This window comes from Cryptosporangium japonicum (assembly GCF_039524755.1).
Taxonomy (GTDB): domain Bacteria; phylum Actinomycetota; class Actinomycetes; order Mycobacteriales; family Cryptosporangiaceae; genus Cryptosporangium; species Cryptosporangium japonicum.
The window spans coordinates 181,485-237,029 of record NZ_BAAAGX010000012.1 but is presented as its reverse complement, the minus strand read 5'-3'; the positions used below and the strand labels follow the sequence as shown (position 1 = coordinate 237,029).

Annotated in this window: 54 protein-coding genes, 1 tRNA gene, 1 other RNA gene and 1 pseudogene; 40 read left to right on the top strand and 17 right to left on the bottom strand. The window is 69.8% G+C overall.

The genetic code is table 11. The features are described 5' to 3' along the window. Positions 1-124 precede the first annotated feature (124 nt). On the top strand, positions 125-1,009 hold the full coding sequence (locus ABD437_RS16640) for a hypothetical protein (RefSeq protein ID WP_344649751.1): 885 nt from the start codon (positions 125-127) through the stop codon (positions 1,007-1,009). A 118-nt stretch (positions 1,010-1,127) separates the two neighbouring features. On the opposite strand, the gene ABD437_RS16635 is transcribed toward ABD437_RS16640, so the two are convergent. The 5 genes and pseudogenes from ABD437_RS16635 to ABD437_RS16615 all read right to left on the bottom strand — a co-directional run bounded on the left by ABD437_RS16635 (position 1,128) and on the right by ABD437_RS16615 (position 5,938). Then, positions 1,128-2,420 carry a beta-ketoacyl-[acyl-carrier-protein] synthase family protein gene (locus tag ABD437_RS16635; protein ID WP_344649750.1) on the bottom strand — a complete coding sequence of 431 codons (1,293 nt, stop codon included), beginning with the start codon at positions 2,418-2,420 and terminating at the stop codon, positions 1,128-1,130. 4 nt (positions 2,421-2,424) lie between these two features. Then, positions 2,425-2,670, bottom strand: coding sequence for an acyl carrier protein (locus ABD437_RS16630; protein WP_035849846.1), 246 nt, complete (start codon positions 2,668-2,670; stop codon positions 2,425-2,427). Between the two features lie 30 nt (positions 2,671-2,700). Beyond that, on the bottom strand, positions 2,701-3,660 hold the full coding sequence (locus ABD437_RS16625; protein ID WP_344649749.1) for a beta-ketoacyl-ACP synthase III: 960 nt from the start codon (positions 3,658-3,660) through the stop codon (positions 2,701-2,703). 14 nt (positions 3,661-3,674) lie between these two features. Beyond that, positions 3,675-4,586 (bottom strand): annotated as a pseudogene (locus ABD437_RS16620) (ACP S-malonyltransferase); the annotation flags it as partial. A 185-nt stretch (positions 4,587-4,771) separates the two neighbouring features. Then, a complete protein-coding gene (locus ABD437_RS16615; RefSeq protein ID WP_344649748.1) occupies positions 4,772-5,938 on the bottom strand; it encodes a PucR family transcriptional regulator in 1,167 nt (388 codons plus the stop codon). A 76-nt stretch (positions 5,939-6,014) separates the two neighbouring features. Here ABD437_RS16615 and ABD437_RS16610 point away from each other — a divergent pair, with 76 nt between their 5' ends. The 6 genes from ABD437_RS16610 (at position 6,015) to ABD437_RS16585 (ending at position 10,640) form a co-directional block, all read left to right on the top strand. After that, positions 6,015-6,422, top strand: coding sequence for a MarR family winged helix-turn-helix transcriptional regulator (locus ABD437_RS16610; RefSeq protein ID WP_344649747.1), 408 nt, complete (start codon positions 6,015-6,017; stop codon positions 6,420-6,422). Between the two features lie 77 nt (positions 6,423-6,499). Beyond that, the gene (locus ABD437_RS16605; RefSeq protein ID WP_344649746.1) at positions 6,500-7,756 is read left to right on the top strand and encodes an MFS transporter; all 1,257 of its coding nucleotides are present in this window, start codon (positions 6,500-6,502) and stop codon (positions 7,754-7,756) included. A 32-nt stretch (positions 7,757-7,788) separates the two neighbouring features. Next, positions 7,789-8,562, top strand: coding sequence for an alpha/beta hydrolase (locus ABD437_RS16600; RefSeq protein WP_344649745.1), 774 nt, complete (start codon positions 7,789-7,791; stop codon positions 8,560-8,562). A 41-nt stretch (positions 8,563-8,603) separates the two neighbouring features. Then, positions 8,604-9,158 (top strand): PAS domain-containing protein, encoded by a 555-nt coding sequence (locus ABD437_RS16595; RefSeq protein ID WP_344649744.1) that lies wholly within the window; start codon positions 8,604-8,606, stop codon positions 9,156-9,158. Positions 9,159-9,163: 5 nt separating this feature from the next. Further along, positions 9,164-10,081, top strand: coding sequence for a methyl-accepting chemotaxis protein (locus tag ABD437_RS16590; RefSeq protein ID WP_344649743.1), 918 nt, complete (start codon positions 9,164-9,166; stop codon positions 10,079-10,081). Positions 10,082-10,196: 115 nt separating this feature from the next. Next, positions 10,197-10,640, top strand: coding sequence for a hypothetical protein (locus ABD437_RS16585; RefSeq protein WP_344649742.1), 444 nt, complete (start codon positions 10,197-10,199; stop codon positions 10,638-10,640). Positions 10,641-10,760: 120 nt separating this feature from the next. Here the strand turns inward: ABD437_RS16585 and ABD437_RS16580 are convergent, their stop codons facing one another. From ABD437_RS16580 to ABD437_RS16570, 3 genes are read right to left on the bottom strand one after another with little or no spacing between them, the layout of a single operon-like run. Then, complete coding sequence (locus ABD437_RS16580; RefSeq protein ID WP_344649741.1) at positions 10,761-11,633, bottom strand: LLM class F420-dependent oxidoreductase; 873 nt, start codon at positions 11,631-11,633, stop codon at positions 10,761-10,763. 17 nt (positions 11,634-11,650) lie between these two features. Next, entirely contained in the window at positions 11,651-12,952 is a 1,302-nt protein-coding gene (locus ABD437_RS16575) for a TIGR04013 family B12-binding domain/radical SAM domain-containing protein (RefSeq protein ID WP_344649740.1), read from the bottom strand. A gap of 14 nt (positions 12,953-12,966) precedes the next feature. Continuing rightward, on the bottom strand, positions 12,967-13,278 hold the full coding sequence (locus tag ABD437_RS16570; RefSeq protein WP_344649739.1) for a hypothetical protein: 312 nt from the start codon (positions 13,276-13,278) through the stop codon (positions 12,967-12,969). Positions 13,279-13,447: 169 nt separating this feature from the next. On the opposite strand from ABD437_RS16570, the gene ABD437_RS16565 reads away from it, so the two are divergent. From ABD437_RS16565 to ABD437_RS16555, 3 genes are all read left to right on the top strand, one after another. Continuing rightward, positions 13,448-14,524, top strand: coding sequence for a sensor histidine kinase (locus ABD437_RS16565; protein ID WP_344649738.1), 1,077 nt, complete (start codon positions 13,448-13,450; stop codon positions 14,522-14,524). Further along, a complete protein-coding gene (locus ABD437_RS16560; RefSeq protein ID WP_344649737.1) occupies positions 14,517-15,170 on the top strand; it encodes a response regulator in 654 nt (217 codons plus the stop codon). Before ABD437_RS16565 ends, ABD437_RS16560 begins: the two co-directional genes overlap by 8 nt. Positions 15,171-15,241: 71 nt before the next feature. Next, positions 15,242-16,324 (top strand): glycosyltransferase 87 family protein, encoded by a 1,083-nt coding sequence (locus tag ABD437_RS16555; RefSeq protein ID WP_344649736.1) that lies wholly within the window; start codon positions 15,242-15,244, stop codon positions 16,322-16,324. Here the strand turns inward: ABD437_RS16555 and aceE are convergent. After that, on the bottom strand, positions 16,321-19,062 hold the full coding sequence (gene aceE / locus ABD437_RS16550) for a pyruvate dehydrogenase (acetyl-transferring), homodimeric type (RefSeq protein ID WP_344649735.1): 2,742 nt from the start codon (positions 19,060-19,062) through the stop codon (positions 16,321-16,323). The genes ABD437_RS16555 and aceE overlap by 4 nt on opposite strands. 200 nt (positions 19,063-19,262) lie before the next feature. On the opposite strand from aceE, the gene ABD437_RS16545 reads away from it, so the two are divergent. The 4 genes from ABD437_RS16545 (at position 19,263) to ABD437_RS16530 (ending at position 20,902) form a co-directional block, all read left to right on the top strand. Continuing rightward, entirely contained in the window at positions 19,263-19,667 is a 405-nt protein-coding gene (locus ABD437_RS16545; RefSeq protein WP_344649734.1) for a YjbQ family protein, read from the top strand. Between the two features lie 149 nt (positions 19,668-19,816). Beyond that, complete coding sequence (locus tag ABD437_RS16540; RefSeq protein ID WP_344649733.1) at positions 19,817-20,254, top strand: DUF3052 domain-containing protein; 438 nt, start codon at positions 19,817-19,819, stop codon at positions 20,252-20,254. Positions 20,255-20,338: 84 nt separating this feature from the next. Continuing rightward, entirely contained in the window at positions 20,339-20,803 is a 465-nt protein-coding gene (locus ABD437_RS16535; RefSeq protein ID WP_344649732.1) for a peroxiredoxin, read from the top strand. A 27-nt stretch (positions 20,804-20,830) separates the two neighbouring features. Next, a tRNA-Val gene (locus ABD437_RS16530) sits at positions 20,831-20,902 on the top strand. Between the two features lie 125 nt (positions 20,903-21,027). Here ABD437_RS16530 and ABD437_RS16525 read toward each other — a convergent pair. Continuing rightward, entirely contained in the window at positions 21,028-22,005 is a 978-nt protein-coding gene (locus ABD437_RS16525; protein ID WP_344649731.1) for an Lrp/AsnC family transcriptional regulator, read from the bottom strand. A gap of 83 nt (positions 22,006-22,088) precedes the next feature. Here ABD437_RS16525 and ABD437_RS16520 point away from each other — a divergent pair, with 83 nt between their 5' ends. From ABD437_RS16520 to ABD437_RS16510, 3 genes are read left to right on the top strand one after another with little or no spacing between them, the layout of a single operon-like run. Further along, positions 22,089-23,585, top strand: a complete 1,497-nt coding sequence (locus ABD437_RS16520) for an MFS transporter (protein WP_344649730.1) — start codon at positions 22,089-22,091, stop codon at positions 23,583-23,585. After that, positions 23,518-23,907 (top strand): NUDIX hydrolase, encoded by a 390-nt coding sequence (locus ABD437_RS16515; protein WP_344649729.1) that lies wholly within the window; start codon positions 23,518-23,520, stop codon positions 23,905-23,907. Before ABD437_RS16520 ends, ABD437_RS16515 begins: the two co-directional genes overlap by 68 nt. Before the next feature lie 51 nt (positions 23,908-23,958). Further along, the gene (locus ABD437_RS16510) at positions 23,959-24,423 is read left to right on the top strand and encodes a Fur family transcriptional regulator (protein ID WP_344649728.1); all 465 of its coding nucleotides are present in this window, start codon (positions 23,959-23,961) and stop codon (positions 24,421-24,423) included. Here ABD437_RS16510 and ABD437_RS16505 read toward each other — a convergent pair. Further along, on the bottom strand, positions 24,379-25,299 hold the full coding sequence (locus ABD437_RS16505) for an NAD-dependent epimerase/dehydratase family protein (protein ID WP_344649727.1): 921 nt from the start codon (positions 25,297-25,299) through the stop codon (positions 24,379-24,381). The two genes, ABD437_RS16510 and ABD437_RS16505, sit on opposite strands and share 45 nt — an antisense overlap. A gap of 298 nt (positions 25,300-25,597) precedes the next feature. On the opposite strand from ABD437_RS16505, the gene ABD437_RS16500 reads away from it, so the two are divergent. The 9 genes from ABD437_RS16500 (at position 25,598) to mctP (ending at position 37,686) form a co-directional block, all read left to right on the top strand. After that, positions 25,598-28,177: a glutamate--cysteine ligase gene (locus ABD437_RS16500; protein ID WP_344649757.1), complete on the top strand. Its 2,580-nt coding sequence runs from the start codon at positions 25,598-25,600 to the stop codon at positions 28,175-28,177. Positions 28,178-28,199: 22 nt separating this feature from the next. Then, positions 28,200-29,975 carry an N-acetylglutaminylglutamine amidotransferase gene (locus ABD437_RS16495; RefSeq protein WP_344649726.1) on the top strand — a complete coding sequence of 592 codons (1,776 nt, stop codon included), beginning with the start codon at positions 28,200-28,202 and terminating at the stop codon, positions 29,973-29,975. Next, a complete protein-coding gene (locus tag ABD437_RS16490) occupies positions 29,972-31,783 on the top strand; it encodes a S9 family peptidase (RefSeq protein WP_344649725.1) in 1,812 nt (603 codons plus the stop codon). Before ABD437_RS16495 ends, ABD437_RS16490 begins: the two co-directional genes overlap by 4 nt. A 31-nt stretch (positions 31,784-31,814) precedes the next feature. Continuing rightward, on the top strand, positions 31,815-32,939 hold the full coding sequence (locus ABD437_RS16485) for an aminoglycoside phosphotransferase family protein (protein WP_344649724.1): 1,125 nt from the start codon (positions 31,815-31,817) through the stop codon (positions 32,937-32,939). Position 32,940: 1 nt separating this feature from the next. After that, positions 32,941-33,777, top strand: a complete 837-nt coding sequence (locus ABD437_RS16480; protein WP_344649723.1) for a Nif3-like dinuclear metal center hexameric protein — start codon at positions 32,941-32,943, stop codon at positions 33,775-33,777. Further along, positions 33,774-34,514, top strand: a complete 741-nt coding sequence (locus ABD437_RS16475; protein ID WP_344649722.1) for a zinc ribbon domain-containing protein — start codon at positions 33,774-33,776, stop codon at positions 34,512-34,514. Before ABD437_RS16480 ends, ABD437_RS16475 begins: the two co-directional genes overlap by 4 nt. Further along, positions 34,511-35,686, top strand: coding sequence for a bifunctional RNase H/acid phosphatase (locus tag ABD437_RS16470; RefSeq protein WP_344649721.1), 1,176 nt, complete (start codon positions 34,511-34,513; stop codon positions 35,684-35,686). Before ABD437_RS16475 ends, ABD437_RS16470 begins: the two co-directional genes overlap by 4 nt. 125 nt (positions 35,687-35,811) lie before the next feature. Next, on the top strand, positions 35,812-36,039 hold the full coding sequence (locus ABD437_RS16465) for a DUF3311 domain-containing protein (protein WP_344649720.1): 228 nt from the start codon (positions 35,812-35,814) through the stop codon (positions 36,037-36,039). Between the two features lie 3 nt (positions 36,040-36,042). Then, positions 36,043-37,686: a monocarboxylate uptake permease MctP gene (gene mctP, locus ABD437_RS16460; protein WP_344649719.1), complete on the top strand. Its 1,644-nt coding sequence runs from the start codon at positions 36,043-36,045 to the stop codon at positions 37,684-37,686. Between the two features lie 18 nt (positions 37,687-37,704). Here the strand turns inward: mctP and ABD437_RS16455 are convergent, their stop codons facing one another. After that, positions 37,705-38,454: a sulfite exporter TauE/SafE family protein gene (locus tag ABD437_RS16455; RefSeq protein ID WP_344649718.1), complete on the bottom strand. Its 750-nt coding sequence runs from the start codon at positions 38,452-38,454 to the stop codon at positions 37,705-37,707. A gap of 44 nt (positions 38,455-38,498) precedes the next feature. On the opposite strand from ABD437_RS16455, the gene rnpB reads away from it, so the two are divergent. The 3 genes from rnpB (at position 38,499) to ABD437_RS16440 (ending at position 41,778) form a co-directional block, all read left to right on the top strand. Continuing rightward, positions 38,499-38,906: RNase P RNA component class A (gene rnpB / locus ABD437_RS16450), an RNA gene on the top strand. Positions 38,907-39,532: 626 nt separating this feature from the next. Then, on the top strand, positions 39,533-41,266 hold the full coding sequence (locus ABD437_RS16445) for an AIPR family protein (protein WP_344649717.1): 1,734 nt from the start codon (positions 39,533-39,535) through the stop codon (positions 41,264-41,266). Between the two features lie 89 nt (positions 41,267-41,355). After that, on the top strand, positions 41,356-41,778 hold the full coding sequence (locus ABD437_RS16440) for a hypothetical protein (protein ID WP_344649716.1): 423 nt from the start codon (positions 41,356-41,358) through the stop codon (positions 41,776-41,778). A gap of 4 nt (positions 41,779-41,782) precedes the next feature. Here ABD437_RS16440 and ABD437_RS16435 read toward each other — a convergent pair whose 3' ends face one another. Continuing rightward, positions 41,783-42,838, bottom strand: coding sequence for a DUF1152 domain-containing protein (locus ABD437_RS16435; protein ID WP_344649715.1), 1,056 nt, complete (start codon positions 42,836-42,838; stop codon positions 41,783-41,785). Positions 42,839-42,948: 110 nt separating this feature from the next. Here ABD437_RS16435 and ABD437_RS16430 point away from each other — a divergent pair, with 110 nt between their 5' ends. The 9 genes from ABD437_RS16430 (at position 42,949) to ABD437_RS16390 (ending at position 51,013) form a co-directional block, all read left to right on the top strand. Continuing rightward, on the top strand, positions 42,949-43,692 hold the full coding sequence (locus ABD437_RS16430; RefSeq protein WP_344649714.1) for a GntR family transcriptional regulator: 744 nt from the start codon (positions 42,949-42,951) through the stop codon (positions 43,690-43,692). Between the two features lie 111 nt (positions 43,693-43,803). Beyond that, complete coding sequence (locus tag ABD437_RS16425) at positions 43,804-44,244, top strand: plasmid replication, integration and excision activator (protein WP_344649713.1); 441 nt, start codon at positions 43,804-43,806, stop codon at positions 44,242-44,244. A 263-nt stretch (positions 44,245-44,507) separates the two neighbouring features. After that, the gene (locus ABD437_RS16420; RefSeq protein ID WP_344649712.1) at positions 44,508-44,927 is read left to right on the top strand and encodes a hypothetical protein; all 420 of its coding nucleotides are present in this window, start codon (positions 44,508-44,510) and stop codon (positions 44,925-44,927) included. Continuing rightward, positions 44,927-46,357 carry an FtsK/SpoIIIE domain-containing protein gene (locus tag ABD437_RS16415; protein ID WP_344649711.1) on the top strand — a complete coding sequence of 477 codons (1,431 nt, stop codon included), beginning with the start codon at positions 44,927-44,929 and terminating at the stop codon, positions 46,355-46,357. Before ABD437_RS16420 ends, ABD437_RS16415 begins: the two co-directional genes overlap by 1 nt. A 6-nt stretch (positions 46,358-46,363) precedes the next feature. Continuing rightward, on the top strand, positions 46,364-46,726 hold the full coding sequence (locus ABD437_RS16410; RefSeq protein WP_344649710.1) for a hypothetical protein: 363 nt from the start codon (positions 46,364-46,366) through the stop codon (positions 46,724-46,726). Between the two features lie 177 nt (positions 46,727-46,903). Further along, positions 46,904-48,577, top strand: coding sequence for a replication initiator (locus tag ABD437_RS16405; protein WP_344649709.1), 1,674 nt, complete (start codon positions 46,904-46,906; stop codon positions 48,575-48,577). Between the two features lie 11 nt (positions 48,578-48,588). Next, entirely contained in the window at positions 48,589-48,807 is a 219-nt protein-coding gene (locus tag ABD437_RS16400; protein ID WP_344649708.1) for a helix-turn-helix transcriptional regulator, read from the top strand. Next, the gene (locus ABD437_RS16395) at positions 48,807-50,033 is read left to right on the top strand and encodes a tyrosine-type recombinase/integrase (RefSeq protein ID WP_344649707.1); all 1,227 of its coding nucleotides are present in this window, start codon (positions 48,807-48,809) and stop codon (positions 50,031-50,033) included. Before ABD437_RS16400 ends, ABD437_RS16395 begins: the two co-directional genes overlap by 1 nt. Positions 50,034-50,206: 173 nt before the next feature. After that, positions 50,207-51,013: a DUF6551 family protein gene (locus tag ABD437_RS16390; protein WP_344649706.1), complete on the top strand. Its 807-nt coding sequence runs from the start codon at positions 50,207-50,209 to the stop codon at positions 51,011-51,013. Positions 51,014-51,388: 375 nt separating this feature from the next. Here ABD437_RS16390 and ABD437_RS16385 read toward each other — a convergent pair whose 3' ends face one another. After that, positions 51,389-51,712 (bottom strand): hypothetical protein, encoded by a 324-nt coding sequence (locus ABD437_RS16385; RefSeq protein WP_344649705.1) that lies wholly within the window; start codon positions 51,710-51,712, stop codon positions 51,389-51,391. A gap of 364 nt (positions 51,713-52,076) precedes the next feature. On the opposite strand from ABD437_RS16385, the gene ABD437_RS16380 reads away from it, so the two are divergent. After that, complete coding sequence (locus ABD437_RS16380; protein ID WP_344649704.1) at positions 52,077-52,613, top strand: hypothetical protein; 537 nt, start codon at positions 52,077-52,079, stop codon at positions 52,611-52,613. A 111-nt stretch (positions 52,614-52,724) separates the two neighbouring features. On the opposite strand, the gene ABD437_RS16375 is transcribed toward ABD437_RS16380, so the two are convergent. From ABD437_RS16375 to ABD437_RS16365, 3 genes are all read right to left on the bottom strand, one after another. Next, complete coding sequence (locus ABD437_RS16375) at positions 52,725-52,979, bottom strand: hypothetical protein (protein ID WP_344649703.1); 255 nt, start codon at positions 52,977-52,979, stop codon at positions 52,725-52,727. A gap of 91 nt (positions 52,980-53,070) precedes the next feature. Next, positions 53,071-53,439 carry a hypothetical protein gene (locus tag ABD437_RS16370; RefSeq protein ID WP_344649702.1) on the bottom strand — a complete coding sequence of 123 codons (369 nt, stop codon included), beginning with the start codon at positions 53,437-53,439 and terminating at the stop codon, positions 53,071-53,073. Positions 53,440-53,492: 53 nt separating this feature from the next. Then, positions 53,493-54,437, bottom strand: a complete 945-nt coding sequence (locus ABD437_RS16365; protein WP_344649701.1) for a hypothetical protein — start codon at positions 54,435-54,437, stop codon at positions 53,493-53,495. Positions 54,438-54,524: 87 nt separating this feature from the next. Here ABD437_RS16365 and ABD437_RS16360 point away from each other — a divergent pair, with 87 nt between their 5' ends. After that, positions 54,525-55,517: a sensor histidine kinase gene (locus tag ABD437_RS16360; protein ID WP_344649700.1), complete on the top strand. Its 993-nt coding sequence runs from the start codon at positions 54,525-54,527 to the stop codon at positions 55,515-55,517. Positions 55,518-55,545 lie beyond the last annotated feature (28 nt).

Here is a 55,545-nt window from a genome sequence, read left to right as displayed (position 1 = left end):
CAACCACGCCGCCTAATACCGTTGCCACGACCGGTTGACTCCAAGGGCCCGGGAAGACGTCGTAGGCCCGGGAACCTGTGGACGGTCTCGGCGCGCTAACCCTCCGAGCGCTCATCGTGGTCCGGTGCCACGCTCTCCGTATCGCCCGGCCCGTCTCCGCCGCGCGTTCTTCCGCGGCTCCGACGCCGTCCGGGCCGGTCTCCTGACGCCCGATCAGCTCCGCGGCCAGGCCTGGCGGAAGCTCTACCGCGACGTGTACGTGGACGCGGCCGTCCCGGTGAGCTACGCGCTGCGGTGCCGGGCGGCGAGGCTGATCCTCCCCGGGGGCGGCGCGCTCACCGGTGTATCGGCGGCCTGCCTCGACGGCGTCCCGATCGGCGAGCCGGACGACCTCGTCCACGTCATCGCACCGTCCGGCACCCGGTGGGAGCGGCGCGGGTGCCGGCTCACCCGGACGCCCTACCTGCCGGCCGACCACCTCGTGCCGGGTGAGCTGCCCCGCACCATCCGGCTGCGGACGGCTTGGGAGATCGCGTCCGCGCGGAACGTGCTGGAGGCGGTGGCCGCCCTGAACGTCGTGTTCCGTCACCAGCGGCCGAGCAGGCGCGCGATGGATCCGTGGGTCGCGGCCGATCCGGAGTCCCCGGCGGCACGGGCGATCGATCTCGCCGACCCGCTGGCCGAATCGCCCCAGGAGTCGCGCAGCCGGGTCCTGCTGGTGTCGGCGGGCTTCCCCAGGCCGACGTCCCAGTACGAACTGCACCGTGCCGGAAGGTTCGTCGCCCGCTTCGATCTGGCCTGGCCGGAGGCCAGGGTGGCGGTCGAGTACGAGGGCGAGGTGCACGCCGAGCGGATCGGTCGCGATCGGATGCGCCTCAACCGGATTCACGACGCCGGGTGGGAGGTTTTCTTCCTCACCAAGGAGCAGCTACGGGAGCCCGCGCGGTTCCGCATCTTCTGCGATCAACTCCGCCGCGCGCTGGCTCGCAACCGGGCCTACGACAAGTAACCGGCCCGACGACGGATTCCCGGGCCTACGACAGCCCCGGTAACCCCGAAAACCCGCCGTAGCCCCGAAAACCCGTCGGGCCCGTTCCCCGAAGGGATCGGGCCCGACGGGGTAGGACTCAGAGCTCTCGGAACGCCAGAGCCACGTTGTGGCCGCCGAAGCCGAACGAGTCGTTGATCGCCGCGCTGATCTTCATCTTGCGCGGGGTGTTCGCCGCGATGTCCAGGCAGACCCCGTCGTCCGGGTTCTCCAGGTTGATCGTGGGCGGAACCACGCCGTCCCGGATCGCCAGCACGGTCGCGATCGCCTCCACCGCGCCGGCCGCGCCGAGCAGGTGCCCGGTCATCGACTTCGTCGCGGTGACGACCGGGTGGTCCCCGATCGCGGTGCGCAGTGCCAGCAGCTCACCCATGTCGCCGGCCGGCGTCGACGTGGAGTGGCCGTTGACGTGCTGGATGTCGGCGCCGGTGAGGCCGCCGTCGGCCAGCGCCTCGGACACGGCCCGCGCCTGCCCGGAACCCGAGGGGTCCGGCTGCACGAGGTCGTAGCCGTCGGCCGTGATGCCGGCCCCGGCCAGCACCGCGTACCCGGAGCGGCCCCGGGCGCGGGCGTGTTCGGCCCGCTCGAGCACGACCATGCCGCCGCCCTCACCCAGGACGAACCCGTCCCGGGCCTTGTCGAACGGACGCGACGCGCGCTCGGGCTCGTCGTTGCGCGTCGACATGGCGCGCATGGCCCCGAAGCCGGCCATCGGCAGCGGGTGGATGCAGGCCTCGGCGCCGCCGGCCAGGACGATGTCGGCCTTGCCGGACCGGATCAGCTCCAGCCCCATCGCGATCGCCTCGGCGCCGGTGGCGCAGGCCGACACGGGGGCCCGGACCGCGGCCTTCGCGCCGAGCTCCAGCCCGACGACGGCGGCCGGCCCGTTCGGCATCAGCATCGGGATGGTGAGCGGGGAGACCCGGCGGGGGCCCTTCTCCCGGAGCACGTCCCACTGGCCGAGCAGCGTCAGCGCGCCACCGATGCCGGAGCCGACGACCACGGCGACGCGCATCGGGTCGACGTCCGGCGCACCGGCGTCCTGCCAGGCCTCGCGTGCGGCCACGACGGCGACCTGCTGCACGCGGTCCATGCGGCGCGCCTTGACCCGTTCGATGACCTCGGTGGGCTCGACCGCGAGCTTGGCGGCGATCCGCACCGGCAGATCGGTGGCCCAGTCGTCGGTCAGTGCCGCGACGCCGGACTTGCCGTCCAGCATCGCCTGCCAGGTGGAGGCGACGTCGCCACCGAGCGGGGTGGTGGCACCCAGCCCGGTGACGAGCACCTCGACGTTCGCCCCGGCGCCGGTGGGCGCCGAGGCGGCGGAAACCGCCTGAGCGGCGGGGACCTCAGCGGAGGGGCGCTCGGTCATACGATCAGGCCTGCGCCTGGGAGATGTAAGCCACCGCGTCGCCGACGGTCTTCAGACCCTGCACGTCGTCGTCCGGGATCTTGACGCCGAACTTCTCCTCCGCGGCCACCACGACCTCGACCATGGACAGCGAGTCCACGTCCAGGTCGTCGGTGAACGACTTGTCGTCGGCGACGTCGTCCTTCTGGACGTCGGCGATCTCCTCGAGGATCTCAGCCAGACCGGCGCGGATCTCGTCGTTGCTGCTCACTGTTGACGCATTCCTCTCTGTGGTGACGGCTCAGGGGATGGTAATGACCTGGCCGGCGTACGTGAGACCCCCACCGAAGCCGAACAGCAGGGCCGGGCCGCCGGAGGGCAGCTCACCCCGTTCGACCAGCTTCGAGAGGGCCAGTGGGATCGAGGCCGACGACGTGTTGCCGGACTCGACGATGTCCCGGGCGATCACCGCGTTCGTCGCCCCGAGGCGCTTGGCGATGTGATCGATGATGCGGACGTTGGCCTGGTGCGGGATGAACGCCACCAGGTCGGCGGGGTCGACACCGGCGCGCTCGCACGCGGCGCGGGCGAACGGGGCGAGCGCGGTCGTCGCCCAGCGGAAGACGGCCTGGCCCTCCTGCCGGATGAAGCCGTCGTCGTCGATGTTGAGCACGTCCCCGCGGGGGCCGTCGCTGCCCCAGTACACCGGGCCGATGCCGTTCTGCTCGGCCGCGGTGACCACCGCGGCCCCGGCGCCGTCGGCGAACAGGATGCACGTGGTGCGGTCGGCGAAGTCGATCACGTCGGTGAGCTTCTCGGCGCCGATCACCAGCGCGGTCTTCGCCGCCCCGGACACGATCGCGTGCTGCGCGGTGGCCAGCCCGTAGCTGAAGCCCGAGCAGGCGGTGTTGACGTCGAACGCACCCGGCGCGTTGATGCCCAGCCGCGCGGCCACCTGGCTGGCGACGTTCGGCAGCATGGTCGGGGGCGTGAGCGTGGCGACGATCACCAGGTCGACGTCGGCGGCCTCGATGCCGGCGTTGGCCAGCGCCTTACCGGCCGCGGCCACCGACATGTCCAGGCACGTCTCGCCCTCGGCGGCGAACCGGCGGGCCTTGATGCCCACCCGGTCCTGGATCCAGGCGTCGTTGGTCTCGACGCCGAACTGGGTGGTCAGGTCGTCGTTGGTGACGATGCGTGCGGGCTGGTAGTGACCGAGGCCGACGACGCGGGCGCCGGGTCCGTCGGTGTAGCGGCTCATCGGGGGTCCTCCGAACTGTGCGCGGCGATCAGCTCGGCGGCAGCCGGCAGGTCGTCTGGTGTGTTGACGGTGACGACCTGGACGCCCTTCATCGCGCGCTTGGCCAGCCCCGCGAGCGTACCCGCCGGGGCGAGTTCGATCGCCGCGGTGACCCCCAGCTCCAGCAGGGTGGCCTGGCAGGAGTCCCACCGCACCGGCGAGGTGACCTGGGCGACGATCCGGGCGAGGGCATCCGCCCCGGAGGTGACCGCGGCGCCGTCGGCGTTCGACAGCAGGGTGGCGGTGGGCTCACCCACGGTGACCTCCACCGACCCGAGGGCCTCCCGGGCCGGCGCCATGTACGGCGTGTGGAACGCGCCCGCGACCTGCAGCGCGATCACCCGCGCCCGGGCCGGCGGGTCGTCGGCCAGCTTCGCCAGGGCGGGCAGTGGGCCGGCCGCGACGATCTGACCGGCGCCGTTGCGGTTGGCCGGGTGGAGGCCGAGCGCGTCGAGACGCTCCAGCACCTCGGCCTCGACACCGCCGAGCACCGCGCTCATCCCGGTGGGTTCGAGCGCGCACGCGGCGGCCATCTCCCGTCCGCGGGCGGCGGCCAGCGCGACGGCGTCGTCGGGCGAGAGCACCCCGGCGAGCCCGGCGGCGGTCAGCTCACCGATGCTGTGGCCGGCGACGACCGAAGCCCGGTCGACCGGCAGGAAGGCCGCGACGGTGAGCCCGGCGGCGACCAGCAGGGGTTGGGTCTTGGCGGTGTCCCGGATCTCGTCGGCATCGGCCTCGGTCCCCAGCCGCACGAGGTCGAGATCAGTGACCTCGGAGTACGAGCGGAGCGCGGCGGTGGCCCGGTCGGCGCCGTCCCAACCGGTGAGCCACGGGGTGAGGAAACCTGGCTTCTGCGAGCCCTGTCCGGGGGCGAGTAGGGCGAGCACGTAAGAAGCCTCGCAACTGAACCGGTTCTTTCGCGGTAGGGCGAGCCACTAACTCCCACGCAGGTTTTTGGAGGAAACCTCCAAAGGAAGCGGGATGCGCGCGACGCGCGTCACTTGCTGAGCTCTTTTCAACCTCATGGATTTCCGCAGGGTGAACGCCGCCCGAGGGGTCGGTCGAAAAGAACTCAGTGCCCGTGCATGCGCCCGATGGCGAGGGCGAGCCGCAGGCTGAACGCCTCCCGGGGGTTCGTCGGGGCCAGGCCGGTGATTTCCCCGATTCGTCGCAGACGGTAACGCACGGTATTGGGGTGCACGAACAGCATCCGGGCGGTGCCTTCGAGGGTGCCGCCGCTGTCGAGGTAGACCGAGAGCGTCTCGACGAGCGTGGGCCCGGCCGCGTCGAGCGGCTTGTAGACGTCGGACACCAGCCGGCGCCGGGCCTCGGTGTCACCGGCGAGCACCCGTTCGGGCAGCAGGTCGGCCGCGGCGACCGGCCGGGGCGCCGCCGGCCAGGCCGCCACGGCCCGCCAGCCGGCCTCGGCCGCGCGCGCGGATTCCGGTGCCCCGGACAGGGCCGGCACCGCGTGGCCGACCACCACCGGGCCCGGCCCGAACTCCGCGAGCAGCATCTGGGTGGCCCGCACCGGATCGTCGGCCCCACCGAGCACGGCGACCAGCCGCTGCCCCTGGACGCCGGCCAGCACGTCCAGCCCGGCCCGCCGGCCGATGTGCACGAGGCTGTCGACGATCTGGTCGGAGTCGGCCACGGTGGCCGACCCGGGTGCGGTGCCGATCACCACCGAGACGGGGGACAGGTCGGTCCACCCCAGGGCGGCCGCCCGGCTGGCCAGCGCGTCGGCCGGGTCGCCACGCAGCAGGGCGTCGACCAGGAGGGCCTGGAGGCGCAGGTCCCAGGCGCCGCGGGTCTCCGCCGCCCGGGCGTAGACCTCGGCGGTGGCGAACGCGACCTCGCGCGAGTACCGCAGGATCGCCTCCCGCAGCTCGGACTCCTCGCCCGGCGCGGCCAGCTCACCGGCCTGTTCCTCGGCCACCTCGACGGTGATCTTCACCATCGCCAACGCCTGCTGGAGCGTCACCGAGCGGGCCATCTCGCGCGGCGCGGCGCCGAACACGTCGCCGGTGACCTTCGGGCGGCTGATCGGGCTGCGCATCCACTGCACCAGTGACCCGATGCCGGCCTGCACGACGAGCGTCACCCAGGAGCGCTGGTCGGCCGGGAGCGCGCGGAACCAGGGGAGCGTGTCGTCCATCCGCGCCACGCTCCGCGTCGCCAGCGCGCCGGAGGCCCGTTCGATCCGGCGGAGCGTCGCGGCGAGTGGAGCGGAGGTCACGGGCGAAGCGTCCCACGTCAGCCAGGCGAGCGACCAAACTAGTTAGATAGCGCAACTATGTAGTAGTGTCGACGGGGTGCTAGGCGAAGAGCTGTACGTCCGGATCGCCCGGTTGCACCGGTTGATCGCCACCGACGTCGTCGCCGGGCCGAGCGTCGCCCAGGCGAGAACGCTCGGGCGGCTGCTGGCCGACGGCCCGCAACGCGTCAGCGCGCTCGCGGCGGCGGAGCGCACCGCGCAGCCGTCGATGACCGCGCTCGTCGACCGCATGGAGAAGGCCGGCTGGGTCACGCGCCGGCCCGACCCCACCGACGGTCGCGCGGTCACCGTGACCGTCACCGAGCGGGGCGCCGCCGAGGTGGCCGAGGTGCGGGTCGCCTCCGGCCGGGCGCTGGACGAGCGGCTGGCCCGGCTCTCCGAGCCGGACCGCACGGCCCTCCGGGCCGCACTACCCGCGCTCGACGCCCTGTTGGCGACCGACTGACCGTTAAGACCGTTCATCGACGCCGAGCGGCGAACCGCGGCGAGGCGGCGGACGTGGCACGAACCGAGGGAGACATCATGACCGACCTCGCCCAGCGAGAAGCGGCGCCGGCCGCGCGGCCGAGCATCCTGCGCCAGCCCATGGCGGTGTGGGCGGTGGCGTTCGCGTCGGTGATCGCGTTCATGGGCATCGGGCTGGTCGACCCGATCCTGCCGGCGATCGCCCGTGACCTGGACGCCACCCCGAGCCAGACGTCGCTGCTGTTCACCAGCTACATGGCCGTGACCGGCGTCGCGATGCTGATCACCGGCGTGGTGTCCAGCCGGATCGGGCCGCGCTGGACGTTGCTCTCCGGGCTCGCGGTGATCGTCGTGTTCGCGGCGCTGGCCGGCGCCTCCGACTCGATCGGCGCGATCGTCGGGTTCCGGGCCGGCTGGGGCCTGGGCAACGCGTTGTTCATCGCGACCGCGCTCGCCACGATCGTCGGGGCCGCGAGCGGCGGGGTGGCCAGCGCGATCATCCTGTACGAGGCCGCGCTCGGGCTCGGCATCGCGACCGGGCCGCTGCTCGGCGGGGTGCTCGGTGGCATCAGCTGGCGCGGGCCGTTCTTCGGCGTCGCGGTGCTGATGGCGGTCGCGTTCGTGGCGATCCTGGCGCTGCTGCCGCCGATCCCGAAGGCCACCCGGACCACGTCGGTGCTCGACCCGTTCCGGGCGCTGCGCCACCGCGGCCTGCTGACGCTGGGGCTGACCGCGCTATTCTACAACTTCGGGTTCTTCACGCTGCTGGCCTACACCCCGTTCCCGCTGGGCATGGACGCGCACGGTCTCGGCCTGGTGTTCTTCGGCTGGGGGCTGTGCCTCGCGTTCACGTCGGTGTTCGTCGCGCCGCGGCTGCAGCGGGTGTTCGGCACGCTGCGGACGATGTACGTGAACCTCGCCGCGCTGGCGTTGTTGCTGGTCGTGATGGGGTTCGGGGTGTCCTCGCCGGCGACGCTCGTCGTCTGTGTCGTCGCGGCCGGCCTGCTGCTCGGCATCAACAACACGCTGATCACCGAGTGCGTGATGGAGGCCGCGCCGGTCGAGCGCGGGGTGGCGTCGGCGGCGTACAGCTTCGTGCGGTTCATCGGTGGGGCGATCGCGCCGTACCTGGCGACGAAGCTCGCCGAGGAGGTCAACGCCGAGATCCCGTTCTACGTCGGGGCGTTCGGGGTGGGGCTGGCGGTCGTCGCGCTGTGGCTCGGGCGCGGGTACCTGCGCCACGTCGACCGGCACGAGCCCGCCGAGGGCACCCCGGCCGAGGCGGCCGTCATGACCGCCGCTGACGCCGACTGACCCGCGGCCGGGCCGGCGGGTAGAAACGACGCATGAGCGAACCGTTGCCGCCGGGCGGGCGCCCGGGTCGGCTGCTGGCCTACGGACCCGGGCCGGACCAGGTGGCCGAGTTCTACGAGGCGCCCGACCCGTCCGCGTTGGTGCTGTTCCTGCACGGCGGGTACTGGCGCGCGCGGTACGACCGGTCGCACGCGCGTCCGCTGGCGGCCGCGCTGGCCGACGCCGGTTACGCGGTTCTCCTCGCCGAGTACCGCCGGGTGGGGCAGCCGGGCGGCGGTTACCCCGGCACGCTCGAGGACGTCGCCACGCTGATCGACACGCTGCCGGGCGCGCTCGTGCCGGACCGGCCGCTGATCCTCGCCGGCCACTCGGCCGGCGGTCACCTGGCCCTGTGGGCGGCTGCCCGCCCGTCGCTGCCGGCGGGCGCCCCCGGCGCGGCGCCCGCGACGGTCCCGATCGCCGGAGTGGTGGCGTTGGCGCCGGTCGCCGATCTGCGGGTGGGGGCGGAGCTGGGCCTGGGGGACGGCGCGATCGAGGCGTTCCTCGGCGGCTCGCCGGCGTCGGTGCCCGAGCGGTACGCGATCGCCGACCCGACCGGCCTGCCCGCGCCGGCCGTTCCGGTCACGATCGTGCACGGCGAGGCCGACGACGTCGTCCCCCCGGCCGTGTCGCGCAACTACGCCGCCGACGGCCGGGCCGCGCTGACCCTGATTCCCGGGGCCGACCACTTCGGCGTCATCACCCCGGGCTCATCCGACTGGCCACACGTAGTGGCCGCCGTCAATACCCGGACATACCACGCCTGATCAGTAGAATCCCCCGCTAACAACGCCAAGGGGGGATGGTCATGGCGGAGCGGACACGAAAAGCGGTCGTGCCGAGCGGCGTCGAACGCACGATGGCCGAGGACGAGCTGATCGTCAGCAAGACCGACGCCAAAGGGATCATGACCTACGTCAACGACGTGTTCCTCCGCGTCTCGGCGTATCCCGAGAGCGAGGTGCTCGGTCAGCCGCACAACATGATCCGGCACCCCGACATGCCGCGCTGCGTCTTCAAGCTGCTCTGGGACACGATCAAGTCCGGCCAGGAGATCTTCGCCTACGTCGTGAACCTGGCCGGCGACGGTGCGCACTACTGGGTGCTCGCCCACGTGACGCCGTCGTTCGGGCCCGGTGGCCAGATCATCGGGTACCACTCCAACCGGCGGACGCCGGACCGGGCCGGCATGGACGTGATCCGCCCGCTCTACGGCCAGCTGGTCGCCGAGGAACGTCGGCACGCCAAGTCGTCCGAGGCGCTGGCGGCCTCCACCGCGATGCTCACCCGCAAAGCCGAGGAGCACGGCGGGTACGAGCGCTTCGTCTGGTCGCTCGAGTCGACGAGGGCGGGTGCCCGGTGAAGAACGTGGACGGACAGTCGGAGGTCGAGGTCTACCGGGGTGCGCTCCGTGCGCTGGCCGTCGCGTGCGAGGCCACCGGCAAGGGCGACTTCGAGGTGCGGGTGCCGCAGCTGCCCGGCGAGGACCGCTACCCGGACGTCGCCACGATCCGGCACAGCCTGAACCACCTGCTCGACATGACCGACGCCTTCATCCGGGAGGCCGCCGCCTCGCTGACCTCGGCCACCGAGGGGCGTTTCCACCGGAAGTTCCTCGAGCGCGGCATGCAGGGCACGTTCCGCTCCGGGGCCCGGTCGATAAACGTGGCCCGCGAGGCCATGCAGGCGAGCGCGCGACGGGTGGACGAGGTGGCCGAACACCGGCTCGTCCTCGCGGCCGACTTCGAGAACGCGGTGCTCTCGGTCTCCGAGACCGTGGCCGCGGCCTCCACCGAGCTCGGCGCGTCGGCCCAGACGCTGGCCACCGCGACCGGCAAGGCCGTCGAGGCCACCGACCAGGCCACGGCCACGATCCGGACGATGAGCGAGGCCTCGGCGCAGATCGAGCAGATCGTCCAGATCATCACGAAGATCTCGGCGCAGACGCGGCTGCTGGCGCTCAACGCGACGATCGAGGCCGCTCGGGCGGGGGAGGCCGGCAAGGGCTTCGGCGTGGTCGCCACCGAGGTCAAGCAGCTCGCCGACGAGACCTCGCGCGCCAGCGAGCGCATTCTCGAGCAGGTCACCGACGCGAGCTCGCGTACCGACGACGCGGTCACCGCGATCCGCAGCGTCACCGAGTCGGTCTCCGAGATGGACCAGATGGCGGCCGGCATCGCCGAGGCGGTCGAGGGCGGCGGCGCCGGTGGCGGCGGCCTGTCGCAGATGGCCGAGACGCTCAGCAGCGAGGTCACGAAGTTCCTGGCGGTGCTGCGCCAGGGATGACACGACGCAATCACGGGTGTGTCACATTCGTGTAATTACGTCACAGAAGTTCTAATCTGTGCGCATGGCGAAGCATCGTGCGATTTGTCCGTCTCTGGTTACTGTCGCGTCTCTCTTGACCCTGTTGCTCGGGGCCGCGGTGATGGCCGAGGTCGCGGTCGCCGCGGTGCCGGGCGTTCTGATCTGGCAGCTGGCCGTGGCCTGGGTGGCCTGCTCCGTCGCGCTCGGCCTGCGCGAAGGCCGGTCTTGGGCGCTCTACGCCACGGCGATCCTGGCCGCGGTGAGCCCCGGCCTCGCGATCGTCGCCGCCGACGTGGTCGGCCCGGTTGCCGCGGCGCCGTTCCTCCTGGCGCCCGCCGCCGTCGCGCTGCTCGTTCCCGAGCGCTCGGCGCGGTGGCTGCGGCGCCGCCGGCCGATCTCGGCTCCCACCGGGCGCATCATGGTCAGCACCCCGGTGACCGGGAGCACGACCCGGACGTCGGCGGCGCTGGCCGTGCAGAGCGACTACGCGCTGGTCGGTGCGGTTCCGGCCCAGGGCTCCGCCGGGTCGTCGAGGTAGGGCTGCACCGGGCGGCCGACGTCCGGAGCGCAGGGAGCTCCCTGGGGCTGAGGGCCGGTCGACGACCGGTCGGGGAGCACGGGCCGGGCAGCGCGACGCGCTGCCCGGCCTTTCGCGTCGTCAGATCTCGCGCAGCCGGGGGAGCACCCGCTCGCACACCTCGGTGGCCCAGCTCGGCGGGTCGTCGACCGTCCGGTTGCCCACCCACACCTGCTCGACGCCGAGCGTCGCGTACTGCTCCATCGTGCGCAGGAACGTGTCGGTGTCGCCGAGCGGGTCGAGGCCGGTGATGATCGTCTTCTCGATCTCCGCCGGGTCGCGGCCCAGGTCCGCGCAGTGCCGGTTCAGCACCTCGATCTTGTGGGCCACGGTCTCCACGTCGGGCGCGAACAGGTTGCACAGATCGCCGTACTGCGCGACCAGCCGGAGCGTCTTCTTCTCGCCGGAACCGCCGATCATCACCCGCGGACCGGGGCGCTGGATCGGCTGCGGCACGCAGAGCGTCTCCGCGAGCCGGTAGTGGCGGCCCTCGAAGGGACCGTCGTCGTCGCTGAACATCTGCCGGGAGATCCGCAGCGTCTCCTCCAGCCGCTCGAACCGCTCGGCCAGCGGCGGGAACGGGACGCCGAGCGCGTGGTGCTCCCTCTCGTACCAGGCGGCGCCGATGCCGAACAGCGCCCGCCCCTCGGACAGCACGTCGAGCGTCGCGACGGTCTTGGCCAGCAGGCCCGGATGGCGGTAGGTGACGCCGGTGACCAGCAGCCCGAGCGTGATCCGGCGGGTGATGCCGGCCAGGAAGCCCAGCCCGGTGTAGCCCTCGAGCATCGGTTCGGAGGCCGGCGCGACGTTCTCCATCTGGAACCAGTGGTCCATCAACGTGAAGGTGGTCGCGCCGCCCTCGTCGGCGGCGCGAGCGGTCGCTGCGAGCAGCGGCGCGATCGCGGTGTTCCCGCCCGGAAAGGAGAAGTTCGGGTAGTGGATCGCAAGTTTCACCGACCAACCGTAAGCCGTCAGCCGGTGGTGCGCCTCCGGGGCGCGCGGCGCGGGTAGGCCTTCGCCGTCTCGGCCAGCCGGGACGCGTGCTCGGCCTGGCGCCGCCAGTGGCCGTAGAGCGCTCCGCTCGCCGCGAGCTGGTCGAACGTCGCGATCGTGTCGGCCGCCACGAACGCCGGCTCGGCGTCCCGCCAGGGTGTGCCGGGCAGCGGCATGAACGTGTGCGCGTGAATGCGTCCGCCGAGGGCCGCCACGGCTTCGGCCAGCCGCAGCGAGGCCGCCGCGTCCTCGGCGTCCTCACCCGGCATCCCGAACAGGAAGTCGACGTTGGGCCGGAAGCCCTCCTCGGCGGCGATCCGCACCGCGTCCAGCACCGGACCGGCGCCGTGGCCGCGCCGCGACGCCGCGAGCATCCGGTCGGACCCCGACTGGGCACCGATGATGATGTTGTCGTTCGACACGTACTTGCGCAGCATCCGCATCGCCTCGGGCGTGACGTGCTCGGGCCGCACCTCCGACGGGAACGACCCGAAGAACAGCCGGCCGTGCGGCGGCAGCTCGGCCCGCACCGTGCCGAGCAGCTCCTCCACCGCGTCGAGGTCGGGCTCCTCGGTCTGGGTGCCGTACGACAGCGACGTCGGCGTCGTGAAACGCACGTCCTTCATGCCGTCGGCGACCATCGCACGCACGTGCCAGCGGACGTTCTCGACGCTGCGGTGCCGGAAGCGCGCGGAGAACATGAACGGCGTCTGGCAGAACTTGCAGGCATAGATGCAGCCGCGGGTGAGCTCGATCGGGCCGTACTTGTGGTGCTTCAACGAGAACGAGCCGAACGCGTCGAGCTCGCGGGTGATCGCCGGGCCGGTACGCAGGGCCACGCCGTCGGCGTCACGGACGGCCAGCCCGCGGACGCCGGTCAGCGGCGCACCCGTGCCGACCGCGTCGACCAGCCGGATGATCGTCGTCTCACCCTCGCCGATCGCGGCGACGTCCCAGCCCGCGTCGAGCACCTGCTGCGGCTCGGCGGTGGCGTGCACCCCGCCGGCCACGTGCAGCACGCGCTCGTCGTCCACCAGGGCCCGGATGGTGGCGAGTTCGACGGCGAGCGCGTCGGCGTCGGGTGAGTAGAACGACCAGAGCACCAGCACACGGTCGGCTTCGTCCAGAGCGGAGCCGACCGCCGCCGCGGTCTCGTGCGGCGAGGTCGCGAACGCGACGGTGAACGGGGTCTCCGGAGGCTCGGCCTCCAGCGCCCCGAGCAGAGCGTGGTGGCCGTAGGTCACGGCCTTGCGGTACCGGAGGATGACGGCGACGCTCACGCCGCCATTCTCGCTCAGGGCAGAGCGGGGGGTGCGGCGCCCGGCCGCTGGGTGGGGACGACGACGCCGGGCGGTGGGCCCGGAGGAGCGTCCGCGGCCGACGGCGGGCGTTCCGGGGCCACGTGCCAGGACACCGTGACCGAGACCGGGGCGCGGGCGCCGACGGTCGGGGTGTCGTAGTGGACGTCGACGCGGTCGGGCCGCCCCGGGGTGCCGTCGCAGACGCGCTCGGCCAGCCACGTGCCGGAGTACGTCCGGTCGGGTCCGTCGGGTGGGGAGTGGATGACGACAGCGGTTCCGTCGGGGAGTCGGACTTCGGAGGGCATGGGGGATCGCCTCCCGCAGGCGTACTGAATGGAGTCAGAAAGAGGGTCAGGAAGTCACTGAGCGATAGCTGATGGTTACCCGGTGAGCCGGGAAGCTGAAACGGATCAGCCTGGAGGCGTACGCCCGCGGGCCACTGTGCCGGTGATCGCACCTGGCTACCGTGAGCGGATGCGACGCCTGCACGTCCTTCCGGTGACGGTCGTCGTAGTGCTGTGTGCGTTGTTCGTCGCGGCCTACGGCAACCGCGGCGGCCCCGGCGTGGTGGGGCCCCTGTTCGTGGTGCTGGCCTGGCCGATCGTGTGGCGGAGCCGGCCGGTCGTCGGGCTGGGGCTGGTGCTCCTGTTCACCGCGCTGCTCACCCCGCTCTACGACCCGGAGACGGTCGGGCCGGTCGGCTGCGCGGCGGCCATCCTCGCGGTCGGTCGGCTGGCCGCCGTCCGGTCCTGGCGGGCCTCGCTGCCGGGCGCCGGGGTGGCGTTCGTGGTGCTCGCGCTGCTCGGCGCGGCGTTCTATGTGGACCGCGGCGGCGTGCTCACCACTGCGCTGGTGTTCGCGCTGGCGATCGGGTGCGGGTGGGCGGTGGGCAACACGATCCGGCAGACCCGGGAGAGCGTGGTCGCGCGACGCCGGGAGGAGACCGAGCTCGCGGTCGCGGCCGAACGGCTGCGCATCGCGCGTGAGCTGCACGACCTGGTCGCGCACAGCATGGGCGTGATCGCGTTCCAGGCCGGCGCGGGGCGGCGGGTGATCGGGACCCGGCCGGTCGAGGCACGCAACGCGCTGGACGCGATCGAGACGACGTCGCGCGAGGCGCTGGCCGAACTGCGGCGCACGCTGGCCGCGCTCCGGCGTTCGGACCCCGCCGGCGCGCCCACCCTGCCGACGCCACGCCTGGCCGACCTCGACCGGCTGGCCGCCTCCGTGCGCGTGGAGGTGACCCGCGCCGGTGAGGTCCGGGAACTGCCGGCCGACCTCGAGCTCTCGGCGTACCGGATCGTGCAGGAGTCGGTGACCAACGTGGTCCGCCACGCCGGCACCGACTCCTGCACGGTGCGGCTGGACTACCGGGAGGCCGAGCTGGCGATCGAGGTGCTGGACGACGGCCCCGGAACCGGCGCCCCCGGCACCGGGTACGGCATCGTCGGCATGCGCGAGCGGGTCACGCTGCTCGGCGGCACGTTCGCGGCCGGACCCCGGCCCGAGGGTGGCTTCCGGGTGGCGGCCACAATCCCCCTTCATGATTAGCGTCGTGCTGGCCGACGATCAGCCGTTGATCCGGTCCGCGCTGCGGGTGCTGCTCGCCGAGGAAGCCGACCTCGAGCTGGTGGGGGAGGCCGCCACCGGCGCCGAGGCCGTCGCGCTGGCGCGTGCCCACCGGCCCGACGTCGTCGTGATGGACCTGCGGATGCCGGAGATGGACGGGATCGCCGCGACCGCGCTGATCGCCGAGACCCTGCCGGACACCCGCGTCGTGGTGCTGACGACGTTCGACGACGACGAGTACGTCTACGGGGCGCTGCGTGCCGGCGCCAGCGGGTTCCTGGTCAAGGACATGGGGCTCGACGACATCCTGGCCGCGATCCGGGTGGTGGCCGGCGGGGACGCGCTCATCGCGCCGAGCGTCACCAGGCGGCTGGTCGACACGCTGGCGGGGCGGAAACCCGCGCCGGCGGGCCGCCCCTCGATCGCCGGGGTCACCGACCGGGAACGCGAAGTCCTGACGCTCGTCGGACGGGGACTGTCCAACGCCGAGATCGCGGCCGAGCTGTTCATCAGCATCGCCACCGCGAAGGCCCACGTGGCCCGGCTGCTGACCAAACTGGACGCCAGGGACCGGGTGCAGCTGGTGATCCTGGCCTACGAGTTCGGGTTGGTCAGCCCCGGGGACTAAGCCTGGTGACCAGGGGTGATGTCGTCCGCGGCCCGATGTGGACGGCGGGGTGATCCCGACACCGTTCCGGTATGAAAACGCGGGTTTTATTCGGTGTCCAGATCCTGCTGGTGGTGGTGTTCGCGGTTCTCTGGAACCCGCTGGACTTCTTCATCTACCGGCTCGGCGGTCAGGTCGTCGGCGACGGAGCCCGGCTCTACCTGGAGCAGCAGGCCGCGCACTGGTTCACCTACACGCCGTTCGCGGCGGTGCTGTTCGAGCCGCTGTCGTGGGTGCCGCTGGTACCCGCCCGGGTGCTCTGGGAGCTGGCGTCGGTCGCGGCGTTCGTCGTGGCCTGCCGCCAGTTCGTCTCCTGGCGGTGGGCGGTGCTCGGGCTGATGCTGGAACCGGTCTGGCACTCGCTGTTCCTCGGCCAGATCAACCTGATGCTGCTCGCGCTGGTCGCGATCGACTTCCGGCGGGTCGCGGCGGGCAAACCGGCGGGGATCGGCATCGGCATCGCGGCGGCGGTCAAGCTCACGCCGGGGATCTTCCTCGTGGTGCTGCTGGCCGCCGGGCGGGTGCGTGCGGCGGCGATCGCCGGGGCCACGTTCGCGGCGGCGACGCTCGGCGCGTGGATCGTCGCGCCGGAAGCCTCACTCGTGTACTGGCGTGACACGTTCTACGACAGCACCCGCGTCGGCGTCCCGTACGTGAGCAACCAGTCGCCGTACGGCGCGCTGACGCGGCTGCTCGGCGACGTCGGCACCTGGTTCTACGTCGTCCCCGCGGTGTTGCTGGCAGTGGGTGTGTGGGTCGCCACCCGGTACGCCCGGCGGGAGGACTGGCTGGGTGCGTTCGCGGTGGCCGGGCTCACCGGCCTGCTGGTGTCGCCGATCTCCTGGAGCCACCACTGGGTGTGGGCGCTGCCGGCGCTGGTGGTGTTGTGGCGCGACGGCTACCGCCGGGCGTTCGTCGCCGTGGTGACCGTGCTCGCGCTGTCGCCGATGTGGGCGACGCAGTTCGTCGAGGAGCCCAACGAGGTCTGGGCCCTGCTGCCGGTACGCAACGCCTACCTGCTGCTCGGGGTGGCCCTGCTGACCCACTTCGCGGTCCGGACACGGAAACGCTCCGGCACCGCCGAAGCGGTACCGGAGCGTGTCCTGACGTCCTAGGAGGCGCCGCCGGTCTCACCGGGCGGAGCCGCCGTCACGTCGTCGATGCGGTACTTCGCCAGCGCGTCCGACGCCACCGAGGCCTCGATCTCGCCCCGCTTGGCCAGCGCACGCAGCGTCGCCACCACTATCGACTCCGCGTCGACCTTGAAGTGGCGACGAAGCGCGTGCCGGGTGTCGGACGCACCGAAGCCGTCGGTGCCCAGCGAGGTGTAGTCGCTCGGTACCCAGCGCGAGATCTGGTCCGGCACCGCGCGCATCCAGTCGCTGGACGCCACGACCGGGCCCGGCGCGTCGGCCAGCTGCGCGGTGATCCACGGGGTGCGCGCCTCGCCGTCGGGGTGCAGCAGCGCCTCCTCCTCGGCCTCGACGGCGTCCCGGCGCAGCTCCGTCCAGGACGTCACCGACCAGACGTCGGCGGCGACGTTCCAGTCCTCGGCGAGCAGCTGCTGGGCCTTGAGCGCCCACGGCAGCGCGACACCGGAGGCGAGCAGCTGCGCCTTCGGTGCGCCCTCGGTGTTCAGCGTGGCCGGCGCGTACCGGTAGAGGCCGCGGAGGATGCCCTCCTCGTCCACGTGGTCCGGCATCGACGGCATCACCATCGGCTCGTTGTAGACGGTGAAGTAGTAGAAGATGTTCTCCGGGTTCTCCCCGTACATCCGCCGCAGGCCGTCCTCGGTGATCACCGCCACCTCGTACGCGTACGCCGGGTCGTACGCGACGACCGCCGGGTTCGTCGAGGCCAGCAACAGCGAGTGACCGTCCTCGTGCTGCAGGCCCTCACCGTTGAGCGTGGTGCGCCCGGCGGTGGCGCCCAGCACGAACCCGCGGCCCAGCTGGTCGGCCACGGCCCAGAAGCCGTCGCCGGTGCGCTGGAACCCGAACATCGAGTAGAAGATGTAGATCGGGATCATCGGCTCGCCCTGGGTGGCGTACGACGTCGCCACCGCGGTGAACGACGCCACCGATCCGGCCTCGTTGATGCCCTCGTGCAGGATCTGGCCCTGCTGGGACTCCTTGTAGGCCAGCATCAGCTCGCGGTCGACCGACGTGTACTGCTGGCCGTGCGGCGAGTAGATCTTCGCCGTCGGGAACAGCGAGTCCATTCCGAACGTGCGCGCCTCGTCGGGAATGATCGGCACGAAGCGGTCGCCGATGTTCTTGTCCTTCATCAGGTCCTTCAGCAACCGGACGAAGGCCATCGTGGTGGCGATCTTCTGCTTGCCGGAGCCCTTCTTGAGCTGGGCGTACATCTCCTTGCCCGGCAGGGCCAGCGGCTTGCTGCGGTCGACGCGCCGCGGGATCGCGCCACCGAGCTGGCGGCGACGCTCCATCAGGTACTGGTACTCGTCCGAGTCCTTGCCGGGGTGGTAGTACGGCGGCAGGTACTTGTCGAGCTTCTCGTCCGGGATGTCGAGGAAGAGCCGGTCCCGGAACTCCTTCAGGTCGTCCTCGGTCAGCTTCTTCATCTGGTGCGTGGCGTTGCGGGCCTCGAAGTGGCTGCCCAGCGTCCAGCCCTTGATCGTCTTCGCGAGGATCACGGTCGGCTGCCCGGTGTGCTCGGTGGCCGACTTGTAGGCCGCGTAGAGCTTCCGGTAGTCGTGGCCACCGCGCTTGAGGTTCCAGATCTCGTCGTCGCTCAGGTGCTCGACCATCTTGCGCGTGCGCGGGTCGCGTCCGAAGAAGTGCTCGCGGACGAACGCGCCGGACTCGGCCTTGTAGGTCTGGTAGTCACCGTCGGGCGTGGTGTTCATCAGGTTGACCAGCGCGCCGTCGGTGTCGGCGGCCAGCAGCGGGTCCCACTCGCGGCCCCAGACGACCTTGATGACGTTCCAGCCGGCGCCGCGGAAGAACGCCTCGAGCTCCTGCATGACCTTGCCGTTGCCGCGGACCGGCCCGTCGAGGCGCTGCAGGTTGCAGTTGATGACGAACGTCAGGTTGTCGAGCTCCTCGCGGGCGGCGACGCCGATCGCGCCGAGCGACTCGACCTCGTCCATCTCGCCGTCGCCGAGGAACGCCCAGACGTGCTGGTTGCTGGTGTCCTTGATGCCGCGCGAGTGCAGGTACCGGTTGAACCGGGCCTGGTAGATCGCGTTGATCGGCCCCAGCCCCATGGAGACGGTCGGGAACTCCCAGAAGTCGGGCATCAGGCGCGGGTGGGGGTAGCTGGAGAGGCCACCACCGGAGTGCGAGAACTCCTGGCGGAACCCGTCCATCTGGTGCTCGTTCAGCCGGCCCTCGAGGAACGCGCGCGCGTACATGCCGGGGGAGGCGTGCCCCTGGAAGTAGATCTGGTCGCCGCCGCCCGGGTCGTCGTGACCGCGGAAGAAGTGGTTGAAGCCCACCTCGTAGAGGCTCGCGCTCGACGCGTAGGTGGAGATGTGCCCGCCGACCCCGATGCCCGGACGCTGCGCCCGGTGCACCATGATCGCGGCGTTCCAGCGCATGTAGGCCCGGAGACGGCGCTCGATGTGCTCGTCACCGGGGAACCAGGGCTCCCGCTCCGGCGGGATCGTGTTGATGTAGTCGGTGCTGCGCAGCGCCGGAACACCGACCTGCTTTTCCCGAGCCCGCTCCAGGAGACGCAGCATGATGTACCGGGCGCGCTGACGACCGGCGTTGTCGATCACTGCGTCCAGCGACTCGAGCCACTCGGACGTCTCTCCGGGATCGATGTCCGGGAGCTGACTCGGTAGCCCGTCGCTGATCACCGGGAGCCGTTCGCGTGAGTTCGCCACGTCGATCCTTCACACTCGTCGGTGGGTGGGGTCCGGTCGATCACGGTCGGCGACCGGCCGAGGCCACTTCGCTGTACCGATCCATCCTGCCCCGTGGGCGCCCGGATGGTTAGTTCCGGGTGGCCGTTACCGGCCGGTAGTGTCGCGCTCGACTCCCACCCGATGCGCCGAGCGCGGACGCGACGGGCAGGATAGAGCACGTGGACAGCGAGATCATCACCGTCCGTACCGGGTCTTCGCCGGTCGTGCTGGACCTGACCGACCGGGCGGCGGACTACGTCCGTGGCCGGGGCGACGGCCTGCTGCACGCGTTCGTGCCGCACGCCACCGCCGGTCTGGCCGTACTGGAGACCGGTGCGGGCAGCGACGACGACCTGCTGGCGGCGCTGGCCGACCTGCTGCCGGCCGACGACCGGTGGAGGCACCGGCACGGCAGCCCCGGCCACGGCCGCAGCCACGTGATGCCGGCGCTGATCCCGCCGTACGCGACGCTGCCGGTGCTGGGGGGCCGGCTGGCGCTGGGAACCTGGCAGAGCCTGTGTCTGGTCGATCTCAATGTCGACAACCACGACCGCCAGGTACGGTTTTCGTTTCTCGGCGGTTGACCTGCGGGTAAGAACTGGTCCGTCAGGTACTGGTGGGTGCGACGCGCGTGGTCTTATCGCTGGCAACACTTGCGCTGCGTTGGATGAATGTGTGGACTACCGGACTAGGCGGCGACGCGCCGCCATCAGCAGGAGGAGGGAACCGAAGAGTGAGCGCGACCGCGGGTCACGCCGACGGCGTCAAGAGCCCGGCCGACCGGCTCGGCATCCAGCCGGGCATGGTGGTCATGGAGATCGGATTCGACGACGATTGCGACGACGAACTGCGTGACGCCGTTGCCGACCGGGTGGGCGACGATCTGGTCGACGAAGACTCCGACGAGGTCGTCGACGTCGTGATGCTCTGGTGGCGGGAAGACGACGGTGACCTGTTCGATGCACTGGTCAACGCGTTGAGCCCGCTGACCGACAACGGCGTCGTCTGGCTGTTGACACCCAAGGCCGGCCGATCCGGGCACGTGGAGCCGAGCGACATCAGCGAGGTGGCCCCCACCGCGGGCCTGCAGCAGACGTCGAGCATCAGCGCCGCGCGGGACTGGTCCGGGGCGCGTCTGGTCGCGCCGAAGGCGGCGCGCTCCAAGCGCTGACCTCGCCTACTCCGCTGACACCGGCAGCGCGCGCCGTGCGCTCCCGGTGCCGTCGTGGTGCTTTCTTCCTGGGAGGACGTTGCCGTGCCGGTGGAAGTCGGTGATATCGCTCCGGAGTTCACGCTGCCCGACCAGAACCACCAACTGGTGTCGCTGCGTGACTTCCAGGGCTCCCGCAACGTCCTCGTCGTGTTCTATCCGCTGGCGTTCTCCCGGGTCTGCTCCGGGGAACTCACCGCGATCCGCGAGGACCTGTCGCGATTCCAGAACGACACCGTGCAGGTGCTGACGATCAGCGTCGACTCGTTCTTCGTCCACAAGGTGTGGGCCGAGCAGGAGGGTTTCGACTTCCCGCTGCTCTCCGACTTCTGGCCCCACGGCGCGGTCGCCCAGAGCTACGGCGTGTTCGACGAACAGAAAGGCACCGCGCGACGCGGCACGTTCCTCGTGGACGCCGACGGCGTCGTCCGCTGGAAGGTCGTCACCGGCATCGGCGTGGCCCGCTCGGCCGACGACTACGCCGGCGCCGTAGCGGCACTCGCCCCGTGAGCGGGCTCCGCTACCCTCGTTGATGCAGGGCGCATAGCTCAGTGGAAGAGCACTCGCCTTACAAGCGAGGGGTCGGGGGTTCGAAACCCTCTGCGCCCACACTGCACGGCCCGTTCAGGACGACGCTGCCGAGCCAGCGCGAGGTCTTGAGTATCAGGCATACGCGGCGACCTCGCGCTGACTCGGCAGCACCGCCCTGAGCGGGCTCCACCGCCGTTCTTGGGTCAAAAGGCCAACAGGGTTCCGGCTCCTTTGAGGCGGCGGACCACGGGGGCCGTTTCGGTGCGGTGGACGCCGGGGAGGGCGCCGATGCCGTCGGCCAGGTAGTCGTAGAGCTCGTCCAGATCGCGGCAGACCACGGCGGCGGAGATGTTCGACGGGCCGGTGACCGCGGCGGCGTAGGCGATCTGCGGGTGGTCGGCCAGTGCGCGGCCGACGGCGGTCAGCGCGGAGGCGTCGACGGTGAGCCAGAGGGCCGCCTCGGCGGTGAAGCCGAGCACCGCCGGTTCGACGTCGACGTCGAAGTAGAGCACCCCGCCGCGGTGCAGCGCCTCGATGCGACGGCGTACCGTCGACTCCGACCACCCGGTCGCGGCGGCCAGCGCCGGGAAACTCGCGCGCCCGTCCTTGGCCAGCTTGGCGAGCAGCTGGTTGTCGGCCGTCGTGGCCCGGACCGGCTCGCCGGCCACCGGGGCCGCCGGGGCCACCGCGGCCGGCGGGGTCAGCGCGGCGATCTGCGACGCGTCGAGCGCCGCCGTGCGCCCCGGCCACCCGCTCGTGCCGGCCACCGAACGCAGCATGCAGTGCGCGGACACCGCCGCGACCCCGGAGGCGCGCGGCAGCTTCTGCAGCAACAGCTCGCCCTCGTCCTGCAGGCGCCGCGTCCGGGTGATGCAGTTGATCTCGGTACCACCGGACAGGATCGTCACCCAGGACGTGTCGGCCCGCTGAGCGAGCGCCGACGCCACCGGCATCGCCGCGTCCGGCGAGCACCGCATCCGCACCAGCCAGTCGACGTGCCCGAGCGCCGCCGCGTGCGGCAGCCCGACCACGCGCAGCACCCCGGTCGACCGCAGCCGCTCGTACCGCCGCGCGAGCGTGCGGTCGGAGGTGCCGAGCACGGCCGCGACGCGACTGAACGGCGCCCGCCCGTCGAGCTGCAGCGCGTGCGCCAACTGGCGGTCCAGGTCGTCCAAATCCATCATTTGACGCTAGCAAGTGTCGGATCCCGCCGGAAAGGCCAGCGCAAGCGCCAAGAAGCGCCACCGATGCCCACGCTCGGGTCATGCGTAAATGGCTACCGCTCACCGCGGTCTCCCTGAGCACGTTCATGCTCCTGGTCGACCTCACGATCGTCAGCGTCGCGGCGCCCGCCCTCGCCGACGAGCTGCACTCCTCGTTCGCGGCGCTCCAGTGGACGGTGGACCTCTACGTCCTGGTGCTGGCCGCCTTCCTGATGGCGGCCGGCTCGCTCGCCGACCGCCTCGGTCACCGCCGGGTCTTCGTCGTCGGCCTGATCGTCTTCGCGGCGGCGTCGCTGGCCTGCGGCGCGGCGCCGAACATCGAGTTCCTGATCGCGGCCAGGGGCGTCCAGGGCCTCGGCGCCGCCGCGATGTACGGCACGAACGCCTCTATCCTCGGGCTGGTCTACTCCGGGCGGGACCGTTCGGTCGCGTTCGGGATCTGGGGCGCGGCCAACGGGGCGGCCGCGGCGGCCGGCCCGCTCCTCGGCGGTGTGCTCACCGAACACGTCGGCTGGCGGTCGATCTTCCTGGTCAACCTGCCGGTCGCCGTCGCGGCCCTGCTGCTGGCCCGCCGCAGCGTGCCGGGTGACCGGCAGGCCGCGGGCAGCCGTCTCGACCTGCCCGGCCTGTCGGCGTTCACCGCGGCCGCCGCGCTGCTGGTCTACGGCCTGATCCGCGCCGGCGACGCCGGCTGGACCGACGGCGGCACGCTCGCCCTGCTCGTGGGGGCCGCGGTGGTGTCGGTCGGATTCCTCGTCCTGGAGAAGCGGAACGCCGACGCGATGCTCGACCTGTCGCTGTTCCGGCGGCCCGCGTTCGCGGTGGCGGTGTTCGCCGCCGCCGGCCTCACCGCGTCCGCGTTCGCGAACCTGATCTTCGCCTCGATCTGGGCGCAGTCGGTGCTGGGGCTCAGCGCGATGGCCACCGGGCTGGTGCTCGCACCGATGGCGGTCGTTGGGTTCGTCGTCGCCGGCGGCGGGGGACGGCTGCTCCACGGGGTACCGGCGCGGTACTCGATCGGTCTCGGGCTGCTGCTGGTCGGCGTGGGGAACGCGCTCTGCCTGCTGGTCGGACCGACCTCGGGCTGGGGCGCGCTGATCCCCGGGCTGGCCGTGACCGGCATCGGCGTCGGGCTGAGCACGCCGGTGCTGGCGTCGGCGGCGCTGGCCGCGGTGCCGCCGGAGCGGGCCGGGATGGCGAGCGGGGCGTCGAACACCGCCCGGCAGCTCGGGTACGCGGTCGCGCTGCCGATCTTCGCCACGCTGGTGACCGGTGCGGCCGAGGGTGTCCTCGGCGACCGCGGCGCGGCGAAAGCGCTGACCGGCGGCGGGTACGGCGAACTCGTCGGCCGGATCCCGGCCGAGGTGCTGCGTACGGCCTACGCCGACGGTCTCGACCGGGTGTTCCTGGCCAGCGCGATCCTGGCGATTGTCGGGAGCCTGGCCGTGCTCGCGCTGTACCCTCTCGGCGATGATCGACAAGATCGCCTGGATCCATCTCCTGGACGGCCGGATTCTGAGCACTCGGTCCCGCGGTAAGGACGTCTGGTACCTCCCGGGGGGCAAACGCGAGCCGGGCGAGTCCGACCTCGACACGCTCGTCCGGGAGATCGACGAGGAACTCTCGGTACGCATCGACCGGGCGAGCGCCCGCCACCTGGGAACGTTCGAGGCCCCGGCGGACGGCCACCCGGTCGACGTCCGGATGACGTGCTACACGGCCGGCTACGCGGGGGAGTTCGTCGCCGCGAACGAGATCGCCGAGATCGGCTGGCTCACGATGGCCGATCTCGGCCGCATCCCACCGGTCGACCGGCTGATCTTCGAGCACCTGCACGACGCGGGTCGGCTGGGCGGGTAAAAAGTCGGGCCCGCGAGGAATGGAACAGTTCCACGCAGGTATTCCGCGTCCGTGTCCAGGACTGACGAGAACCGCGAGCGCCTGCGCTCGGCGGGCCTGCGGGTCACCAACCCGCGGCTCGCCGTGCTCACGGAGCTGACCCGCGGCGGCCACCCCACGGTCGACGCCTTGGCCGACGCCGTCCGCGCCCGCCTCGGCTCGGTGTCGACCCAGGCGGTGTACGACGTGCTCGCGGTGCTCGTGGAGACCGGGATGGCACGGACCATCGAGCCGGCCGGCAGCGCGCGGCGCTACGAGGCCCGGGTGGCCGACAACCACCACCACCTGGTCTGCCGCACGTGCGGGCAGGTCGAGGACGTCGACTGCGCGACCGGCGAAGCCCCCTGCCTGGTCCCCTCGGACACCCACGGCTTCACCGTGGAGGAGGCCGAGGTGACCTGGTGGGGCACGTGCGCGGCCTGCGCGGCGGACTCAGCAGTGCGCCAGCGCGGAGTGCCAGAGGTCGTGGAGGGATGACTCCAGCGTGTGCCGGGGCGACCAGCCGAGGGCCTCGCGCGCCCTGGTGATGTCGGCGTGCTGCCACGGGAGCGCGGTGTCACGGTGGGCGCCGCCACCGTCGGTGCGCAGGCCGCCGGTGAAGCCGGCCAGCGCGAGCAGCGCCGTCACCATCTCGCGGGTGGGCGTCGCCACGCCGCTGCCGACGTTGAGCACCGAGGGCAGCGCGGCCCGGCCCCGCGGTCGCAGCGCCACCGCCACCACCGCGTCGGCCACGTCGCGGATGTCGACGAAGTCCCTGACGTCGTCGAGCGGGCCGGTGGTGACGCCGCCCGCGCCCTCCGCCTCGATCTGACGCAACTGCCCGACCAGCCGCCCGGCCAGCGTCAACACCGGCGCGTCCGGGCCGATCGGCGTCGTCACGCGCAACGTCACCGCGTCCAGCCCGGCCGCGGCCGCGGTGCGCACCAGGTGCGTCCCGGCGAGTTTCGTGAGCCCGTACGGCGTGACCGGGCGTTCCGGCGACTCCTCCCGGGCGGCCTCACCGGCCGGGATCCGTCCGTACTCGGCCACCGACCCGAGGTGCACGAGACGCACCGGGCGGCCGGCCGTGAGCAGGGCGTCGACCAGGTTGCTCACCGCCACCAGGTTGTTCGCGGCCAGCAGCGACGCCTCCCCGGTCGTCGATCCGGCGCAGTTGACGACGACGTCCGGGGCCACGTCGCGCAGCGTGTGCGCGACCGCGACGGGGCTCTCGGCCAGGTCGAGCCGCACGTCGGCGTCGACGTCGCCGCGCCGGGTGACGGTGGTGACGTCGACGTCCGGCTCCGACGCGAGCCGCGCCCGGACGTGTGCACCGATAAAACCGTCTGCTCCCAGCAACATCAGCCGTGTCATGAGCCCCACCCCCACGAACTTGAATGCCCCCAAAACGGAATATCCACGCACGCGGAGAGTGACTCGTGCCGCAGCGGAACACGGTTCGCGGTGGCCTGCCGGGGGCACCATGAGACCTGGTTCTCGAAATGTGCGGGACGAAACGGACGAGAGTGAGGGTGCATGTGTTGCGGGGAATTTACCGGCACCTCACGGCTCAGGTACGCAAGCCGGAAACCATCGGTTCTCGCAGATCCAGCCGCCGCACGGCGGCACGCGCGAAGGTGGTGGGTAGGTGAGCGGAGAACGTGACGCCGTGGTGACTCGTGACCTGGCGGACGCGGCGGCGGTCCCGGCGCCGGAACTGCTGAACCTCGGCGTCGAGGAGGAGTTCCACGTCGTCGACCTGGACAGCCGCGAGCTCGTGCCGCGCGCACCGGAGATCCTCGACCACCTCCCGGCCGCCTCGTTCTCGCCGGAGCTGCACCGCTCCGTGCTCGAGACCAACACGAAGGTGCACATCAGCCTCGAGCGCCTGCGCGACGAACTGATCGCGCTGCGACGGCAGGCCTGCCAGGTCGCCGACGCGCTCGGCCTGGGCATCGTCGCCGCCGGCACGGTCCCGCTGGTGGACGTCGAAGAGCTCGCCGTCACCCCGAACGCGCGGTTCGAGCGCATGCTCGACGACTACCAGCTCCTCGCCCGCGAGCAGCTGATCTGCGGCGCCCAGGTGCACGTCGGCATCCCCGACCGGGACGTGGCCGTCGCGGTCGCCCAGCGCGTCTCCCAGTACCTGCCCGCGCTGCTGGCGATCTCCGCGAGCTCCCCGTTCTGGATGGGGGAGGACACCGGCTACGCGAGCATCCGGTCGCTGCTCTGGCAGCGCTGGCCCACCGCCGGGGCCAGCGGCCTGGTCGAGACGGCCGAGGACCACGACTCGCTGGTGGCCGAGCTGATCGCCTCCGGCACGATCACCGACCCCGGGATGATCTATTTCGACGTGCGGCCCTCGGCCCACGTGCCCACGATCGAGCTCCGCGTCACCGACGCCTGCCCGTCCGTCGACACGGTCGTGCTGCTCGCCGGGCTGTTCCGGGCCCTGGTGCGCCGCGAGCGCGACGCGGTGGCCAACCGCTACCCGCTGACACGCATCCGCGGCCCGCTGCAGCGCGCCGCGATGTGGCGCGCCGCCCGCTCGGGCCTGGAGGGTGACCTCGTCGACCTGTCCGGGTTCGCGCGCCCGGTGCCGGCGGGCGAGGCGATCAAGAGCCTGGTCGACTCGCTGCGCCCCCAGCTGGAAGCCGCCGGTGACTGGGAGTACGTGTCCGCGCTGGCCGGCCAGGCGCTGGCCCGCGGGAGCGCGGCCGACCGGCAGCGCCGCGTGTTCGCCCGCCGCGGCCGCCTCGCTGACGTCGTCGACATGCTGTTGGCCGAGACGCGCGCCGGGGGCGCGGTGACCGTCGGCGGGTTCGGCGGCCAGGAGGCGCTGCTCGCCGGTTACCAGCAGGAGCAGGCCCGCGGCGACGAGGTGATCGCGCCCGACGGAAGCGTCGTGCCGGTCTACGAGCCGATGCTGCAGCTGCTCGAGCGGCTCGGCGCCGGCGGCATCCGGGACCGGGAGAAGGAGCGGGACGCCGAGCAGCGTTCGCACCGGATGACGTTCCGGGTCGCCGGGGAGACCACCGCCCGGCTGTTCCCGTTCGACGTCATCCCCCGGATCGTCTCCGGCGAGGACTGGGAGGCGCTCGGCCGTGGCCTGGTGCAGCGGGTCCGTGCGCTCGACGCGTTCCTCAAGGACGTCTACGCCGACCGTGAGGTCGTCGAGGACCGCGTGATCCCGGCCTGGGTGGTCGACGGCGCTCCGGGGCTGCTGCCGCTGGCCGCGCTGATCCGCCAGCCGGTGCGGGCCCACATCGCCGGCATGGACCTCGTGCACGACGCGAACGGCAACTGGAGCGTCCTCGAGGACAACCTGCGGGTGCCCTCCGGCCTCGGCTACGCGGTGGCCAACCGGCGTCTGACCGACCACATCTGGCCCGACCTGCCCCGCCCGGCCGGCCTGCACTCGGTGGAGACGCTTCCGGGGTTACTGCGCAGGACGCTGGAGGCCGCCGCACCGCCGCGGACGTCCGGCAGCCCGCAGGTGGTCATCCTGAGCCAGGGTCCGGTCGACTCCGCGTGGTTCGAGCACCAGCTGCTCGCCGAGGAGATGGGCGTGCCGGTGGTGCGCACCACCGACCTCGTCGTCGACGACCGCACGGTCTACCTGCACCGGCACGGCACCCGCCGCCGGGTCGACGTGATCTACCTGCGGCTGGACGAGGACACGCTGGTGCACGCGCCGGCGGGGGACGGCCGGCCGCTCGGCCCGCCGCTGCTGTCCGCGGTCGGGGCGGGCAGCGTGACGCTCGCGAACGCGCCCGGCAACGGGATCGGCGACGACAAGGCGATCTACGCCTACGTGCCCGACTTCATCGAGTACTACCTCGGTGAGAAGCCGATCCTCGCGCACGTGCCCACCTACCTCTGCGGCGACCAGGAGCAGCGCGACGAGGTGCTCCGGCGCCTCGGCGAGCTGGTGGTGAAGCCGGTCGACGGGTACGGCGGTGAAGGGGTGCTGATCGGCCCCCGCGCGACCGAGGACGAGCTCGACGCGGTGCGGCGGCAGATCAAGGCCGCGCCGCACCGCTGGATCGCCCAGGAAACCATGCACCTGTCCACGCACCCCGTCTTCGACGGCAACCGGCTCACGCCGCGCCACGTCGACCTGCGGGCGTTCGTCTTCATGGGAGACACCCCGACCGTGGCCCCGGCCGCGCTGACCCGGGTGGCCCCGGAAGGCAGCCTGGTCGTCAACTCCTCGCGCGGTGGCGGTGCGAAGGACACCTGGATTTTGTAGTCGAGGTTAAGGAGAGAACTCGATGTGCGGATTCGGCGGAGAGTTTCGTCTCGACGGGCGGGCCGCGGATGTCGACGGGGTCGCCCGGATGGTGCCCGGCCTGGTCGACCGGGGCCCGGACAGCGGCGGGTACTGGTCCAAGGGGCCACTCGCCCTGGCGCACCGCCGCCTGCAGATCATCGACCTGTCCGAAGCCGGCGCCCAGCCGATGGTCGACGAGGAACTCGGGCTCGTGCTCGTGTTCAACGGGATCATCTACAACTACCAGGAGCTTCGCGAGGAGCTGAAGGCCGCCGGTTACCGGTTCTTCTCCACCTCCGACACCGAGGTCGTGCTGAAGGCCTACCACCGCTGGGGCGAGCGGTGCGTCGAGAAGTTCCTCGGCATGTTCGCGTTCGTGATCAGCGACTGGGAGTCCGGCCGGCTGGTCATGGCCAGGGACCGGCTCGGCATCAAGCCGCTGTACCTGTCCGAGACGAGCGGCCGGCTGCGCTTCGCGTCGACGTTACCGGCGCTGGTGGCGGCCGGTGACCTGGACACGTCCGTCGACCCGGTCGCGCTGCACCACTACCTGACGTTCCACTCGGTGGTGCCGGCGCCGCGCACGATCCTCAACGGGGTGCGCAAGCTGCCACCGGCGACGATCCGGGTGATCGAGCCCGACGGCACCACCGACGAGATCCTCTACTGGAAGCCCGAGCACACCCGGGGCCCGGAGCTCGCCGACGACGAGTGGCGCGAACGCACGCTCGCCGCCCTGCGCCTGGCGGTGGAGCGGCGCATGGTCGCCGACGTGCCGGTGGGCGTGCTGCTCTCCGGTGGCCTGGACTCCAGCTTCGTCGTGGCGCTGCTGGCCGAGTCGGGCCAGACCGGCCTGCAGACGTTCAGCATCGGCTTCGAGGACGCCGGGGGCGAGAGCGGCAACGAGTTCGTGTACTCCGATCTGATCGCCGAGCGGTTCGGCACCGACCACCACCAGATCCGGATCGAGACCAAGAACATGGTCCCGGCCGTCGACGCGGCGATCGGGGCCATGAGCGAGCCGATGGTCAGCCACGACTGCGTCGCGTTCTACCTGCTGTCCGAGCAGGTCGCGAAACACGTGAAGGTGGTCCAGTCGGGCCAGGGCGCCGACGAGGTGTTCGCCGGCTACGACTGGTACCCGCCGCTGACCGACGTGCCCCGGCGGGACGCCGTGGACGCCTACCGGGCCGTGTTCTTCGACCGGGGCCACGACGCGCTGAACGAGCTGCTCCAGCCCGAGTGGCGCCTCGCGACCGACGTCAGCAAGGCGTTCGTGCAGGCGCATTTTGCAGTTCCGGGGGCGGAAGAGACGATTGATGCCGCGTTACGCCTCGACAGCCAGATCATGTTGGTGGACGATCCGGTCAAGCGGGTCGACAACATGACCATGGCGTGGGGGCTCGAGGCCCGGGTACCGTTCCTGGACCACGAGCTGGTGGAGTTGGCGGCGGCGTGTCCGCCCCGGCTCAAGCTCGCGTCCGGCGGCAAGGGCATCCTCAAGGCCGCGGCGCGAGGGGTGGTACCGGACGAGGTCATCGACCGGACGAAGGGGTATTTTCCCGTACCGGCGATCCGGCACTTGTCCGGGCCGTTGCTGGAGCAGGTCGCCGACGCGTTGACGTCGGACGCCGCGCGGCAGCGGGGAATTTTTGACCGCGGGCAGGTCAGCGCCCTGCTCGACGAACCGAATGAGACCCGGACGACGCTCGGGTCCAACGCGCTCTGGCAACTGGGGTTGCTGGAGATGTGGTTGCAGACGAAGGGAGTTGGATGACCACTGGTATCGACGACGGGGCTCTTCCGGCTGCTGCGCCGTACGCTGCGGATCCTGCCGCCGCGCCGGCCAGCTGGGGGCCGTCGCTCTCCCCGTCCGGCGACACGATCGCGTACGTGTCGGACCGGACCGGAGAGCCGAGGCTCTGGACGAGTCCCGTCGGCGGTGGGAACCCGGTCCTGATCGAGACCGGTCCCGAGCCAGTGGAACAGGTGCGGTGGTCACCGCGCGGCGACTGGATCGCCGTGCTGATCGCCCCCGGTGGGTCCGACCGGACGGAAATCTGGGTGATCCGTCCGGACGGCACCGACCTGCACCAGATCGGCGGCTTCGGCCGCACGAACGGGTGGTTCGGCCACTGGAGCCACGACGGTGCCTCGCTGGCCGTGGCCGAGGCCGACGCCATCGGCTGGAGCGCCGCCCACCTGATCGACCCGTCCACCGGGTGGCGGGTCACGGTCGGCGAGGCCGACCTCCGCGCCGCGCTGGACGTGAGCCGCGACGGCCGCTCCGCGCTGGTGCGGTGCGGGCCGCGCAGTGCCCGCTGGCTCGAGATCGTCGACGTGGAGTCGGGCGCGGCGCGGCGCCTCTACCCCGGCGAGGGTGAGGGCTCCACCGACCTGGGCCACTTCGCGTCCGACGTGGTCTACGTGCGCACCGACGTCGGGCGGTCGCTGCCGGCGCTGGTGGCGGTGCCGGTGGGCACCGACGGCGCTCCCCGGCTGGTCGCGTCGCGCGACGACGCCGAGCTGGAGTACTTCACGCTCAGCGAGGACGGCACGCTGGCCGCGCTGCTCTGGAACGTGTTCGGGGGCCGCAGCGAGGTGTCGCTGCTCGACCTGCGTACCGGTGAGTCCCGTGCGGTCACCGACCTGCCCGGCGACGTCGTGAGCCACTTGTCGCTGGCCGGCGACGCGTCCACGCTGGCGCTCACCGCGGAGGGCCCGTCGCTGCCCCCGACGATCTGGACGGTCGAGGTGGCGTCGGGCGCGGCGAAGCCGGTGACCTACCCGCCGCCGCTGCCGGCCGCGTCGATCGTTCCGGAGTTGCACCGGTTCACCGCGCACGACGGTCTGGAGCTGACCGGGTGGCTCTACCCGGCGGGCTCCGCGCCGGGACCGGCGGTGATCCACTTCCACGGCGGCCCCGAGGCCCAGGAGCGGCCGGTCTACAACCCGCTCTTCCGCGAGCTGGTGTCCCGGGGCATCACGGTCTTCGCGCCGAACGTGCGTGGGTCGTCCGGCTTCGGGCGGGCCTTCGTCAACGCCGACAACGGCGAGAAGCGCCACGACGGCATCGAGGACGTCCGGTCGTGCGCGCGCTACCTGCTCGACGCCGGCATCGCGGCACCGGGCCGGCTGGGCGTGTTCGGGCGCTCCTACGGCGGCTACCTCACGCTGGTGGCGCTGACCTGGTTCCCCGACCTGTTCGCGGTCGGCGTCGACACCTGCGGGATGTCGGACCTGCAGACGTTCTACGAGCGCACCGAACCGTGGGTCGCGGCCGCCGCGGTGAGCAAGTACGGCCACCCCGAGGACGACCGCGAGCTGCTGCGTGAGCTCTCCCCGATCCACCGCATCGACCGGCTGACCGCGCCGCTGCTGGTGGTGCACGGCACGAACGACACGAACGTGCCGCTCTACGAGGCCGAGCAGGCGGTGGCCGCGCTGGAGGCACGCAACGCGCCGGTGCAGTACCTGCGGTTCGAGGACGAGGGCCACGTGCTCCTGAAGAAACCGAACCGGGTCGTGTACGTCCACATGGTCGCGGACTTCCTCCGCGCTCACCTGGAGCCCCGGCGGGCATAAATCGTTCGCCGACGTCTGAGACGCTCGACCGGTGGCTCGGACTTTCAGTGCGGTGGTGACGCTCGGGGGCGAGTGTCTCGGGGAAGTGGGACCGTTTCCGGTGTCGCCGGAGTGGTGGGCCGAGGTGGGGCCGGTGGCCGCGTGCCTGGAGGAGGTCCTCGGCGTTCCGGTCACCGTGCTGCGCCTGCTCGACGTGGACGGCGGGGACGGGGCCAGGGACGGGCACGTGCGCTACCACGTCGAGGCCTCGGCCCGGCCGGCGGTGGCCCTGCGGCCCAGCGGCTCCACCGTCGACGACGAACCGCTCCGGCTGCCGTGGGCCACCGCGGCCGGGGCCGCGGAGCTGCTGGACTGGGCCGCCGCGCACGTGCCGCTGACCGGACGGCCGGCCCAGCACAAGACCTGGAACCTCGCCGGGCTCTGGCGGCTGCCGGTGGCCGGTGGCCACGCCTGGCTGAAGGCGACCCCACCGTTCGCCTCCGACGAAGCCACCGCGATCGCGCTGGTGGCCTCGGTCGAGGCGGCGCTGGTGCCGCGCGTGCTCGCGGCCGCACCGGGGCGCGTGCTCCTCGCCGACGTCCCCGGCGAGGACCTGTGGCAGGCGACCGACGTCCAGGTGGAGAGCACCGTGCGCCGCTGGGTCGCGGCCCAGGCCGCGATCACCGGCGGCGAAGGGCTGCCGGTCCGCACCGCCGAGGTGCTCGCGGCGCAGGTCGACGCGCTGCTCGAGCGGGTGGAGCTCGACGCCGGGGAGATCACGCGGGCACGCGCGCTGAACCAGCGGTGGGGCGCGCTGGAACCGTGCGGCCTGCCCGACACCGTCGTGCACGGCGACTTCCACCCCGGCAACTGGCGCGGAACCACGGTGCTCGACTTCGCCGACGCGTACTGGGGGAACCCGGTGCAGGACGGGCTGCGGGCGATCGACTTCCTGCCGCCGGAGCGGCGGGACACCGCACGGCGGGTCTGGGTCTCGGCCTGGGAGGACGCCGTGCCCGGCTCCCGACCGGCCGAGGCGCTCCGCCTCGCCGCACCGCTGGCCCACCTCGCCTACGCGGTGCGTTACCAGGAGTTCCTCGACCAGATCGAGCCCTCCGAGCGGATCTACCACGCCGGCGACCCGGAAGCGGCGATCCGGCACGCACTAGCCTGCTGACGTGGTCACCATCAGCGACGTCACGTCCGTGTTCGACCGGCTCTACCCGCCGGAGCTCGCCGAGAGCTGGGACGCGGTCGGGCTGGTCTGCGGCGATCCGTCGGCCGAGGTGCGCAAGGTCTACTTCTGCGTCGACGTCGTCGCGGCCACCGTCGACGAAGCGCTGGACTGGGGCGCCGACCTGCTGGTCGCGCACCACCCGCTGCTGCTGCGCGGCGTCACCGCGATCCCGACGACGACGCCCAAGGGCCGCACGCTGCACCGCCTGATCCGCGCCGGCGCAGGCCTGTTCGTCGCCCACACGAACGCCGACGCCGCCGACCCGGGGGTCTCCGACGCGCTCGCCGCGCGGCTGGACCTGCGCGACCTGCGCCCGCTGCACCCGGCGGGCTCGTCGGAGAACCTCGGCATCGGTCGGATCGGCACGCTGCCCGAGCCGCTCACCGCGGCGGAGCTCGCCGCGCTGGCCGCGAACGTCCTCCCGGCCACGCCGGGCGGGATCCGCCTGGCCGGCGACCCCGACCGGGTCGTGCGCACGGTGGCGGTCAGCGGCGGTGCCGGCGATTCGTACCTGGGCGACGCCACCCGCGCGGGCGTCGACGCGTTCCTCACCGCCGACCTGCGTCACCACCCGGCCTCCGAGCACTCCGAATCGGGCGGACCGGCGCTGCTCGACGCCGCGCACTGGGCCACCGAACAACCCTGGCTGGCCCAGGCGGCCGCCGCCCTCGTCTCGTCGGTGGGGACCGCTACGGTGGAGACCTTCGTATCCGACCTCGTCACCGACCCGTGGACCCGTGCCGTGGTGGCGGACCAGCCACGAGAAGGAGCATCGTGAAGGCCCCTGCCGCTGACCAGCTCCGCCTGCTCGACCTGCAGGCCGTCGACCTCTCGATCGATCAGCTCGCGCACAAGAAGCGCACGCTGCCCGAACACGCCGAGATCGAGAAGACCGCCGCGTCGCTGGCGGAGCTGCGTAACGAGCTGGACGGCGCCGAGTCGGTGGTCGAGGGGCTCGACACGAAGATCCGCGGGCTGGAGAACGAGGTCGAGCAGGTCCGCGCGAAGGCCGAGCGCGACACGCAGCGGATGCAGTCGGGCGCGGTGGGGGCCAAGGAGCTGGAGCGGCTGCAGCACGAGGTCGATTCGCTCGGCACCCGCCAGGCCGCCCTGGAGGACGACGAGCTGGTGCTGATGGAGGAGCGGGAGACCGCCGACACGGTCCGCTCCGCCGTGCAGGAACGGTTCGACGCCGCCACCGAGGGCCTGGCCACGCTGGAGCTCCGGCGCGACACGCTGGAGAACGAGATCGACGCCGACGTCGCCGCACGCACCGCCGAGCGGGAGCCGATCGCCGCGTCGATCCCCGAGGACCTGCGTGCGCTGTACGAGAAGCTCCGCGCGTCCAGCGGGGGCATCGGCGCCGCCGCGCTGCGGGCCCGCCGCTGCGGTGGGTGCCGCATCGAGCTGTACGGCACGGCACTGCAGGAGGCCCGCGCCGCCGACGAGGACGAGGTGCTGCGCTGCGAGGAGTGCCGCCGCATCCTGGTGCGGACGGCGGAGTCCGGGCTGTGAGGTCGACGCACGTCGTCGTCGAGGCCGACGGGGGGTCGCGGGGCAACCCGGGGGTCGCCGGATACGGGGCCGTGGTGCGGGACGCCGGAACCGGTGCGCTGCTGGCCGAGCGGGCCGCGGGGCTCGGCGTCACGACGAACAACGTCGCGGAGTACTCGGGGTTGATCGCCGGGCTCGAGGCCGCGCGGGAGCTCGGCGCCGAGCGGGTGGACGTCCGGATGGACTCCAAACTGGTCATCGAGCAGTGCTCGGGGCGCTGGCAGGTCAAACAGGCCCACCTGAAGCCGCTGGTCGCCCGGGCCACCGAGCTGCTGCGCTCGTTCGGGCAGACCACGCTCACCTGGATTCCCCGGGCCGAGAACGGCTCGGCCGACGCGCTGGCCAACGCCGCCATGGACGGCGAAGAGATCCGCCGGAACCACACCGAGGGGGGCACCGACCCGGTCGCGACCGCACCGGCGGAGGCGTCCCCGATCGCGGCCGCACCGGACATTCGCGCGGCGGCGACGGGGGCGGCGTCGGTCCGAACGCCGGGATGGAGCCGGGGGCCGCAACGCACGGCCACCACGACGGTGCTGGTGCGGCACGCGTCGTCGGTGCTGTCGCCGGAGAAGCGGTTCTCCGGCCGGGGCGACGTCGAGCTGTCGGAGGACGGGGTCGCGCAGGCGGAGCGGGTGGCGGCCAGGCTCGGGGCGCGGGACGGGCTCGACCTGGTGGTCAGCTCGCCGCTGCGTCGGGCGCGGCACACCGCGGAGCTGATCGCGAAGGCCGCCGGGCTCGACGTGGTCGTCGACGAGGACCTGGTCGAGACGGACTTCGGTGCCTGGGAAGGCATGACGTTCGCGGAGATCCACGCCGCGGATCCGGAGGCGTTGAGTGCGTGGCTCTCCTCCGACGGGGTCGCGCCGCCGGGCGGGGAGAGTTTCGCCGCGGTGGCCGAGCGGGTGACGAGGGCGCGCGACCGGTTGCTCGCCGAGCACGAGGGCAAGACGCTCGTCGTGGTGTCCCACGTGACGCCGCTCAAAACGCTGCTGCGGCTCGCGCTCGAGGCGCCGCCGATCATGCTGTACCGCCTGCAACTCGACGTGACCGGCGTCTCCGAGGTGGACTGGTATTCCGACGGTCCGGCCAGCGTGCGCCTGGTGAACGACACGCATCATCTCGCCGGCTGACCGTCGGGCGCGCGAGGTGCGCCGTTGAGCGCGGCGTCGGTACCTCGGGGAGAGTCCGGGGGCTACTGTCTTGTGGCCTGTGTCACTTGCAGCTCGTCACAGCGCGTACGTGAGGAGACCGCCACATGTCCACTACAGACGATCGGCCACCGGAGCAACCGGCTCGGTCCGACCGCAACCACTGGTACTGGCTGCTGCTGATACCGATCATCGTTCCGCTGCTCCCCATGCTCTACAACGGCACGGACCCGACACTCTGGGGCATTCCGCGGTTCTATTGGTTGCAGCTGCTGTTCGTGGTGCTGAGCGTCGTCGTGACGCTCGTCGTCTACCGCCAGACCCGGGGGCGGTGAACCATGGACGTCAAAGTCACCGAGCTGGTCATTTTCTGCATCCTGTTCGCGCTCGTCAGCGTGCTGGGGTTCGTGGCGTCGCGCTGGCGCCGGCCCGAGACCATGGAGCACCTCGACGAGTGGGGCCTCGGCGGCCGCAACTTCGGCGGCTGGATCACCTGGTTCCTGCTCGGCGGTGACCTCTACACCGCGTACACGTTCGTGGCGGTGCCCGCGCTGATGTACGGCGCCGGCGCGCTGGGCTTCTACGCGCTGCCCTACACCGTCGTGCTGTACCCGATCGTGCTGTTGCCGCTGGTGCGGTTGTGGTCGGTGTCGCACGTCCACGGGTTCGTGACGCCGGCCGACTTCGTCCGCGCCCGGTTCGGTTCGTCGACGCTGGCGCTGCTGGTCGCGATCACCGGCTTCATCGCGACGATGCCGTACATCGCGCTGCAGCTGGTGGGCATCGAGGCCGTGCTCAAGGCGATGGGCGTGGAAGGCAAGTGGCCGATCACGATCGCGTTCCTGATCCTGGCCATCTACACCTACAACTCGGGGCTGCGTGCGCCGGCGCTGATCGCGTTCGTCAAGGACACGCTGATCTACCTGACGGTCATCGTCGCGGTGATCGTGATCCCGGCGAAGCTCGGCGGCTGGGACGCGATCTTCTCCGCGGCGGGGGCGAAGTTCAGCGCTCCGGCCGCGCAGGCGGCGGGTTCGGGGTTGCTGCTGAACGCGAACAACCAGCTGAACTACATCACGTTGGCGTTCGGGTCGGCGTTGGCGCTGTTCCTGTACCCGCACTCGCTGACCGGGGTGTTGGCGGCTCGCAGTCGCGACACGGTCAAACGAAACATGGCGGCCCTGCCGGCGTACTCGTTCGTGCTGGGGCTGCTCGCGTTGCTGGGCTTGATGGCGATCGCGGCGAAGATCGTGCCGGTCGGGGCTGACCCGGCCGCCGGGATGGCCGGCGACCGGAACACCGTCGTGCCGCTGTTGTTCGACTGGGCGTTCCCCTCGTGGTTCACCGGAATCGCACACGCCGCCGTGGGCATCGGTGCGCTGGTGCCGGCGGCGGTCATGTCGATCGCGGCCGCGAACCTGTTCACGCGGAACATCTACACCGAGTACATCCGGCCGTCGGCCTCGCCCGCTGAGGAAGCACGGGTCTCGAAGCTGGCGTCGCTGGCCGTGAAGTTCGTCGCCGTGATCCTGGTGCTGGGCCTGGACACCCAGTACTCGATCGACCTGCAGCTCATCGGCGGGGTGATCATCCTGCAGACGCTGCCCGCGGTGGCGCTGGGTGTGTTCACCCGCTGGTTCCACAAGTGGGGCCTGGTCGCCGGGTGGGCCGTGGGAATGGCGGCCGGCTTCTGGATGCTCTGGACGATCCCGAACCCGGCCACCAAGCGCGAGCACTTCGGCGGCTCGGCGTTCAAGCTCTCCGAGCTGGGCCTCGACACCAAGTGGACGATCTACACCGGGTTCCTCGCGGTGACGCTGAACCTGATCGTCGCGGTGCTCGTCACCTGGGGCCTGCGCGCGGGCAAGGTGCCGGACGGCGTGGACCTCACGAAGCCGTCGGACTACACCGCCGAGCAGGGCGACCCGAAGGTGCACGACATTCCGGAGCTGGTGGGGGACGGCAAGACGTCGTCCACCTGAGTACCGGCTCGTGCTGCTCTACCAGATCGCCTGGTAGAGCAGCACGAGGCCGATGGCGGTGCCGAAGACGACGATCGTGACCTTCAGGGCCTGCGCGGAGAGTTTCTTGGCGAGCTTCGCCCCGAGGTAGCCGCCGACGATCGTGGCGGGCGCGGTGACCGCGACCCCGAGCCAGCTCACCGGCCCGAACAGCGCGTAGACCGCGACGGTCACGAGGCCGACCGTCGCGCTGAGCACGTTCTTCAACGCGTTGACGCGCTGCAGCGTCTCCTCCAGCACCAGAGCCAGAACGGCCACCAGGACGACGCCGAGCGCCGCGCCGAAGTAGCCGCCGTAGGTGGAACCGAGAAACGTGAGGGTGACCATCGTGACGCGTTTGCCTTTTCGCGTCAGCCTCTTCAGCGCGTCCTGAAACGCCAGTACCGCGGTGGCGCTGAGCACCAGGAACGGGACGATGTACTCGAACAGGTCGCCCGGGGTGACGAGCAGGAGGACACAGCCGGCTCCCGCGCCCACGATCGCGATGGGGACGAGGGTCAGGATGCGCCGTTTCTGACCGCGGAGTTCCCGCCGACTGCCGTAGACGCTGGAGAGGTACCCCGGGGCGACGCTCACCGAGTTCGTGACGTTCGCCGAGACCGGCGGCAGCCCGGCCACGAGCAGGGCCGGGAACGTCAGCAGCGACCCACCCCCGGCGATGCCGTTGACGATCCCGGCCGCGAGCCCGGCGACCACCAGCAGCCCGATGGCAGGCAACGACAGGTGCATCACTGTGGTGTTTCCATGTTGCGTATCATCATGCGCGCGGCGGACGAGTCGGCCGGGCGGTCGCGTCAGCGTTTCTCCGGAGACGTTGCCGAGGAACGTCCGGGCTCCACAGGGCAGGGTGGTTGTTAACGGCAACCCGGGGTGACCCGCGGGACAGTGCCACAGAAAACAAACCGCCGGCCGCTTCCAGCGGCCGGTAAGGGTGAAACGGTGGTGTAAGAGACCACCAGCGCCCCGGGTGACCGGGGCGGCTCGGTAAACCCCACCCGGAGCAAGGTCAAGAGGAGCGGCCTCGGTCGCTCTGCGTGAACGTTCGAGGGCTGCCCGCCCGAGTTCACGGGTAGACCGCTAGAGCCTGTCGGCAACGGCAGGCCGAGATGGATGACCGCCGGCCGGAGCAGTGCCGCGAGGCGCTCCGGCCACAGGACCCGGCGTACAGGCCGACTCGTCCGCCGCCCCAGCCCCTTAGGTCGCTGACCTGGGGCTGAGGGCGGTCGCGTGTGGTCGGTGGCGGTCGATTTTGGTCGGCATTTGACGGCCCCTGGACGGCCCGACGGCCCAGAGACGGCCCGAGAACAGACCTCCTCCTCGCCCCGATGGATGCTGCCTGAGGACCGGAGCGGTTCGGGTCAATAGTCGGCCGTAGGTCGATCCCGCAGGGACGCAGCGCGCTCTTGAGGCGGAGCGATCCGGGCCGTCCCACTCTGGTCCAGCGGGGCGAGGAGCTACCGTCCTTCGTCCGCTATGGGCGCGCCGCTACGGCGGGTGGCTCGCCGATGGTGGCCCGCAGTCGCGCGTCGTGTGCGACGCCGTGGCGGCGCGGCCGGTGACCGGCCGGAGGCCGCATGCTCCGGACGCGGAACGCCGACGGCGTCACCAGTCGGCGGGACGGCGCGCTGGCCGGCCGCAGGCCGGCCCTTGATCTCTACACAGAGCAATTCGGCAGACGCTTCATCGGGCTTGCTCCGGACCGTCTATCAGGTCCCCGCACGGAGTCAGCAAGGGTAAGCTGTGCCCTCTTGGAGACGGGGTTGCGCATCAATCGGGGGGTATGATGGATAGGATTTCAAGGTCGTATTTGGACGCTTTCAAAGCGGAGCAAAGTCTTGAAGTGCTGTCCGAATCGGACGCTTTCGAGCACTTCGTGAATTATTGTGTCATAGCCGATTCGGTAGACACTGAGATTGATATCAGTGATCTTCATGTGGGTGGCGCTGACGATCTCGGTCTTGACGGGGCGGCGATCCTAGTTAATGGAAACTTGGTCACCTCTTCGGAAGAGGTGATAGACCTGTTAGCGATCAATGGCTACTTAGAAGTGCGCTTCATGTTTGTGCAAGCAAAAACCTCGAGCACGTTTAGTGGCATGCAGATGATGACCTTGTTTGACGGTGTAGATGAGTTGTTTGCTGATGAGATGACGCAAGCCGCTAATGCTCAGGTTGAAAATCTGCGCTCAATCTGTGACGTAGTTTATGAGAACACAATTAAGTTGCGCCCAAAGCCTTCCCTCCAGATCTACTATGTGACTACTGGAGAGTGGAAGGAAGACGCGAACCTCGTAGCTAAAACTAATCGCAGAATCGGTCGACTCCAGCAGACCGGTTTGTTTTCGAGCGTAAATTTTACGGCTCTGGGGGCAGATGAATTGCATCAGAGCTATCAGAATAGCAAGAACAGTATCGTGGCTGAGTTCAATTTTGCCAATCGTACTCTCTTGCCTGACATTGACGGCGTGACCGAAGCCTACTTAGGGGTGGTCCAGGCTTCAGAATTTATTCGGCTGATTCGCGACCAGGCGGGAAACATTAGGAAGTCACTTTTTTACGACAACGTACGCGACTTTCAAGACGTGAACAATCCGGTTAACGCCGAGATACAGAACACGCTCAGGGATGCAAGGGCACGTGGACGATTTGCCGTGCTAAACAACGGAGTTACGATCGTCGCCCGCGAGCTCCGAACGGTGAGGAATACCTTCACTCTCACAGACTATCAAATAGTAAATGGATGCCAGACAAGTCACGTTCTGTTCAATGAACAAGAAAACCTTGGCGCGAATGTCCATATTCCACTAAAAGTAATCGCAACCGAAGATGAGGATGTCGTAAATTCGATTATTACGGCGACTAATCGCCAGACTCAGGTGACCACTGAAAATCTCATGGCGCTAAGTGGTTTCCAAAAACGTATTGAACGCTATTTTGCTTCGTATGCGGGCAAGCGCCGCCTATACTACGAACGGCGATCAAAACAATATAATTCCTCGGGCAACATCAACAGGCTACAGATAATTACTGTATCGCAGCTTCTGCGAGCGTTCGGCGCGATGTTTGTTGATAGTCCACACAGGGCGATCCGTTACTACCAGGATCTACAGGAGCAGGTCGGTAGGACGATCTTCAACGAAGATCACAAAGTGGATCCGTATTATGTCGCGGGTTACGCGCACTATCGCTTGGAGACACTTTTCCGGAGCGGGGGTGGCTTGAATACCTTTTATAAGCCTGCCCGGTACCACTTACTTATGTGCTTCCGTTATCTGGCATCCTCGGATCAGACATTGCCAGCGCTAACTGCTAACAAAGTCGAGCCGTTTTGTCAGCGACTTGCTGAGCAATTATGGGACGAAAAGAAGGCGCTAGACATTTTCTCTAAGGCGGCTGTGCTAGTAGACAAGGCCCTAAATGGTCAGCCGCTTACACGTGACGTCGTCAAGGTGCAAGCGTTTACGAATTCTGTAAAGGCAGAGCTGGGTATCAAGCCGCGCATTGTCTTGTCGAAGGATGACTTGGTAAAGCGTGAACGCTAGAGGGATCACCATTGCACCTGGGCAGGTGGATTGACTCGCTCGCACTTAAGATAAGGGATGGGCCGGTTCCAATGCCGAATGAAACCGACATGCTGATCGAGTACTGGAAAGAGCATCGTGCGCAGGCGAGGCAGAGTGAGAATCAGCGCGCGACGATCTCCAATCTCGTTCTAGTAATCGCCACTGCTTTGCTTGTGATAATTGCGCAAAAGGGTTTGATGAAGACTGGGTTCTTCCTTACTGTGCCGCTGTTGATCCTGGGTTCTTTCGGAATGCTGGTTTCTGCAAAGTATTATGAGCGGGCGGAGTACCACATTGCGCGCGCCAGGGTGGTGATGGATGCCTTCGTATCGCCAGGTAATGCGGCGATTATGCAGGCTGCTGACCGAATGCACAAAAGTAACTACAGAATCCTGCGGCACGTTCGAGTCTACGCCCTATGGATCATCCTCCACGGATTGATTGCCGTAACCGGATTGATTCTTACAGTCATACTGATGATTGGTGAGTAGTGCGCTAATCTACACGATCCGTCTCGTTCGTACTCGTAGGTATCAATAGATCCGCAGTTGTTGGATGAGAGCGGTTGAGTGCGATTCCCGTAAGCTCAGCATATCGTCGAGGAGTTAGGTAATCCGCACCTCTAATATTTCCAGCCGTTAGTATCTCGCTGGGATTGGATGACCTAATCGTACCTGTGGGCTCTGTCGATGCTTTGGCGCGCTCGTAGTCGAGCTCGCTGTGAGCGCTCCTGGCCCGCGTAGCCGCATTCACGGTCTCCAAGCTGGTGGAGCCTACGAAATCCTGACTGAGCGAGCTCGACGCGAAGACTCGATCAAGTCGAAATTCGTAGACATCGGCGCTCCGCTCTGAGAGTGCGACCAGTGATCCTTTATCGCGGATCTCTACTATTCCCCTATAACCGAACCCGGCGGCCACCAGTAGGCGGGTTGCTTCGGTCGGGTGCCAGTCGAGGGCGTCGCCGATGGCATGGGTGTCGGCGACGGTGAGGCTGCAATGAAGCACCCCGCCGAGTTCATCGACTCGGGCTAGAGCTTCGGCTTCTGTGAGTTCTCCGTCTAGGCCGGGGCCGGCCACCCAGACCTGGGCGGGGACGTCGAGGTTTTGGGCTGCGGCTAGTACCAAAGCATCGGCCATGGGAGAGCGGAGACCCGGTTCGTCGCCTCGGGCGATGATGTCACCTCCGACGTCGACGACTATCACGTCGTCTGGCTGGAAGCAGGCGACGGCGGCACGGATCTGTTCGCGCATGCCGACTGCGCCGCCGGCCGGGTCGAGCAGAAACAGGCGGGCGTCGAGCGTCGTCGTGAGGCGGGGGAGCGGGGACCTGGCCGGCGGGCGCGCTTTGGTAGTGGCGAGTATCTCCGCGATACCGGGCACGTCCTGGCCGAGACCGTCGAAGTCGTCGACGCTGCGGGGACCCGGGACGGGATCGAGGATGAGGCGTTCCCAGGCGTAGGTGAGGATGACCGGGCGCGTGGTCGGATCGTCGTGGAGTAGAGCGGCGGCGATGGCGTCGCCTCCGCCTCCGGCTGCGACGTAGAGGCGCATGGTCACAACCTCGACCGTACGGGCTAGCAGCAGCGAGCTGCTGCTGCTTAGGCCGTAGCTACGAAGGCTTGCTAGGGTGGCCAGTGGCCTAGTCCACCTGCGAGGAAACAATGCCTGAGCTGCGGCACGTCGAACCTAAGTACCTCCAGATCGCGAATCACATCCGCGACCAGATCACCAACGGGACGCTTCGTCCTGGCGATGAGGTGCCCTCCGAGCGGCAGATCGCCGCTGACTGGAGCGTTGCGCGACCGACAGCAGCTCGGGCTCTCGAAGCACTTCGGAATCAGGGCCTCGTGGAGTCGCGCCAAGGGGCCGGCACCTTCGTCAAGGATCAGCCGACCGCCCGCCGCGCCCGAGAGCGCTACGTGCGCTCGCGCCAGATCGGCCGGATCTACGCTCCCGGCGAGTACGCCGTCATCGTGTCTGCCGAACTGGTCGATGCGCCCGAGCGTGTTGTCGAAGCGCTACGCCTCGCGCCGGGTGAACAGGCGATACGTCGCCAGCGAGTGACGCACTCCGATACCGGTCCGGTGGAGTCCTCGGTCTCGTGGCTGTCTGGTGAGCTGGCCGAGATGGCACCGCTGCTGCTGGTCAAAGACCGAATCAAGATCGGCACGATCGCCTACGTCGAGAACGCGACTGGACGCACGGCGGAGTACGCCTCGGATCGCGTTGCCGCGCGCCTGTCCACTGACGAGGAAGCCGCGGAGCTCGGGCTCGGCGACGGTCCGCACGCGGTTCTGAACTACCGCCACACCGTCTACGACACCCAGGGCAACCCGATCGAGTTCGCCGAGTCCGTGTATCCGCCGGACCGATGGACGTTCGAGCAGGACTACTCGGTCCGCTAGTCCCGAACTAGTCCCTTCAAGGGGTGACCGTCCAAACGCCTTGCGTTAGTGGCATAGGCCAGTAACATAAAGGCCACTGGCATATGCCACCTACGCGAGACGGGACGCGACGTGATCAAGGGACGCATGCGAATCGAGATGGGCACGGCCTTCGCTGACGGGCTGTTCGCGATGGCTGTCGAGCCGGAAGTGGACTTCGACAAGCGCCAGTCGGGCGCCAACGACACCCAGAAGCGGGACAAGGACACCGGCGAGCGCATGTGGGTCGTGCGCTGCGTCGATGGCGACGAGGACGCACAGAAGCGCGGCCAGGCCGAGCTGAAGGTCACCATCGTGGCTCCGGTTCAGCCGGTGCTCCCGGACGCACTGCCGGGGACACCGTTCCGGCCGGTGGAGTTCGAGAACCTGACGGTCTTTCCCTACGTCGACGGCGCCCGGTGCAAGGGGAGTGGCCACCCGCAGTGTCGTGGGCGGGTCGCTTATTCGTTCCGCGCCACCGGCATGCGGTCGCCGGCCAGGGGCGCGCACTCCGCGACCACCAAGGCCGCGTGATCCCAGTTGACCGGGAGCGCGGTGTCGGAGCCACTTCTCCTTCGACTCTGGGCCGCGCTCCCTCCCCATCGTTGGGAGCACTTCGTGAGTGAGTACGCATTGGTGCGGCCCCGCGTTCGGGACTGTGCCACCTGTCACGAACCGCACCCGGTCGGCGCGTTGGTTCGGGGCGAGTGCCCGCGGTGCGCTGGCCTCGTGGCGCTGCCTCTGCGGGACGAGAAGGGCCGGTTCCTTCCCGCGTCGGCATGGTCGGGTGAGGCGGCATGACCGAGCCCGAGCACCTTTACCGGTCGGAGCTGATCACCCAGGGTCCGGAGTGGCTCGCGCTGCGGGCTGGCATGAAAGCGGCGGTCTCGGCATACGTGACCCGACTGCGTCCGATTCCCGCTGTCTTCGATCCGGCTCGTCGTGATCCGGCTGAACTGCGGTCGCGGTATCTGCTCAGGCTCGCCACCGAGCGTGCAGCTGCGGAGCATCTCGACCAACTCGCTGTCAGCGCCGGTCAGTGGGCCATTCACTACGGCGCTACGCCCGAGCAACTCGCCGCCGTCGGCGACACGACGCCTGACCAAGCGGCCGAACGTTACGAGATCCCGGAGGACTACCGGGGTCAGAAGTTCCTTCCTCAACGGCCCGAGTGGGCTACCGAATCCGACGCTGCCTGTCCGGGAGGCGATCAGTAGTGAAGGTCAACGGATATCGAGCCGACGATCTGGCTCGGGTAGGTCTCATCACCCGCGAGCGCTGGGTGATGCCGCTATGGATGTCCATACTCGGCGTCTGCTTCCGTGCTCTCTTCCGCGCTCTCGTCTGGCTCATCCGGCGCGGTGCGATCACCGGCCCGGTGCTGGTGCTGCTCATCGCCTACGGCAAATGGGACTGGCCAGGGCCGGCGGCGCTACTGACCGGTGCGGTGCTCTTCGCCATCGCCTGGTGGCTGGCGCATCCCGCCTCGTTCCGGCGGGTCATAGGTGCGCGGTTACTCGGTCAGTGGCGGCTGATGGTCCGGTACCGGCGGTTGTGGCGTCCGGCAATGATCGGCGGCCAGCTCGCCGTCGTCCACGACGAAAAGCAGTACCTCCCGGTGATCCGGCGCGTGCGCTCGACCCGGTGGGCCGACGAGCTGCGGGTCCGGCTGCTCTACGGCCAGACCCCGGAACGGTTCGCGCTGGTCGCGGAGAACCTGCGGCACGTCTTCGGCGCGTACCGGTGCACCGCGCATGAGCTGAAACCAGGCGTCGTGACGCTGCGTTTCTACCACCGCGATCCGCTCGAACAGCCGCTCGGACCGCTGCCGATCCAGGATCTCCCGGACCTGCGGCGGGTCGAGCTGGGCCGCACCGAGGACGCCGTCCCGTTCCTTCTCGCGCTGCTCGGGACGCACGTGCTGGTGGCCGGCGCCTCCGGGGCGGGCAAGGGATCGGTGCTCTGGTCCCTGATCCGCGCTCTCGCTCCGCTGGTGGCGCATGGCTCGGTGGAGCTGTGGGTCATCGACCCCAAGGGCGGCATGGAGATGACCTTCGGCCGTCCCCTCTTCGCTCGATACGAAGACACCGACGCCGAAGCGATGGCGGAACTTCTCGAGGAAGCCGCCGACCGCATGCAGGCGCGGACCCAGCGGCTCAAGGGCGTCACCCGGCAGCACACGCCGACGCCGGGTGATCCGCTGATCGTCGTCCTGGTCGACGAGCTCGCGGCGCTCACGGCGTACCTCTCGGACCGAAAGCTCCGCGATCGGATCAAGGCCGCACTTTCGCTCCTGCTGTCGCAGGGTCGAGCGCCGGGCTTCCTCGTCGTCGCCGCATTGCAGGACCCGCGTAAGGACGTGGTGCCGTTCCGGGACCTCTTCCCGACCCGGATCGCACTGCGGCTCACCGAGGCCGAGCAGGTCGACATGGTCCTCGGTGACGGTGCCCGCGATCGTGGCGCGCTCTGCGATCGCATCCCGCGTGCCCTTCCGGGCGTCGCGTACGTCCGGCTTGATGACGACCCTGACCCGGTCCGCGTGCGGTTCGGCTATCCGGACGACGACGCGATCGCCGAGACCTGCCAGCTCTACGCCCCGCACTTCGGACCCCGCCCGATCCTCAACGACGAGCAGGAAGCGGCCTAACTCCTCATGTCCACGTTCTGGAGCGGCGCACCGGGTGGTTACGACCCGGCAGATGGCTACCGGCCCTTCGGACGGGTTCTCCCCGACCCGTCCGAAGCGCTCCAACCCTTCCTCCAGACCGGCTGGCTCACGCAGCGATCCTCGGCGCGGCGCTGGCTGGTCTACGGCCCGCAACGCCAGACCGGTCCGTCGGCTGGCTCCGCTGTCCTCGTCGGCGAACTGGTCTGGCTCACCGACCACGAATGGGGTGTCCAACCCGTCGGCGAAGCACTCGCCTGGGGTCGCTCCTTCACCACCGCCGTCGCTGCCCTTGATGCCCTCGTTGCCTGGTGGAACCACGGCGGCCCGGACAGCGAGCCGACGACGTGACGTCATCGCGGGGCTTGAAGCCACCCGGCCCGGCTCGAACGGGCTGGCTCCCTCTCCAACTGCGGACCGACGGGGCTAACGCCGGCCTAGCGCGGGCGAATCGACCCTACGGCCGCTCCACCTCAACCACCGATCGCATTTCACCACCGCGCTTCTCTGCCGGGAGAGGACCACCACATGAACGCTGCCCCAGACCCCGAACCAACCGCGCTCCAGCGGGCCGACGACCGCCGGCTCTCCCGTGTGCAGCGGGCGAAGATGCCCCGCGCCGTCGATGTCCTGACCGAGGTCGCCGCGAACAACGGCGTGTGCACGAACCTTGTACCGATGCGGCGCACGGACACCGTGACCGGCCAGACCTCGATCATCGGTGTTCCGTGCGGCTCCACCCTCGCCTCCAAGTGCCCCGCCTGCGCGCTCCGGGCCAAGCGACTGCGGATGCAGCAGTGCCGCGAAGGCTGGCACCTCGACCACGAACCCGACCTCACCCCGGACGAAGCCACCGACGACCAGGTCGACCTTGTCGAATGGCGGTCCGCGCTCGAAGACGCCCGCGCCGACGCCGACGAGGCCGGCGACCTGTCCGAGCGAGACGAGCTGGACACCGCGATCGCGGACGTGTCCGAGCAGATGCTCAACGCCGGAATCCGCGGCTCACTCCCACACCCCGCCGACCCGGCCAAGCCTCGCCGGGTGCGGTCGACGAAGCGTCGTCAGGACGCCCCGAACCTGCCCTTCCGCAAAGTGGAAGACACCACCATCGGCCGGACGTTCACCGGCAACGACGGCACCGTCTTCCGCCCGTCGACGTTCCTCACGCTCACCTGCGACACGTACGGGCGGGTCAAGGCGGATGGCACCCCGGTCAATCCAGCCACCTACGACTACCGACGCGCTGCCCGCGACGCGATCCACTTCCCGAGGCTCGTCGATCGGTTCTGGCAGAACCTGCGGCGGGTCGTCGGGTACGACGTCCAGTACTTCGCTGCCGTCGAACCGCAGAAGCGGCTGGCTCCGCACCTGCACGCCGCCGTGCGCGGAACCTTCCCGCGTGCGCTGCTCAAGCAGGTGATCGCCGCGACCTATCACCAGGTCTGGTGGCCAGCACTCGACGCAATGCGCTTCGACCCGAACACCTCGGACGCGTTTCCGGTTTGGGACACCGAGGCCGGCTACGTCGACCCCGCGACAGGCGAAGTCCTTCCGACCTTCGACGACGCACTCGACGACCAGGACGAGAACGCCGAACCGCTGCACGTCGTCCGCTTCGGCCCCGTCGCCGATATCCAAGGCGTCACCGCTGGAACCAAGTCCGCGAACACGTGCGTCGGCTACCTCACCAAGTACCTGACGAAGTCCGTCGCCGAGTGCCACGCCCCCGAGACCGACGCCCAAAAAGCACACGTCGACCGGCTCGCCGCTGCCCTTCGGTACGAACCCTGCTCGGAACGGTGTGCGAACTGGCTGCTCTACGGCATCCAGCCGCGCAACGCGAAGGCCGGTCTCGTGCCCGGTCGGTGTTCCGGCAAAGCCCACCGACGCGAAACCCTCGGCTTCGTCGGCCGCCGCGTCCTCGTCTCCCGGAAGTGGTCCGGCAAGACCCTCACCGACCACCGCGCCGACCGCAAAGCCCACGTGCTCCGCGTCCTCGGCGCTGTCGGCAAGCAGGTCGAGAACGCCGACGCCTACGTCTGGGAACGCGCCAAGCCCACCGACGAAGACTGCCCACCCGTCGCGTCCCTGCTGATGCGAACGCTCACCGACCGACTCCGCTGGAGACAGGAGTACGCCGCTGCCCAAGACGCCCTCGCCGATCTTTCGGCAACCGAACCCACCGACCGCGCCGCCTGAAGGGAGACGCCATGACGCTTAAGGCCACTGTTTCAGCCATCACGGATGCACCGTCGCTGTCCGACCGGCTCTGGTCCGTCCAGGACGTCTCCGCCTATCTCGGCGTACCGGTCGAGACGCTCTACCGCTGGCGCAAGAACCGAACAGGCCCACCGGCGGCAAGGGTTGGCCGGCATCTCCGTTACGACCCGGTGGACGTCCGAGCCTGGGTGAGAGCGCGGGTCGCCTGATGGCCCACATCGAAGATCGCTGGTTCGCTCCGAAGCTCGACCAGGAAGGACGGCCGGTCCTCAACGGTCGCGGTAAGCCGTTGCTCGCCCGCAGTCCTAGACACGGCACGGGCTTGCGGTATCGCGTCCGCTACATCGGTCCCGACGGTCGGGAGCGGAGCAAGTCATTCCCTGACCGGGAGAAGCGGGCGGCCGATGCGTTCTTGGCGACGGTCGAGGCCGACAAGTACCGAGGCACCTTCATCGACCCGACGGCCGGACAGGTTCCGTTCAGCGAGTTCGCGGAGACATGGCTCCGGTCGCGCACGTACGACAAGTCGACGATGGAGAGTCTCGAGCTACGGGTGCGGAAGCACATCCTGCCGTTCTTCGGCGCGCGTCCGCTGTCGTCGATCAAGCCCAGCGCGGTCGCAGAATGGGATGCCGAGCTGTCGAGCGTCCTCGCCCAGGACACGCGCTCGGTGGCCTTCGCCTATCTACGGATGATCTTCTCGGCGGCCGTCGACGACGAACGGATCGCGAAGAATCCGTGCTCGGCGAAGTCGGTCAAGCAACCGCGGCCGGCGCAACGTCAGGTGATCCCGTGGACGTACGACGAGGTTTCGGCAATCCGCGCGGGCCTGCTTCCGCGTTACCGGCCGCTCGTCGACCTCGGCGCGGGTTGCGGTCTCCGGCAGGGAGAGATATTCGGGCTGAGCCCCGATGACTTCGACCTCGATGGCGGCTGGCTCTACGTCCGGCGGCAGGTCAAACGGGTCTACTCGCGGCTCGTGTTCGGGCTCCCGAAGAACGATAAGGAACGGCGGGTGCCGCTTCCCGCCTCTATCGGTGCGGTGATCCGGGCGTACCCCGTCGCGCCGATCCCGGTGTCGCTGCCGTGGGAAGACCCGGACTCCGAAGACCTGGTGACCGTGCGACTCATGTTCACCACGCCTCGGCGGAATGCGATCAACCGGTCTGACTTCAACAGCAAGAGCTGGCACAAGGCGCTCGAATCGGTGGGCATCCCGCGCACTCGTGCGACCGGCATGCACGCGTTGCGCCACTTCTACGCCTCGACGCTGCTCGACGCGGGGGAGAACATCCGGGCGCTTGCCGCGTACCTCGGTCATGCCGACCCAGGGTTCACGCTCCGTGTCTACACGCACCTCATGAAGGCGAGCGAGGCACGCACGCGGAGCGCAATCGATGCGCTGTTTTCCACCCCGCTTGTCGTTGCTGGCTAACCCAAGTGCCCGTTGCGCCTGCGTTTACCAGCGGGGGCCAAACGGTGGTCATCCCCGCTTTCGGCGCCGAAGGCACAACACGCCGGCTGGACACGCAATACACAGCGTGTCACTATCGAGGTGCGCATTCCCAGGCCAACCGGCCGTCCCCCCGCGCAACAGTAGGGATAATTATGCCCAAGTACGCGTATGCCCTCAAAGAGCACGAAGTGACTCACGAGCGGCTGAAGATCGATGATCTCGCGGTTGACAAAAACGCCCAGCGCACGCTGAACCGTCGCCGGGCCGCTGCGATCGCAGCCGAATGGGTTCCCGAGGCCGCAGGAACGATTGTGGTTTCGCGGCGTGACGGGATCAACTACATCGTTGATGGTCAGACTCGAACTGAGGGTGGCCGGCTCGCCGGCGCCACTGAGATCGATGCGGAAGTGCATCACAATCTGAGTGAAGCCGATGAAGCAACCCTCTTCCTCTTCAAGAACCGCGAGTCGACCCGTCCGAGTGCGCACGACGAGTACCGGATCGGCCTGACCGCCAATCTGCCGCTCTTCGTGGACACCGAGGCCATGTTGGTTAAGCACGGTCTGCAGGTCGGCAGCACCTCCACCAACACGGTGGGTGCGGTCGCGGGAATCCTCCGCATCACCGAGAAGTACGGACCGGAAGTTCTCGATCGGACGCTGAGCGTTGCGGAGGAGGCCTGGGGTCGAAACGAGAAGACTTGGGACGGCATGCTGTTGTCCGGCATCGGTCAGTTCCTCGGTCGCCACGGTGACGACGTGAATGACCTGGAACTGGCCCGGAAGATCAGCACGCGAGGCAACGCCTACAGGTGGCACGGCGACGTCATCTCTCTCGCCTCCGCCGGCGGCACGCAGCAGACCGGAACTGGTGGTCGCACCTCTGTCTGCTATGGGCTCGTTGTTCAGGCGTGGAACAAGGGCCGCCGCGCGAACAACAAGATTCCTGTCACGTCATAGTCGACGGCCTTAGCGGTAGCCGCAGGACGCCCGAGTTCCACGGTGCTCGGGCGTCCTGTGTTTGTTGATTACCCTCAGGTGGCTCATACGGCCCAGCGACGGCCCACGGCCCGCATCGCATGCGTTGTAGCTGTTCAGAAGCAGCTATAAGCGAGAACCCGGCGTACAGGCCGACTCGTCCGCCGCCCCAGCGGGGTAGCTCCCTGAGCTGCGCTGACACCGGGGCGGCTCCGGTTGTCGTCGGTCAGAGTCGGCCGTAGGACGATCACGCTCTGGAGGCGGAGTGATCCGAGCCGCCCCACGCTGGTCCAGCGGGGCGAGGATCCGACTAAGCCGTGTCGTGCCGCAGCCGGGCACGGATTCGCAGGACACGGCTTAGAGCCCGTGCTCGCGTTCGAGCTGTTCGACGGCGTCTTTGGCGGCGCCGAAATCAACTCCGGTGATGTCGCGGTAGTCCCGGACCGCCAGGAGTTTCTTCCCGTCCCGGAGGTGGTCGAGAACGTCGGTGAGGTCGGGGTGGGCGGGAGGCTCGATGTTCAGGCGCTCGTTGAGCTGTGCTACCTGCCGCTCGAGCGAGCGGACCTGCCGCCCGATCCGCCGCTGTTCGCCGGTGCGATCGAGGTAGGCGATGAGCAGAATGCGGGCCACCCACCCGAGGGCCACGATGAGGGTGACCCACACCCAGACCGCGTCTGTCATGTCGTCCTCGCGTCGGCTCGGAAATTCAGCGTCCTGCTGCTGATATCCAAGCAGGGGCGTTCGCGAGGTGTCGGCTCGAACTGCCGTGTGGCGTAGGCCCGTATCGGGAGACCTGTCGAAGTTCGTAGCCGGGCGGTCTCGCTGCTCGTGCTCTTCCTCGCGGTCGCGTTTGTCGCGGATGGTGTGGTCGTGCGCCTCGTGCCTGACCGGTGCAGCGTCAGCCGAACAGCGAAACGCCGACGCGGATGGCCTCGCTCTGCCGTCGACGCTCTGTCGCCTCGCCGCACTTCTCGGCTGCCTGAGCCGGCCACTTGCCCGGTCGGGGCCGCCTCCGCTTAGCTGACGGAATGCAGGGAGGTCGCTAATGGACGCTGGAGTGGCCGCCTTCGGGGGCGCAGTACTGGCGTTCGCAGGCACGATCGCAGGTCAGATGTTGACCCAACGCGGCGCCACGCGTGCCCGGGAGACGGAGTTCCGAGAGCAAGAGGCGAGCCGTCAAGCACAAGCGGCGGCCGAGCGGGACGCTTCGAACTTCGAACTGCGTCGAGCGTGCTACGTCGAATTCACCACCGCGACGCGTCAGTACATCAGCTCGATGAACCACAGCATTCGAATGCTACGAGACCAAGGCTACGACACCCCAGAATTCTCCCTCGACGAGGCCAAGCGGATCTACACTGACCGTTTCTCGGAGCTCCAACTGACGGCACCCAGCAATCTCCACCACATGTCCGAGCAGCTGAATCGCTCCCTCGCCCGGCAGTACTACGAGGTGAAGAAGCTGGCCGCCGATGAATCCCCCGCAGCCGGGGTCCGTGCCGCTCTGAAGGCCAAAGATCGGCTCTGGGTGGAGTACGAGGACCTCTTACTGGAACTCCGTCGCGACCTTGGCGTGGAGTGAGTGGCGAGCGCAGCTGGACGCCCTGAGCGTCGCTGGCGTGCAACCCCTGGTGGACGCCGTGTGGGGGCCAAACCCCGGCCTAGAGGCCGACTCGCCCGCCGCCCCGGCCGGTCAGAATTGGTCGGGGCGGTCGGCTGTCCAGTAGTACTCGCCGTTGGGGTCGATGTCGGAGAGATCTGTCCGGCGTGCGCCGCGGACCGTGATCTTGTCGTCTTCCACCGTGATCACGGTGCCGGCTCGAGCCTTGCTGAGGATTTCCTCGTTGATGTGCACCAACCGCAGGCGCAAGCCGCCCGCGTCGGGACCTACGTCGGTCCAGGCGGCGCACGATTGCACGTAGTTGGCCACGGCATCGGCCGGGGCCACGATGACCGCCGGGGGCTCCAGCGGCCGGCCGTCGAGTGGGCCATGTCCGCGAGAGAGTTCGGCGTACAGGCCGACTTGCCCGGCTCGTTATTTACCAGCACCAACTGGTGAAGTCGGCGACCAAGCCGCCTTCGCTGGTCATTCTCAGCAGGCTGATCGACATCACCAAGCCCGGCAACCCCAACGCCCCGCCGATCAAACCGGCAAGGGCCAGTGACGAGCCTCGGCGCCGCTGTCGTTCGCAGCGCCGGAAAGCGAGCGGGCTCACCACCACCGCCGCCACCGAGCAGGACGCCAGGACCAGTCCAGGGGTCAGCCCGGGCTGCACGAACGCGAAACCGATGCCGTACATGTCCAGGTACGGCACCCCGCCGAGGAAACCGAGCAGACCGAGGACAAAAGCCACCACCGCGAGACGCTCGCGTTTCGCCGGCGGCGGAGCATCCACGGCCTCGGTCATCGGACACCTCCTCGCCGGACAGCTCGGCGCCGACCAGGAGAGGATGAGGACGTCTAGCGACCCCGTTGGGCGAGACGCCCGGAAACCGACGCCCGGCGGCGTTCCGCGTAGGCATACGTCGCCACACCCAGCGCCACTCCCCACGGCAGCCACAGCAACCCCGGCGCGGCCGTCGACGACACCGACCCGTCCGCCACCGCGAACCGGATGATCACCAAGCCGGCGATGGTCACCGCCGTCGAGACCACCGAGGCCGGCACCACCGCCAGCCACACCGGTACCGGCCGTCCGCCCAGCCACGGCACCCACCGGGGAAAGACCTCGCCCCAGCGCATGACCAGACCCAACGTCAGCAACACGCCTACCAGGTCCGGGATCACCAGCCCCCAGGCCGCGATCGCCGGGAGACCCTTGGCGGTGACATCGGCCGCCAGATCGTCCACGAACTGCTGTGACACGCCCAGCGGGATGCCCAGATTCCACGCCGCGCGTTGGATCGCGTAGGGGAGGGGCGCGAGCACCGCGACGAGCGTCGCCCAGCGGCCGATCGTCAGCCACCGTGCGGCGTCGCCGGTCGCCGGCCGCAGCAGAACCAGCGCGGAGCGGGCGAGCAGACCCGCGCCCAGCACGCAGAGGACCTGGTTGAGCACCGGCCAGTCGACCAGGCCGAAATAGCCGCCGAAGCTGTACGCGAGGTTCTGCAGCAGCCGGACGTCCGGCACGACGGCCAGCAGCGCCGCCGCGCACACCAGAAGGACGACGCCGGGTGCGCGGCCGGGGCGACGCAACGCCCACACCGCGGCGGCCGCGGCGACCACGGCTCCGCAACCCAACGCCAGGCCGGTCGGAACCGGGTGCGCGGAGGCGAGCAGGCTGCCCATCTCCCGGCCCCGCGAATCGCCGGCGCCGAACGGGAAACCCGGGGCGCCGAGCATCCAGGCAAACGACATCAGGCTATAAAGCACGCACCAGACGGCGGTGAGAACGAGGATCCACATGCTCTCGACGGTGCGACTTCCCGGCCGCCCGGCCTATCTCCCGATCGGCAGACGCGAACTGTCGGTGGGCCGCTCTATCGTGAACGGATGACCAGGTCGAGGGCGCTCACCAGCGCATTAGCGGCGCTCGCCGTGCTGGCGCTGGCGCTCGTCGTCTCGCCGGAGTTCCGCCCAGCGCGTGACACACCGACGGTCCTCGGCGTCGTCGTGCTCGCGGTGCTCGTCGGGGCGTGGCCGCACAGCCGCCGGTGGATCGGCCCGGCCACCGCGGCAATCGTGATCGCCACCGCGGTGGGCATCGCGAACTGGCTGCCGAACCCCACGATCGGTGGAGGCATCTGGTCGCTGGAACTCACCGCGGTGCTGATGGTGCTGCTCGCGCTGCTCTGCCGCTGGAGCCCTCCGGCCTGGGTGGTGGCGGTCGCGCCGGTGGGGGTGGTCACCGAGTCCACGTTGATCCTGCAAACCACCGGCGCCCCGGTGATGACCGGCTGGGAAGCCGTCGGCGCGTGCGTGTTCTGGTCGTTGGCGGGCCTCGTCGGCACGGGTTCAGGCTTTTACCTGCGTCATTTGGACGCTCGGCGAGCGGCCGCCGTCACCAACGCCCGGCGTGTCCAGCGGGTGCGGCTGGCCGCCGATCTGCACGACGGTGTCGCGCACGACGTGAGTGCGATGGTGCTCCAGGCGCAGGCCGCGAAGGTGCTGCTCGGGGCGCGGGCGGCGGACGTGGCGAGCGTTCTCGACCGGATCGAGGCCGACGGCACCCGGGCGCTCGCCTCGATGCAACGCTCCATCCACGTCTTACGGGAGGGCGAGTCCGATCGGCCGATTCCGCAGCCCGAACACCCGGTCGTGCAGCGGGTGCTCGCCGAGGCGCTGCGCAACGCCGAGAAGCACGGCGACGGCACGGGCGTGACGCTCGTGATCACGAACCCGCTGCCGACCATCCGAAGACCGCGCGGGCCGGGGCTCCGGTACGGGCTGGCCGGGCTCGCCGACGAGGTCGAGGCCGCCGGCGGCACGTTCAGCGCGGGCCCCGACGGCGACCGCTGGACCGTGCGGCTGGAGCTGCCGTCGTGATGGGGTTGTCGACCTCCGGCGACCGTCG

Excerpts from the sequence above, each read along its gene's own strand:
- ABD437_RS16635 (WP_344649750.1), bottom strand. The coding sequence starts at position 2,420 with ATGACCGAGCGCCCCTCCGCTGAGGTCCCCGCCGCTCAGGCGGTTTCC.
- ABD437_RS16625 (WP_344649749.1), bottom strand. The coding sequence starts at position 3,660 with ATGAGCCGCTACACCGACGGACCCGGCGCCCGCGTCGTCGGCCTCGGT.
- ABD437_RS16605 (WP_344649746.1), top strand. The coding sequence starts at position 6,500 with ATGACCGACCTCGCCCAGCGAGAAGCGGCGCCGGCCGCGCGGCCGAGC.
- ABD437_RS16600 (WP_344649745.1), top strand. The coding sequence starts at position 7,789 with ATGAGCGAACCGTTGCCGCCGGGCGGGCGCCCGGGTCGGCTGCTGGCC.
- ABD437_RS16595 (WP_344649744.1), top strand. The coding sequence starts at position 8,604 with ATGGCGGAGCGGACACGAAAAGCGGTCGTGCCGAGCGGCGTCGAACGC.
- ABD437_RS16570 (WP_344649739.1), bottom strand. The coding sequence starts at position 13,278 with ATGCCCTCCGAAGTCCGACTCCCCGACGGAACCGCTGTCGTCATCCAC.
- ABD437_RS16565 (WP_344649738.1), top strand. The coding sequence starts at position 13,448 with ATGCGACGCCTGCACGTCCTTCCGGTGACGGTCGTCGTAGTGCTGTGT.
- ABD437_RS16560 (WP_344649737.1), top strand. The coding sequence starts at position 14,517 with ATGATTAGCGTCGTGCTGGCCGACGATCAGCCGTTGATCCGGTCCGCG.
- ABD437_RS16555 (WP_344649736.1), top strand. The coding sequence starts at position 15,242 with ATGAAAACGCGGGTTTTATTCGGTGTCCAGATCCTGCTGGTGGTGGTG.
- ABD437_RS16525 (WP_344649731.1), bottom strand. The coding sequence starts at position 22,005 with ATGGATTTGGACGACCTGGACCGCCAGTTGGCGCACGCGCTGCAGCTC.
- ABD437_RS16520 (WP_344649730.1), top strand. The coding sequence starts at position 22,089 with ATGCGTAAATGGCTACCGCTCACCGCGGTCTCCCTGAGCACGTTCATG.
- ABD437_RS16515 (WP_344649729.1), top strand. The coding sequence starts at position 23,518 with ATGATCGACAAGATCGCCTGGATCCATCTCCTGGACGGCCGGATTCTG.
- ABD437_RS16505 (WP_344649727.1), bottom strand. The coding sequence starts at position 25,299 with ATGACACGGCTGATGTTGCTGGGAGCAGACGGTTTTATCGGTGCACAC.
- ABD437_RS16495 (WP_344649726.1), top strand. The coding sequence starts at position 28,200 with ATGTGCGGATTCGGCGGAGAGTTTCGTCTCGACGGGCGGGCCGCGGAT.
- ABD437_RS16490 (WP_344649725.1), top strand. The coding sequence starts at position 29,972 with ATGACCACTGGTATCGACGACGGGGCTCTTCCGGCTGCTGCGCCGTAC.
- ABD437_RS16465 (WP_344649720.1), top strand. The coding sequence starts at position 35,812 with ATGTCCACTACAGACGATCGGCCACCGGAGCAACCGGCTCGGTCCGAC.
- mctP (WP_344649719.1), top strand. The coding sequence starts at position 36,043 with ATGGACGTCAAAGTCACCGAGCTGGTCATTTTCTGCATCCTGTTCGCG.
- ABD437_RS16455 (WP_344649718.1), bottom strand. The coding sequence starts at position 38,454 with ATGCACCTGTCGTTGCCTGCCATCGGGCTGCTGGTGGTCGCCGGGCTC.
- ABD437_RS16440 (WP_344649716.1), top strand. The coding sequence starts at position 41,356 with ATGCTGATCGAGTACTGGAAAGAGCATCGTGCGCAGGCGAGGCAGAGT.
- ABD437_RS16435 (WP_344649715.1), bottom strand. The coding sequence starts at position 42,838 with ATGCGCCTCTACGTCGCAGCCGGAGGCGGAGGCGACGCCATCGCCGCC.
- ABD437_RS16430 (WP_344649714.1), top strand. The coding sequence starts at position 42,949 with ATGCCTGAGCTGCGGCACGTCGAACCTAAGTACCTCCAGATCGCGAAT.
- ABD437_RS16420 (WP_344649712.1), top strand. The coding sequence starts at position 44,508 with ATGACCGAGCCCGAGCACCTTTACCGGTCGGAGCTGATCACCCAGGGT.
- ABD437_RS16410 (WP_344649710.1), top strand. The coding sequence starts at position 46,364 with ATGTCCACGTTCTGGAGCGGCGCACCGGGTGGTTACGACCCGGCAGAT.
- ABD437_RS16405 (WP_344649709.1), top strand. The coding sequence starts at position 46,904 with ATGAACGCTGCCCCAGACCCCGAACCAACCGCGCTCCAGCGGGCCGAC.
- ABD437_RS16400 (WP_344649708.1), top strand. The coding sequence starts at position 48,589 with ATGACGCTTAAGGCCACTGTTTCAGCCATCACGGATGCACCGTCGCTG.
- ABD437_RS16395 (WP_344649707.1), top strand. The coding sequence starts at position 48,807 with ATGGCCCACATCGAAGATCGCTGGTTCGCTCCGAAGCTCGACCAGGAA.
- ABD437_RS16390 (WP_344649706.1), top strand. The coding sequence starts at position 50,207 with ATGCCCAAGTACGCGTATGCCCTCAAAGAGCACGAAGTGACTCACGAG.
- ABD437_RS16385 (WP_344649705.1), bottom strand. The coding sequence starts at position 51,712 with ATGACAGACGCGGTCTGGGTGTGGGTCACCCTCATCGTGGCCCTCGGG.
- ABD437_RS16380 (WP_344649704.1), top strand. The coding sequence starts at position 52,077 with ATGGACGCTGGAGTGGCCGCCTTCGGGGGCGCAGTACTGGCGTTCGCA.
- ABD437_RS16370 (WP_344649702.1), bottom strand. The coding sequence starts at position 53,439 with ATGACCGAGGCCGTGGATGCTCCGCCGCCGGCGAAACGCGAGCGTCTC.
- ABD437_RS16365 (WP_344649701.1), bottom strand. The coding sequence starts at position 54,437 with ATGTGGATCCTCGTTCTCACCGCCGTCTGGTGCGTGCTTTATAGCCTG.
- ABD437_RS16360 (WP_344649700.1), top strand. The coding sequence starts at position 54,525 with ATGACCAGGTCGAGGGCGCTCACCAGCGCATTAGCGGCGCTCGCCGTG.